This is a genomic window from Deinococcus radiopugnans ATCC 19172 (genome assembly GCF_006335125.1).
GTDB classification, from domain to species: domain Bacteria; phylum Deinococcota; class Deinococci; order Deinococcales; family Deinococcaceae; genus Deinococcus; species Deinococcus radiopugnans.
The window spans coordinates 1-55,610 of the sequence record NZ_VDMO01000020.1 but is presented as its reverse complement, the minus strand read 5'-3'; the positions used below and the strand labels follow the sequence as shown (position 1 = coordinate 55,610).

At 69.2% G+C, this 55,610-nt stretch carries 52 protein-coding genes (1 of these 52 running past the window's edge); 29 read left to right on the top strand and 23 right to left on the bottom strand.

Annotated features, from left to right (window positions below):
- Positions 1–1,610, top strand: the 3' portion of a protein-coding gene (locus FHR04_RS15980; RefSeq protein ID WP_139404290.1) for an ABC transporter ATP-binding protein. 196 nt of this gene lie to the left of the window's left edge; only the last 1,610 of its 1,806 coding nucleotides appear in the window; the start codon falls outside the window, past its left edge; it ends in the stop codon at positions 1,608–1,610.
- A gap of 73 nt (positions 1,611–1,683) precedes the next feature.
- Positions 1,684–3,498, top strand: a complete 1,815-nt coding sequence (locus FHR04_RS15975; protein ID WP_139404289.1) for an ATP-binding cassette domain-containing protein — start codon at positions 1,684–1,686, stop codon at positions 3,496–3,498.
- A gap of 75 nt (positions 3,499–3,573) precedes the next feature.
- On the opposite strand, the gene FHR04_RS15970 is transcribed toward FHR04_RS15975, so the two are convergent.
- A complete protein-coding gene (locus FHR04_RS15970; RefSeq protein WP_039683493.1) occupies positions 3,574–6,186 on the bottom strand; it encodes a BamA/OMP85 family outer membrane protein in 2,613 nt (870 codons plus the stop codon).
- A gap of 355 nt (positions 6,187–6,541) precedes the next feature.
- On the opposite strand from FHR04_RS15970, the gene FHR04_RS15965 reads away from it, so the two are divergent.
- The 4 genes from FHR04_RS15965 to FHR04_RS15950 are packed head-to-tail and all read left to right on the top strand — an operon-like array spanning position 6,542 to position 10,252.
- Positions 6,542–7,195: a YggS family pyridoxal phosphate-dependent enzyme gene (locus FHR04_RS15965; protein WP_139404288.1), complete on the top strand. Its 654-nt coding sequence runs from the start codon at positions 6,542–6,544 to the stop codon at positions 7,193–7,195.
- Entirely contained in the window at positions 7,192–8,064 is an 873-nt protein-coding gene (locus FHR04_RS15960; protein WP_249039163.1) for a DivIVA domain-containing protein, read from the top strand. Before FHR04_RS15965 ends, FHR04_RS15960 begins: the two co-directional genes overlap by 4 nt.
- The gene (locus FHR04_RS15955) at positions 8,064–9,317 is read left to right on the top strand and encodes a cytochrome P450 (RefSeq protein ID WP_139404287.1); all 1,254 of its coding nucleotides are present in this window, start codon (positions 8,064–8,066) and stop codon (positions 9,315–9,317) included. Before FHR04_RS15960 ends, FHR04_RS15955 begins: the two co-directional genes overlap by 1 nt.
- An 8-nt stretch (positions 9,318–9,325) precedes the next feature.
- The gene (locus FHR04_RS15950; protein ID WP_170213986.1) at positions 9,326–10,252 is read left to right on the top strand and encodes a phosphotransferase enzyme family protein; all 927 of its coding nucleotides are present in this window, start codon (positions 9,326–9,328) and stop codon (positions 10,250–10,252) included.
- On the opposite strand, the gene FHR04_RS15945 is transcribed toward FHR04_RS15950, so the two are convergent.
- Positions 10,191–10,916 carry a hypothetical protein gene (locus FHR04_RS15945; RefSeq protein WP_183944823.1) on the bottom strand — a complete coding sequence of 242 codons (726 nt, stop codon included), beginning with the start codon at positions 10,914–10,916 and terminating at the stop codon, positions 10,191–10,193. The genes FHR04_RS15950 and FHR04_RS15945 overlap by 62 nt on opposite strands.
- A gap of 28 nt (positions 10,917–10,944) precedes the next feature.
- A complete protein-coding gene (locus FHR04_RS15940) occupies positions 10,945–11,148 on the bottom strand; it encodes a helix-turn-helix domain-containing protein (protein WP_039683501.1) in 204 nt (67 codons plus the stop codon).
- Positions 11,149–11,641: 493 nt separating this feature from the next.
- Between FHR04_RS15940 and FHR04_RS15935 the strand changes: the two genes are divergently transcribed.
- From FHR04_RS15935 to FHR04_RS15925, 3 genes are all read left to right on the top strand, one after another.
- Positions 11,642–12,610 carry a leishmanolysin-related zinc metalloendopeptidase gene (locus tag FHR04_RS15935; protein WP_170213985.1) on the top strand — a complete coding sequence of 323 codons (969 nt, stop codon included), beginning with the start codon at positions 11,642–11,644 and terminating at the stop codon, positions 12,608–12,610.
- Between the two features lie 139 nt (positions 12,611–12,749).
- Entirely contained in the window at positions 12,750–13,526 is a 777-nt protein-coding gene (locus tag FHR04_RS15930) for a DUF554 domain-containing protein (protein ID WP_139404285.1), read from the top strand.
- A gap of 186 nt (positions 13,527–13,712) precedes the next feature.
- A complete protein-coding gene (locus FHR04_RS15925) occupies positions 13,713–14,885 on the top strand; it encodes a DUF4384 domain-containing protein (protein WP_139404284.1) in 1,173 nt (390 codons plus the stop codon).
- A 234-nt stretch (positions 14,886–15,119) separates the two neighbouring features.
- Here the strand turns inward: FHR04_RS15925 and FHR04_RS15920 are convergent, their stop codons facing one another.
- Genes FHR04_RS15920 through rpe form a run of 5 tightly spaced genes read right to left on the bottom strand, consistent with a single transcriptional unit; the run spans position 15,120 to position 18,827 of the window.
- Positions 15,120–15,599, bottom strand: a complete 480-nt coding sequence (locus FHR04_RS15920) for a nucleoside deaminase (protein ID WP_139404283.1) — start codon at positions 15,597–15,599, stop codon at positions 15,120–15,122.
- 11 nt (positions 15,600–15,610) lie between these two features.
- Positions 15,611–16,846: a carboxynorspermidine decarboxylase gene (gene nspC, locus FHR04_RS15915; protein WP_139404282.1), complete on the bottom strand. Its 1,236-nt coding sequence runs from the start codon at positions 16,844–16,846 to the stop codon at positions 15,611–15,613.
- Between the two features lie 41 nt (positions 16,847–16,887).
- On the bottom strand, positions 16,888–17,385 hold the full coding sequence (locus FHR04_RS15910) for a PsbP-related protein (RefSeq protein ID WP_139404281.1): 498 nt from the start codon (positions 17,383–17,385) through the stop codon (positions 16,888–16,890).
- Positions 17,386–17,413: 28 nt separating this feature from the next.
- On the bottom strand, positions 17,414–18,136 hold the full coding sequence (locus FHR04_RS15905) for a 2-phosphosulfolactate phosphatase (RefSeq protein ID WP_139404280.1): 723 nt from the start codon (positions 18,134–18,136) through the stop codon (positions 17,414–17,416).
- 16 nt (positions 18,137–18,152) lie between these two features.
- Entirely contained in the window at positions 18,153–18,827 is a 675-nt protein-coding gene (gene rpe / locus FHR04_RS15900; protein ID WP_139404279.1) for a ribulose-phosphate 3-epimerase, read from the bottom strand.
- A 95-nt stretch (positions 18,828–18,922) separates the two neighbouring features.
- On the opposite strand from rpe, the gene FHR04_RS15895 reads away from it, so the two are divergent.
- Positions 18,923–19,579, top strand: coding sequence for a ribonuclease HII (locus tag FHR04_RS15895; protein ID WP_139404278.1), 657 nt, complete (start codon positions 18,923–18,925; stop codon positions 19,577–19,579).
- A 50-nt stretch (positions 19,580–19,629) separates the two neighbouring features.
- Positions 19,630–20,118: a hypothetical protein gene (locus FHR04_RS15890; protein ID WP_139404277.1), complete on the top strand. Its 489-nt coding sequence runs from the start codon at positions 19,630–19,632 to the stop codon at positions 20,116–20,118.
- Positions 20,119–20,279: 161 nt separating this feature from the next.
- Here the strand turns inward: FHR04_RS15890 and FHR04_RS15885 are convergent, their stop codons facing one another.
- Positions 20,280–21,452, bottom strand: a complete 1,173-nt coding sequence (locus FHR04_RS15885) for an amidohydrolase family protein (protein WP_139404276.1) — start codon at positions 21,450–21,452, stop codon at positions 20,280–20,282.
- A gap of 355 nt (positions 21,453–21,807) precedes the next feature.
- Between FHR04_RS15885 and FHR04_RS15880 the strand changes: the two genes are divergently transcribed.
- The 7 genes from FHR04_RS15880 to FHR04_RS15850 all read left to right on the top strand — a co-directional run bounded on the left by FHR04_RS15880 (position 21,808) and on the right by FHR04_RS15850 (position 28,266).
- Positions 21,808–22,986, top strand: a complete 1,179-nt coding sequence (locus FHR04_RS15880; protein WP_139404275.1) for a YjgN family protein — start codon at positions 21,808–21,810, stop codon at positions 22,984–22,986.
- Between the two features lies 1 nt (position 22,987).
- Positions 22,988–24,124 carry a M48 family metallopeptidase gene (locus FHR04_RS15875; RefSeq protein WP_139404274.1) on the top strand — a complete coding sequence of 379 codons (1,137 nt, stop codon included), beginning with the start codon at positions 22,988–22,990 and terminating at the stop codon, positions 24,122–24,124.
- A gap of 10 nt (positions 24,125–24,134) precedes the next feature.
- Positions 24,135–24,713, top strand: a complete 579-nt coding sequence (locus FHR04_RS15870; RefSeq protein WP_039683528.1) for an NADPH-dependent FMN reductase — start codon at positions 24,135–24,137, stop codon at positions 24,711–24,713.
- Complete coding sequence (locus tag FHR04_RS15865) at positions 24,710–25,456, top strand: RluA family pseudouridine synthase (RefSeq protein WP_221265564.1); 747 nt, start codon at positions 24,710–24,712, stop codon at positions 25,454–25,456. The genes FHR04_RS15870 and FHR04_RS15865 overlap by 4 nt, the downstream gene beginning before the upstream one ends.
- A gap of 73 nt (positions 25,457–25,529) precedes the next feature.
- On the top strand, positions 25,530–25,760 hold the full coding sequence (locus FHR04_RS15860; RefSeq protein ID WP_039683532.1) for a FeoA family protein: 231 nt from the start codon (positions 25,530–25,532) through the stop codon (positions 25,758–25,760).
- A complete protein-coding gene (gene feoB / locus FHR04_RS15855; protein WP_139404272.1) occupies positions 25,757–27,982 on the top strand; it encodes a ferrous iron transport protein B in 2,226 nt (741 codons plus the stop codon). Before FHR04_RS15860 ends, feoB begins: the two co-directional genes overlap by 4 nt.
- The gene (locus FHR04_RS15850) at positions 27,982–28,266 is read left to right on the top strand and encodes a helix-turn-helix domain-containing protein (protein WP_139404271.1); all 285 of its coding nucleotides are present in this window, start codon (positions 27,982–27,984) and stop codon (positions 28,264–28,266) included. The genes feoB and FHR04_RS15850 overlap by 1 nt, the downstream gene beginning before the upstream one ends.
- Positions 28,267–28,271: 5 nt before the next feature.
- On the opposite strand, the gene FHR04_RS15845 is transcribed toward FHR04_RS15850, so the two are convergent.
- Positions 28,272–28,973: an aminotransferase class IV gene (locus FHR04_RS15845; protein ID WP_139404270.1), complete on the bottom strand. Its 702-nt coding sequence runs from the start codon at positions 28,971–28,973 to the stop codon at positions 28,272–28,274.
- Complete coding sequence (locus tag FHR04_RS15840) at positions 28,970–30,883, bottom strand: chorismate-binding protein (protein ID WP_139404269.1); 1,914 nt, start codon at positions 30,881–30,883, stop codon at positions 28,970–28,972. Before FHR04_RS15840 ends, FHR04_RS15845 begins: the two co-directional genes overlap by 4 nt.
- A gap of 90 nt (positions 30,884–30,973) precedes the next feature.
- Between FHR04_RS15840 and FHR04_RS15835 the strand changes: the two genes are divergently transcribed.
- The 5 genes from FHR04_RS15835 to ftsY all read left to right on the top strand — a co-directional run bounded on the left by FHR04_RS15835 (position 30,974) and on the right by ftsY (position 36,288).
- On the top strand, positions 30,974–31,438 hold the full coding sequence (locus tag FHR04_RS15835; protein ID WP_039683538.1) for an Rrf2 family transcriptional regulator: 465 nt from the start codon (positions 30,974–30,976) through the stop codon (positions 31,436–31,438).
- A gap of 107 nt (positions 31,439–31,545) precedes the next feature.
- Positions 31,546–32,631 (top strand): quinone-dependent dihydroorotate dehydrogenase, encoded by a 1,086-nt coding sequence (locus tag FHR04_RS15830; RefSeq protein ID WP_139404268.1) that lies wholly within the window; start codon positions 31,546–31,548, stop codon positions 32,629–32,631.
- Between the two features lie 2 nt (positions 32,632–32,633).
- A complete protein-coding gene (locus FHR04_RS15825; RefSeq protein WP_139404267.1) occupies positions 32,634–33,383 on the top strand; it encodes a metallophosphoesterase family protein in 750 nt (249 codons plus the stop codon).
- Between the two features lie 63 nt (positions 33,384–33,446).
- Positions 33,447–35,195: a GAF domain-containing sensor histidine kinase gene (locus FHR04_RS15820; protein ID WP_139404266.1), complete on the top strand. Its 1,749-nt coding sequence runs from the start codon at positions 33,447–33,449 to the stop codon at positions 35,193–35,195.
- 136 nt (positions 35,196–35,331) lie between these two features.
- Entirely contained in the window at positions 35,332–36,288 is a 957-nt protein-coding gene (gene ftsY / locus FHR04_RS15815; protein ID WP_139404265.1) for a signal recognition particle-docking protein FtsY, read from the top strand.
- A gap of 82 nt (positions 36,289–36,370) precedes the next feature.
- Here the strand turns inward: ftsY and bshC are convergent, their stop codons facing one another.
- Together bshC and FHR04_RS15805 are read right to left on the bottom strand one after the other, a co-directional pair.
- The gene (gene bshC, locus FHR04_RS15810) at positions 36,371–37,927 is read right to left on the bottom strand and encodes a bacillithiol biosynthesis cysteine-adding enzyme BshC (protein WP_139404264.1); all 1,557 of its coding nucleotides are present in this window, start codon (positions 37,925–37,927) and stop codon (positions 36,371–36,373) included.
- A 71-nt stretch (positions 37,928–37,998) separates the two neighbouring features.
- Positions 37,999–38,673, bottom strand: a complete 675-nt coding sequence (locus tag FHR04_RS15805; protein WP_139404263.1) for a Crp/Fnr family transcriptional regulator — start codon at positions 38,671–38,673, stop codon at positions 37,999–38,001.
- A gap of 159 nt (positions 38,674–38,832) precedes the next feature.
- On the opposite strand from FHR04_RS15805, the gene FHR04_RS15800 reads away from it, so the two are divergent.
- On the top strand, positions 38,833–39,582 hold the full coding sequence (locus FHR04_RS15800; RefSeq protein WP_139404262.1) for a WecB/TagA/CpsF family glycosyltransferase: 750 nt from the start codon (positions 38,833–38,835) through the stop codon (positions 39,580–39,582).
- Positions 39,583–39,608: 26 nt separating this feature from the next.
- Here FHR04_RS15800 and FHR04_RS15795 read toward each other — a convergent pair whose 3' ends face one another.
- The 4 genes from FHR04_RS15795 to FHR04_RS15780 are packed head-to-tail and all read right to left on the bottom strand — an operon-like array spanning position 39,609 to position 42,424.
- A complete protein-coding gene (locus FHR04_RS15795; protein ID WP_139404261.1) occupies positions 39,609–40,901 on the bottom strand; it encodes an aminotransferase family protein in 1,293 nt (430 codons plus the stop codon).
- Between the two features lie 49 nt (positions 40,902–40,950).
- Complete coding sequence (locus FHR04_RS15790; RefSeq protein ID WP_139404260.1) at positions 40,951–41,358, bottom strand: dCTP deaminase domain-containing protein; 408 nt, start codon at positions 41,356–41,358, stop codon at positions 40,951–40,953.
- 53 nt (positions 41,359–41,411) lie between these two features.
- Entirely contained in the window at positions 41,412–41,909 is a 498-nt protein-coding gene (locus FHR04_RS15785; protein ID WP_139404259.1) for a DinB family protein, read from the bottom strand.
- Positions 41,906–42,424 carry a DinB family protein gene (locus tag FHR04_RS15780; RefSeq protein ID WP_139404258.1) on the bottom strand — a complete coding sequence of 173 codons (519 nt, stop codon included), beginning with the start codon at positions 42,422–42,424 and terminating at the stop codon, positions 41,906–41,908. Before FHR04_RS15780 ends, FHR04_RS15785 begins: the two co-directional genes overlap by 4 nt.
- A gap of 45 nt (positions 42,425–42,469) precedes the next feature.
- Between FHR04_RS15780 and FHR04_RS15775 the strand changes: the two genes are divergently transcribed.
- Positions 42,470–42,814, top strand: a complete 345-nt coding sequence (locus FHR04_RS15775; RefSeq protein WP_139404257.1) for a DUF4180 domain-containing protein — start codon at positions 42,470–42,472, stop codon at positions 42,812–42,814.
- 19 nt (positions 42,815–42,833) lie between these two features.
- Here FHR04_RS15775 and FHR04_RS15770 read toward each other — a convergent pair whose 3' ends face one another.
- On the bottom strand, positions 42,834–44,111 hold the full coding sequence (locus FHR04_RS15770) for a hypothetical protein (protein WP_139404256.1): 1,278 nt from the start codon (positions 44,109–44,111) through the stop codon (positions 42,834–42,836).
- A 147-nt stretch (positions 44,112–44,258) separates the two neighbouring features.
- Positions 44,259–45,545 (bottom strand): 3-isopropylmalate dehydratase large subunit, encoded by a 1,287-nt coding sequence (locus tag FHR04_RS15765; RefSeq protein ID WP_139404255.1) that lies wholly within the window; start codon positions 45,543–45,545, stop codon positions 44,259–44,261.
- A gap of 268 nt (positions 45,546–45,813) precedes the next feature.
- Between FHR04_RS15765 and FHR04_RS15760 the strand changes: the two genes are divergently transcribed.
- A complete protein-coding gene (locus tag FHR04_RS15760; protein WP_170213984.1) occupies positions 45,814–46,620 on the top strand; it encodes an AAC(3) family N-acetyltransferase in 807 nt (268 codons plus the stop codon).
- Positions 46,621–46,773: 153 nt separating this feature from the next.
- Entirely contained in the window at positions 46,774–48,423 is a 1,650-nt protein-coding gene (locus tag FHR04_RS15755) for a GMC family oxidoreductase (protein WP_139404254.1), read from the top strand.
- A 159-nt stretch (positions 48,424–48,582) separates the two neighbouring features.
- On the opposite strand, the gene FHR04_RS15750 is transcribed toward FHR04_RS15755, so the two are convergent.
- Genes FHR04_RS15750 through FHR04_RS15740 form a run of 3 tightly spaced genes read right to left on the bottom strand, consistent with a single transcriptional unit; the run spans position 48,583 to position 51,822 of the window.
- A complete protein-coding gene (locus tag FHR04_RS15750; protein WP_170213983.1) occupies positions 48,583–50,073 on the bottom strand; it encodes an AMP-binding protein in 1,491 nt (496 codons plus the stop codon).
- A complete protein-coding gene (locus tag FHR04_RS15745) occupies positions 50,070–50,942 on the bottom strand; it encodes an SDR family NAD(P)-dependent oxidoreductase (protein ID WP_139404252.1) in 873 nt (290 codons plus the stop codon). The genes FHR04_RS15750 and FHR04_RS15745 overlap by 4 nt, the downstream gene beginning before the upstream one ends.
- A 13-nt stretch (positions 50,943–50,955) precedes the next feature.
- The gene (locus tag FHR04_RS15740) at positions 50,956–51,822 is read right to left on the bottom strand and encodes a prephenate dehydratase (RefSeq protein ID WP_139404251.1); all 867 of its coding nucleotides are present in this window, start codon (positions 51,820–51,822) and stop codon (positions 50,956–50,958) included.
- Between the two features lie 132 nt (positions 51,823–51,954).
- Between FHR04_RS15740 and FHR04_RS15735 the strand changes: the two genes are divergently transcribed.
- Positions 51,955–53,382 carry an amidase family protein gene (locus FHR04_RS15735; RefSeq protein WP_139404250.1) on the top strand — a complete coding sequence of 476 codons (1,428 nt, stop codon included), beginning with the start codon at positions 51,955–51,957 and terminating at the stop codon, positions 53,380–53,382.
- A gap of 87 nt (positions 53,383–53,469) precedes the next feature.
- The gene (locus tag FHR04_RS15730; RefSeq protein ID WP_139404249.1) at positions 53,470–55,062 is read left to right on the top strand and encodes a S1C family serine protease; all 1,593 of its coding nucleotides are present in this window, start codon (positions 53,470–53,472) and stop codon (positions 55,060–55,062) included.
- A 332-nt stretch (positions 55,063–55,394) separates the two neighbouring features.
- Here the strand turns inward: FHR04_RS15730 and FHR04_RS21205 are convergent.
- The coding region (locus tag FHR04_RS21205; protein ID WP_211344209.1) for a hypothetical protein at positions 55,395–55,610 on the bottom strand (216 nt) is incomplete at its 5' end.

Sequence of the window (55,610 nt, the reverse complement as noted above, 5' to 3'; positions counted from 1 at the left end):
CGGACGCCGACGTGGGCCTGATGGCGCGGCTGGCCGGCTTCTACATCCTGCTGGCGATCGGCGTGCAGCTGATGACGGCGGGGGCCACCTACGTGGGGGCGCGGGTGGGCTGGACGGCCACCAACCGCCTGCGCGTCGACCTGATGGCGCACCTGCTGTCGCTGGACATGCGCGAGCACAAGGAGCGCACCCCCGGCGAGATGATCGAGCGCATCGACGGCGACGTGACGGCCCTGAGCAACTTCTTCTCGCAGTTCGCGGTGCGGGTGTTCGGCGCGGCGCTGCTCCTCATTGGCGCGCTGGTCATGTTCTTCCGCGAGGACTGGCGCGTGGGCGCGGGTGTGGCGCTGTTCACGACGGTCACCCTGATCGCCATGAACCGCGTGCGCAAGCTGGGCGTGGAACCCACCCGGCTGGAGCGCGAGTCCAGCGCCCGGCTGTTCGGCTTCGTGGAAGAACGCCTCTCAGGCCTGGAGGACATCCGCAGCCTGGGCGCGGGCGGCCATCACCTGAACGCCTTCCTGCGCACGCAGCGCACCTTCTTTACCCGCAGCGTCAATTCTTGGCGGCGGCGCAGCATCGTTTGGCAGCTGAGCATGGCGCTGTTCGCGGTGGGCTACGTGGGCGTGCTGTCGGTGGCGGTGGGCCTGTACGCGGCAGGTGCGATCACGCTGGGCACGGCCTTCCTGCTGTACAACTACATGAGTCTGGTGGAAGAACCCATCGATCAGTTGACGCAGCAGTTGCAGGAGTTGCAGAAGGCCGGGGCCAGTCTGTTCCGCGTGGGCGAGATTCTGGCACTGCGCAGCGCGATTCACGGCGGCGCAGCACAGCTGCCGGAGGACGGCGCCCTGCCCCTGGAATTCGAGAATGTGTCGTTCAGCTATTCCCCGGACGAGCCGGAGCTGCGCGGCGTGCTGCACGGCGTGTCGTTCAGTCTGCCGGCCGGTCAGACCCTGGGCCTGCTGGGCCGCACCGGCAGCGGCAAGACCACCCTGACCCGGCTGGTCTCGCGGCTGTACGACGCGACATCCGGCACGGTGCGGCTGGGTGGAATGAACGTGCAGGATGTGGACCTGCACGGCTTGCGGCGGCGGGTGGCGGTGGTCACGCAGGACGTGCAGCTGTTCCAGGCCAGCGTGCGCGACAACCTGTCGTTCTTCGATCCGCAGATCACCGACGAGGAGGTGGAGGCCGCGCTGCATGAGGTGGGCCTGGGCACCTGGCTGGCGCGTCTAAAGGACGGCGTCCACACGCCCCTGCCCACCGGCAGTCTGTCGGCGGGCGAGGCGCAGCTGCTGGCCTTCGCCCGCGTGATGCTGCGCGATCCCGCCGTGATCATTCTTGACGAGCCGAGTAGCCGCCTCGATCCGGCCACCGAGGCCCTGCTGACCGCCGCCATGACCCGCCTGCTCTCGGGGCGCACCGCCATCATCATCGCCCACCGGCTGGACACGGTGGCCCGCGCCGACCGGATTCTGGTGCTGGGCGACGGCGAGGTACTGGAAGACGGCCCCCGCGCCGTGCTGGCCCACAACCCCGGCAGCCACTACGCCGAACTGCTGCGGGCAGGCACGCTGGAAGAAGAGGGCGTGGGGGTGCTGGCATGAGTTCCGGTCTCCGCCTCCAGCGGCCTGTCCCGCCGTATACCCCTGACGTTTCCTTTCCCTTCGGAGCCTCCGCATGACCACCGTCCCCACTGCCAAACCTGCCACCGCGCCGGACCGCACCTTCGCCCTGACCAAGCGGCTGTTCGCGTATCGCCCGGCCCTGTTCGCCTTCAACCTGTTCATGTGGGGGCTGGTGCATGTCTCGCCCGCGCTGCTGGCCCTGGCAGTCAGCCACGTGTTCGGGCAACTCGACGCGGCCGAGGCGCTGCGAAAGAGCGGCGGCGACATTGGCCCGGCGGTGGCGGCGGCCTGGATCGCCGTGGCGTGGTTCGCCGTGGTGCGGGCCAGCCGCTTCGGCATCTTCTACGGGGCGTTCCGGGCCTTTATCGAGATCTGGTACACCCTGGACGCGCTGCTGCGCCGCAACCTGCTGGGTTACCTGCTGACCACCCCCGGCTCGCGCCGCCTGCCCGACACCCCTGCCGAGGCGGTCAGCCGCTTCCGCGACGACGTGGAGGACGTGGCCGGCTACGTGGAGGTCTGGATAGACAGCGCAGGCTTCGTGCTGTACTCGCTGGTGGCGATTGCGCTGATGGCCCGCGTCGATCCCCTGATCACGCTGCTGGTGTGCGCCCCGCTGCTGCTGATGGTGGTGTTCGTCCAGAAACTCTCGCCCACCATCCGCAGTTACCGCCGCCGCATGCGCGAGGCCACCGCCCGCGTCACCGACTTCATCGGCGAGACCTTCGGGGCCGTGAGCGCCGTGAAGCTGGCCGCCCGCGAGGACGGCATGGTGGCGCACCTGGGCAAGCTGGGCGAGACCCGCCGCCACGCCGCCCTGCGTGACGTGCTGCTCACGGAATTGATCCGGGGCGTCAACACCAACATGGTCAATCTGGCCGTGGGGCTGGTGTTGCTGCTGGGGGCCAACAAGATTCGCGGCGGCGCGCTGGAGGTGGCCGACTTCGTGCTGTTCATCGGCCTGCTGCCGCGCCTGACCGGCAGCATGGGGTTCTTTGGCGACGCGATTGCCCGCCACCGCCGCACCGGGGTCAGCTATGACCGCATGACCCGGCTGCTGCAGGACGCGCCCGACACCAAGATCGTGGAGCACCACCCCGCCTACCTCCACAGCGAGCCGCCCGCCCCGCCCGCCGCGCCGCCGGAGCTGCCGCTGGAGGAATTCACAGTACAAGGTCTGACCGCCACCCACGACAGCGGACTGGGCGTGCGCGACGCCAGCTTCACCGTGCGGCAGGGCGAGTTCGTGGTGGTCACCGGGCGCATCGGCAGCGGCAAGAGCACGCTGCTGCGGGCGCTGCTGGGCCTGATTCCGGCGCAGTCCGGAACCGTGCAGTGGAACGGGCAGACGGTGGAAGACCCCGCCTCGTTCCTGGTGCCGCCGCGCAGCGCCTACACTGCCCAGATTCCCAGCCTGTTCAGCGACAGCCTGCGCGAGAACGTCCTGAGCGGCAGCGACGAGGCCCGGCTGGGCCGCGCGGTGCGGCTGGCCGTGCTGGAACCGGATCTGGCGCAGCTGCCACAGGGGCTGGACACGCCGGTAGGCGCGCGCGGCGTCAAGCTCTCCGGCGGGCAGATGCAGCGCACGGCGGTGGCCCGCATGCTGGCGAGGGACGCCGACCTGCTGGTCTTCGACGACGTGTCGAGCGCCCTGGACGCCCGCACCGAGGCGCAGCTGTGGGACGGGCTGTTCAGCGAAACCGACGCCACCTGTCTGGTGGTCAGCCACCGCCGAGCCGCCCTGAGCCGGGCCGACCGCATTCTGCTGATGCAGGACGGACGCATCGTGGACGAGGGCACGCTGGCCGAATTGCTGGACCGGAACGAGGAGATGCAGGCCCTGTGGGCTGAGCACGCGCAGGGCTGAACGGTCACAGCGGGAGGAAGAGAGGCGCGCATCCCCATACGGGATGCGCGCCTCCTTCATCTGCCCCGGCCTACTTCAGAAGAAGTTGCCGATGCGGAAGTAGAACTTGCCGCCCGCGTCCTGGGGGCTGTAGCCATAGTCGAAGCGTAGGCTGGGCAGCAGCGCCCCGCCGATGCCCAGGTTGAGCTGCACGCCCGCGCCCACGCCGTACTTCAGGTTGAAGTTGGGGTTTTCCTTGGTGCCCCAGGCGCTGCCCGCGTCCGCGAAGGCCACACCGTACAGGCCCTGCGCGATGCCCGCCTTGAGGCCGAAGTCGAAGCGGTACTCGGCGCTGGTGGTGAAGTAGTTGATGCCGAACAGCGAGCCGTCGGACAGGCCGCGAATCTGCCGCGAGGCCTGGGGTGTGCTGCCCCCGCCGACGGCGAAGCCGGTGCCGCCCGGCGCGCTGTCCTGGTTCAGGATGGTGCCCGCGTTGGCCCGCACCGCGAAGACCTGCTGCTTGGTCTGCAGGCCCAGGTCCTTCTCGATGGTGCGCCCGAAGCCGTAGTACGTGCTGCCGCCCGCCTCGATGTCGCTCCAGCGCAGCGGGGTCTCGCCCTGCCGCCCGAAGTTGTACCCGGCGTCCAGATTGGCGCGGAAGCCGCTGTCGGGGAATTCGGGGTTGGTGGTGCTGTCGTAGTTCAGGTTGCCGCTGACGCGGGTGGTGACCCCAGCCTGGGGCAGCAGGCTCTCGGCCTTCTTGGCGTCGAAGGTGTAGGTCGTGGCGGGTTGGCCGTCCTTGCCTGGAATCTCGGCGGTGCCTTTTTCCCCTTCCTTCAGGGCTTCCAGGTAGTAGGTCTTGTAGCTGACGCCCACGCCCACGTTGGCGTACAGGTACCGGGTCAGGTTGCGCCCGGTGTTGACGCTGAAGCCGGTGCTGCGGACCGTGTAGTCGTAGCCGGTGTCGGTGTTGGCCGGGGCGCCGGTGGTTTCCGGCGAGTCGGTGGGCCGGGTAAACACCGCATTGTTGCCGCTGACCGTGCTGCCCACGCCGAACGACACGCTGGTGCGGTTCTTCTGGAAGTCCAGGAACTTCAGGTCCAGCCAGGGAATGGTGTAGCTGACGTTGCCGCTGAAGTTCTGCCCGGCGTCGTTCTGCTGCGCGCCGATGCCGACGGTGAAGCTGTGGCCCAGCCCGAAGGTGTTGGGGTTGGTATAGGCCGCGTCGCCGCTGAAGCCGCCCGCGAAGCTGTCGTAGGTGAGGCCCAGGCTGACCGGAATGCCCTTGGCCTTTTCGGCAATGCCCAGCACGTAGGTCACGTTTTCAGGGTTCTGGGGATCGCTGCGCACCGACTCGGTGGTCACGCTCACGAAGCCCAGGCGGCTGATGCGGCCCAGCGCGGCGCTGAGGGTCTCGCGGTTGAAGGCGCTGCCGGGTTCGGGCAACTCGCGCAGGATCACGCGGTCCTTGGTGCGGTGCTCGCCCTGCCACGCCAGTTCGTAGCCCACCAGCCGGACCTCGCGGATGTTGAAGTTCAGCGCGCCGTCCTTGAAGGTCACCGCGTCGCGGGTGCTGATCTCGTAGCCGGCCTTGCGGTACACGTCGCGCAGCGCCAGGAAGTCGTCCTGCGCCAGTTGCGGGCTGTAGATGTCGCCCGTCTTGGTCTTGACCGCCGCCTGAAGCAGGGCGGTGGGCACCAGGGTATTGCCGGTGATGGCAATGGTCTTGACCGGACCGGACGCCACGTCCGACGCGCCGAACAGCACGGTGACCTCGCCCGGATTCTCGGGGTTGGGCTGCAGCGCGAAGCCCACCGGCTTGCCGGTCTGGTTGGCCAGGGTCCGCACGTCGGCCTGCAGGCTGGCCAGGGTCACCGGCTTGCCGGCGGCGGTCTGCAGCGTCACCTTGGGGTTGTCCAGGTTGCTCAGGTCCACGGCGGCGACCTTGCCCTCGATCACCGCCACCTTCAGTACCCCGTCGGCCAGCGTGCTGTTGCGGACGTCCACCCCGGCCTGCAGGTATCCGGCGTCGTCAAAGGCCATCTGCAGCTGCTGCACCGCGCCGTAGTACAGGTCCGGCGTGAACTTGCGGGCGTCGTACAGCGGCTTGAAGATGTTGGTCACGGTGGCGGTGGGCAACAGGGTCACGCCGCTGACCTCCACGCGCTTGATCGGCGCCGTCTCGTCGACGACAAAGGTCACGGTGACGTTGCCGTCCGCGCCCGCCTTGGTCTCGGCGCTGATGCTGGGCGCGAAGGGGTAGCCCTCGGCCTGATAGTTCTGGGCCAGGGCTTCCTTGGCCTGATCGATGCGCTGGGTGTTCAGCGTGGCGCCGGGGGCGATGTTCAGCAACTCGCCAATCGACTTCTTGAAGGCGTCGGGCTCCAGGAAGGTCAGGCCACTGGCCTCCACCGCCGCGATGGTGGGGTTGGGCACCACGGTGACGTTCAGGGTGTCCTTGCCGGCCACGGTGCGCAGTTCGGCCACGGCACTCTTGAAGTACCCGGTGGCCACCACTTCCTGCTCGACGGCGCGCAGGTTGACGCTGGACAGCGGCGCGCCCGGCTGGACGCTGAGGGTGGCCTTGAGGAAGTTCGCCAGCAGATCGCTGGTTCCGGCCACGGTGATGTCTTGAACGGTGCCGGCGGTCTGGGCCACGGCGGGCGCGGCCAGAACGACGGTCACGGCGAGCGTTAGGGGGTGTCGCATTCTTCTCCTAGTTTCGCACATCTCTGAACTCGCCCTGACCGCGCAAATGCCCGCAGCGGGGCGCGGGCAGGGCAGGGTTGAGGGCCGGATGGGGCGATCACTGCGTCCACAGTTGCCGTTCGCCCCCTGAGAAGGGTGAAGATCGGGTGCGCCGCGGTCCATCTGTTCGCCCAGGCCTGTCCTGGCGGCGGGCCTGGGCCGGCAGACTGGCTCTTGAGCCCCCCGCCGGGGTGGGCCAGAATGGGGGGATGTCCTGGATTCAAATGGTTCGCGCGGCTGCGCCGGGTGTAGAGCGCTGCTGTTCCACGGGCGCCGGGTTGTTCAGGGCCGGGTTGTTCAGCATGGGGGCCACCGCATGAGCCTGCCGGACGTGGTGGCCCACCTGCGGGCGCTGGAGCAGGAGGCCGGGCGCGAGTCAGGCAGCGCACAACTGGTGGCCGTGACCAAGGGGCAGACCCTGGACAGCATCGAGCGCTGCGTCCTGGCCCACGGCACCTTTCCCTTGGGCGAGGGCCGCGCCCAGGAACTGCGCGACAAGGCCGCCGAGCGCCCGGACTGGGAATGGCACTACATTGGCCCGCTGCAACGCAACAAGATCAAGTACCTGCGCCCGGTGACCCTCGTGCATGCCATTGAGGCGGCGTGGCAGGCCCAGGCCATCGCGGAGGCGGCGGGGAAGTGGGGCCACGCCCCGGACCTGCTGCTGCAACTGCACAACGGCGAGGAACAGAAGCACGGCGTCCCGACGGACGAACTGGCCCAGACCCTGCGCGAGGTGCGTGAAACGGGCCTGAGTGTGCGCGGCCTGATGGTCATGGCCCCGGACTTCGGCGCGGACGTGGCGCAGGCCGAGGCCGAAAGCCGTATCCTGCGGCTCTTCACCGACACCGCGCGGCGTGCCCACGATCTGGGCCTGAGCGAACTGAGCATGGGCATGAGCGGCGACTATCCGCTGGCCGTGCGTGCCGGAGCCACCCTGGTGCGGGTGGGAAGGAGCCTGTTTCAATGACTGAGCCCATGACTGACCTGACCCGAGTTGACCTGAGCCCCGAACGGGCTTCCGAACTGACCCCCGGCACCACCGCCCGCCGGGATTCCAACCGCCTGACGCCTCTGGACATCCGCCACCAGGAATTTCCCGGCCGTTTTGGCGGGTACCGCCGCGACAGCGTGCGCGCCTTTCTGGCCCAGGTGTCCGACGAACTTGAGGCGCTGCTGGGCGAGCAGCTGCGTGCCCGTGAGACGCGCACCCGGCTGGAACGCGAGCTGGAGGAACTGAAAGCCTCGCAGGACGAGATCCGCCGCGCCGTGGTGGCCGCCGAGAAGATGTCGCATGACCTGCGTCAGAACGCCACGAAGGAAAGCGAGCTGATCGTGGCCCATGCCACCGCCCAGGGCGAGAGCATGCTGCGCGAGGCCCAGGCCCGCAACGTGGAATTCGAGGCCCAGCACGGCGCGCGCATGACCGCGCTGGAGGCCACCTTCCACGCCCGCTTCGCCGATCTGGAGCGTGACCACCACCAGCTGCTGCTGGAGCGCGAGCGCGTGCAGACCGAGCGCATCAACGCGCTGGAACGCGAGTTCAACGAGCGCCACACCGAACTGACCTCGCGTCTGGCCGGGGCGCGTCAGGAGTACGTGCAGTTTCTGAGCGGCTACCGCGCCCTGATGACCTCGTTTTCCGATCTCTCGGCCCGCCACGTGCTGCCCGAGGACATGCCCCTGCCGGTTTCCGGGCTGCCGAGCCAGCATCTCAAGGGTGGAGGCCGGGCGCAGACCCAGGCACAGACGCGGGAACTGCCCGACGCGGGGGACGCCGCCCCCGAGCAGGACGGCGAGAAGGACACGGACCTGCTCGAAAACCACCAGTTCCTGTGATGTCGCCCCCGAATCTGCCGGTGTTCCGCCTGCCCGTCACGGACCCGGCGTTCGTCCAGAACCCCTATCCGCTGCTGGCCGAGTTGCGCGAGACGACGCCCGTGTTCTTTGATCCCGGCATGAACCGGGTGGTGCTGACCCGCTACGCCGACATCAGTGCGGTGCTGCGTGACAAACGCTTCGGGCGCAGCGCCCTGCACCGCTACTCGCGCGACGAGCTGGGCTGGCCGCCGCCCGATCCCGCGCAGCAGCATTTCGACGCCTTCAACGGCAACCACCTGCTGGACAGTGAACCGCCCAAGCACACCCGGTTGCGCTCATTGGTGGGGTTGGCCTTCACGCCGCGCCGGGTGGAAGGCCTGCAGAAGCGTATCGAAGCGATTCTGGCCGGGCAGTTGCGCGGGCTGGGCGAGGCTGGAGCCTTTGATCTGGTGGCCGACTACGCCGAGCCGCTGCCGGTCACGGTGATCGCCGAACTGCTGGGCGTGCCGCCAACAGACCGCGCCCTGCTGCGCCCGTGGTCGGCCGCCATCGTGCGGCTGTACGAGCCCAGCGCCGATTCACTGGCGCAGGCCGAGGCCGAACGCGCCGTGCTGGACTTCAGCGCCCTGCTGCGTGAGCTGAGCGGGCAGCGCCGGCGCCAGCCGCAGGATGACCTGATCACCGCCCTCGTGGGGGCCGAGCAAGACGGTGACAGGCTCAGCGAGCAGGAGCTGATCGACACCTGCATTCTGCTGCTCAACGCCGGGCACGAGGCCAGCGTCAACGGATTGGCGGCGGGGGTGCTGGCCCTTCTCAGGCAACGCGAGCACTGGGACGCGCTGGTGGCGGCGGCCCCGCGCGAGGACAGCCTGCCCCTGTTCCGCCGCGCTGCCGAGGAACTGTTGCGCTTCGACACGCCGCTGCCGATGTTCGAGCGGATTGCGCTGGAAAGCATGGAGTTGCACGGCGCGGCCCTGAAGCCCGGAGACCGGGTGTCGCTCCTGTATGCCAGCGGCAACCGCGACCCGCGCAAATTCGACGTGCCCGGCGCCCTGAACCTGAACCGCGATCCCAACCCGCACCTGACCTTCGGGCTGGGCATCCACTACTGCCTGGGCGCGCCGCTGGCCCGGCTGGAACTGGCCCTGAGCCTGCGGGCGCTGTGCCGCGCGCTGCCAGACTTGCGCCTCAAGCATGCCGACGAGCCGGGCCAGTACACCGGCGGCTTCGTCATTCGTGGGCTGGCGCGGCTGGACGTGGTGAACGGTTGAGGGAGGGAGTGGCCCGCCAGTGGAACGTGGGCGCAGTCAGTGCGGTTACCCCGCTGGGCGGTGGAAGCATCAACGGGGCGCACCGCGTCGAGGCGCAGGCGGGCTGCTTTCACCTGCGGGTGTACCGCGAGGCCCAGCGCCTGAGCATAGAGCGCGAACATGCCGTGATTGCCGCCGCGCTGGCTGCCGGGAGTTCGACGCCGCGCCCGGTGCCCTTGAAAAATGGAGGCACCATCGGCCAGCTCGGCTGCGCGTGGGCAGCGCTGTTCGAGCGGGCGCCCGGCGCGGTCATTGCCCGCGAGGCGTTGACGGCGTTGGACGTGGAGCGCCTGGGTGGTTTTCTGGCTGACCTGCACGCCCGGTTGCCGCAGACGGTGGCCTTCGAGGTGCCGCGCGTCGGCACGTCCAGAGGGGGTGGAACGCGGGAACGCCTGGAGCGCATCGAGCAGGCCATCCTGAAGCTGCCCCATCCTGACGAGGCCGACGGCTGGGCGCTGGAGCGCACGCGGCAACGGCTGGCCCTGCTGCGAAGCTCGCCCCAGCCCGCGTTCGCCTCTGCCTTTCCATTCCGCTTCCTGCACGGCGATTTTCACGATGGCAACGTCTTTTTCGAGGACGGTCAGCCGGTGGCCGTGATCGACTGGGAACTGTGTCGCCTGGCCCCGCGTGCGTGGGAGGTGGCGCGTGTGCTGGACTACAGCCTGCGCCTGCATCCGGCCCTCTCGCGGGCTTTTCTGGTCGGCTACCGTCACGTTCTCCCGCTGGGTGCGGCGGAACTGCTGGACGGCGTTCGTCTGTACGCGCAGTTGCAGGAGGGCAATGTCTGGGTCTTCGAGAGCGTGTACCTCGAACACAATCCCGGCCCCAAGGTCTTTATTCGCCCGCCGCCCTACCTGCCGTTTGCTCAGGCGTGGCGCGAGTCTGGTCTGGATTAAAGTCCCGCCACCACACCGCTGCCAGCTCCCCGTCTGCCGCCTCAGCAATGGCTTCTGCCGTCCTCGCCAGCGCCAGCAATGCCAGCACGCGGGCCGGGCTGCGCGGCAGGCTGCGTTCCAGGGCTTTTTCCGCCGTCCGCCCACCCTTCGCCCCGCCCAGCCGCAGCTGCGCGTGGGCCAGCACCGCCAGCAGGTGCGCGTCGCTGGGCTGCCCGGTGGCCTCGCAGACCTTCAGGCCCTCGGCCAGGGCGCGCAGGGCAGCATGCGGCTGGGGCAACAGCTGCTCGCCGCGCAGGGTGGCGGCGGCGATTACAGCCCCCACATCGCCCTCCTGACGGGCCAGGGCCAGGGCGTGCGTGGTTTCGGCCTCCGCCCGCGCGTCCCCCTGTTGCCAGCGGGCGCGGGCACGCAGAGCGGCGGGCCGGGCGGTATCCGGCAGCGGACGCAGAACGTGCAGCGCTTGATCCGATTCACCCAGGCGCAACAGGGCCGCCGCATGCGTCAGCGGGTCTGCCCCGGCCCACAGCACCGCGAGGCGGGGGCGGCCCAGGAACAGGGCCAGCCGCGCCGCCTCGGTGGGGTCTGGTGGAAGCAGGGGAGAGTAGAAGGATGCGGGTTCGCCGCGTTCCAGAGCCGCGCTCAGTTCGGGGGGTGCCTGGGCCATCGCAGCGGCAGCATAGCCTGCCGGGGCGTTACGCGCTCAGCGCCAGGTCCAGGCCCAGGAAGCGCCACAGGGCGCGGCGCGGCACGCGCAGACCACTGGGATGTTCGACGGCGCCCAGACGGCCGTCTCTGATCCAGCGGCGGACGGTGCGTTCGTGGGTGCCGGTGAAGTCGGCCACCTGGCTGACCTTCAGGAGCATGGGCAGGCTTTGGAACTGGTCTGAAAGGGTCATCTTGGACCTCCCAAAAAGAGCGCGGGGCCGCCACACGGCAGCCCCAGACAGGATTTGATTTCAGTGTTCAGGCCATGATCCGCCCCAGGCCAGGCCAAAACGGCGCCGCCACCCGGCCCGTCGCCCTGAGGGCGCGCGGTCACGAAGTGGACTTCGGTGCGTTTCAACTTGCGCGGAGAGTACCACACCAAAAGTCAGGGCCACATCCGCCCCCGCCGGGGGAATCCGGCCGCGGGATCCGCCCCCGTAAGAGCGGGAAAACCGAGAATGCGCTGCTGCAGCCGACAAAGTCCCCACTTCCTCGCCGGGACATGGGCCTGTGGCGGCCCAAGAGAATTCTTTTACAGTTTTTTCATGCGCGGCGAAATACTGTAGGCGCCAACAGCCACAACCTGTGCCCCGGCCCCCCCCGGCCTTCCAGCCAGACCGGCCTGGAATGCTGGCGTGGTGCGAGGCGGTCAGGCGCTGTCAGTCCCACCCCGGAGGTTCTTTCATGGCTCAGCCCCGCAAGGTTCTTGGTCTCGCCCTCGCCACCCTCACCCTCAGCGCCGTGCTGGCCTCGTGCGGCAGCTCACAGAATGCGGCCACACCCGCCCTGCAAGGCGACGCGGCGGCTCCAGCCTCCACGCAGGTCAACGTCAGCGATCTGCCCATTGATCCCCAGCTCACGCGCAACCCGCTTCAGGAGCAGGCCACCGAGCGCTACAACATCACGCTGAAGTTCGCGCCGGGCAGCAGCGCCAGCGTGCAGAACGCCATGCGTACCGCCGCCGCCCGCTGGGAGAAGGTGATCACCCAGGGGCTGCCCAGCTACCGCGCCAACATCCGCGCCGGATCGTGCGGCAGCAACGCAGCCTACGTGGGCACCATCGACGATCTGCTGGTGTTCACCGGCAACACCGACATCGACGGCCCCGGCGGCATCCTGGCCCAGAGCGGGCCGTGCAGCATTCGCAGCGCCAGCGGCCTGACCACCTACAGCACGCTGGTCTTCGACACCGCCGATCTGGGCCAGTTCAGCAGCCAGCTGGCCGACATCGCCGTGCATGAGCTGGGGCACTCGCTGGGCATCGGGACGCTGTGGCAGCGCTTCGGGCTGGTGAGCGGGATTGGCGGCAGCAACCCCACGTATCAGGGCGGTAACGGCCTGCGCGAGTACCGCGCGGTGGGCGGCACCCTGAGCAGCGTGCCGGTGGAAAACCAGGGCGGCCCCGGCACGGCGGGCGGCCACTGGCGCGAGAGCACCTTCAAGACCGAACTGATGACCGGCTACCTGAACAGCGGCGTCTTCAACCCGCTGTCGCGCATGAGCGTGGGCAGCCTGCAGGACATGGGCTACGCGGTCAATTACGGTGCGGCGGACGCCTACCGCATTCCCAGCGTCGGCGCTCAGGGCGTGGGCGAAACGCTGGAACTCGGCGGGCGCGAACAGCTGATCACGCCCACCTACCGCAGCGAGTAAACGTTCAAGCCCTTTCGTCCCCACCTCAAACTGACGAGGTGGGGGCTTTGCTGCGTGGACGCGGGCCAGAAGGACACCCCCGTCGACGATCCAGGCCTTTCCCCCCCTGGCCCAGGCCCACGCGCTACCCTGCGTCCCGATGAGTCTTCTCTCGCAACTGTCGGGCACGCTGGTCAACGTGGGCACCGTGCTGCTGGGCACACTGATCGGCCTGACCGTGGGGGGGCGTCTGCCCGCGCGCACGCAGAAGGCGCTGCTCCAGACCCTCAGCCTGGTCACGGTGTTTATCGGGCTGGACATGGCCAGCAATCTGAACCGGGTGGCGGCGGGCAGCATTCCGGGGGTGATCGTGGCGCTGGTCAGCCTGGCGGCCGGCGTGGTGATCGGTGAGGCGCTGGGCATCGAGGAAGGGCTGAACCGCCTGGGCGAACGCCTGCGGACGCGCTTCAAGGGCGAGGGCCGGTTTACCGAGGGTTTCGTGGCCGCCAGCCTGCTGTTCTGCGTGGGGCCGCTGACCTTTGTGGGCGGATTGCAGAACGGCCTGACCGGGGACAGCAGCAGCTACATCCTGAAAAGCACGCTGGACGGCATCTCGGCGCTGGCGCTGGCGGGCGCGTATGGCCTGGGTGTGGGCTTCAGCGCCGTGACCGTGCTGATCGTGCAGGGCGGCATCAGCCTGGCTGCCGGGGGCTTCGCGTCCACGCTGCTGGGCGGCGCGGACCCCGAGACCCTCAAGACCAACCCGTACATCCTGGTGCTGACCGGGGCCGGTGGCCTGAGCATCGTGGGCATCAGCTGGAATCTGATGCTGGCCGGGCTGGGCCTGGAAGACCGGCGCGTGCGGGTGGGCAGCATGCTGCCGGCGCTGCTGCTGGCCCCGCTGCTGCTGTGGGTGGCGGAACGGATCGCGGGATAACCGAGGGACAGCAAGGACAAAGCGGTGCAGGCAGGGGATGCTGGGCCACTCCCACTTGGGCGGCTGGTTTCTGACGGGCGTTAATGCTCGCGGCCTATCAGTGCCTCGTCAGGTTCAGCCCGTACCTTACGCGCATTCAAACCGAGCAGCATCACACGTCCACTCTGAATGTCCAGGAGGCCCGACATGTCCACCCTCAAACGCATCTCCGCCCTGACCGCCCTGCTGGCTCTGGCCGCGCCCACCCTGGCCGCGCCCAAGATCAGCGCCCAGAGCATCATCGTCAACCCCACGCAGCCGGAACTGAACGTGCAGGTCTGGACGAACCGCGACGCCAGCGGCGATGGCAATCCCGTCTACCAGATCGGCGAGCGCATCAGCGTGGGGGTCAAGACCAATGCGGACGCCTACCTGTACCTGTTCAACGTGAATGCGGACGGCAACATTGATCTGTTCTTCCCGAACGCCTACGAGGACAGCAACTATGTCCCGGCGGGCACGCGGGTCTTTCCGGGGAACGGCGCCAGGTACAGCCTGAGCGTCGGCGGCCCGAACGGGCAGGACAAGCTGCTGGCCGTGGTCAGCACCACCGAACTGAGTCTGAACGACATTGCCATCTTCGAGGGGCAGCAGAACTTCGCCACCGTCAGCGTGCAGGGTCAGGACGGCCTGGCGCAGGCGCTGAGCATCGTGGTCAATCCGCTGCCCGACAACGCCTGGGTCACCGACACCGCCTTTTTCCGGGTGGGCAACGTGGCGCAGACCCCGCAGCCCCAGCCCACGCCCGTGACCCGGATTCAGCCGGGCCAGCGCGAGGACGGCTCCTTCGACAGCGCGATGGTGGACGCCTACGCCCGCCTGAAGGGGGGCGAGTCGCTGGGTCAGGCCACCACCTACGCCGTGCCCTGGGGCGACGGCTGGTGGCAGAAGTTTGGCGGCGTTGGCGCGTATGGCGACGCAGCGTTATTGCACGCCAACGGCAGCAGCCGCTCGTACTCGGTGCATGGCCGCCTGCTGGCCCGCTACCTGGCGCTGGCCCAGGCCGAGAACGGCGCCACCCGCCCGCCGAGCCGGCTGGGCTGGGCCGCCGGCGACGAGAAGGTCATCCCACAGAACCGCTACGGCACCACCGGCCTGTACGGCTTCTTCCAGAACGGCGCGTTGTACGACTCGCAGAAGTACGGCACCTTCTGGCTGACCGGCCCGGTGCTCAAGTCCTACCAGGGCCTGGGCGGCAGCGGCAGCTTCCTGGGCTTCCCCACCCGCGATCAGTCCCTGCTGAACGGGGCCTGGGCCGCCGACTTCGAGGGCGGCAGCATCCGCACCGTGGGCGGCGCCGTCAAGATCTACCGCAAATAAGCCCCACCCCCACCTGCTCCCTCTGCGCCGGGCATGACTGGACACCCAGTTCGTGACCCCATGCCCGGCACTCTTTTTCCCTGCCCACCCCGGGCCGGGTTCTAATCCGCGCGCCTCCGCGGGCAAACGATCTGCCCCGGCGCATCTTCCAAACCTCCCCGACACCCACATTCCGTTCAAAGCAGACAGCCCCCGACTCCGTGGCGAGTGCGGGGGCGCTCTGCTGTTCAGGCTTCAGCCCTGTTTCTGGACGTTCTGACGGTGCAATTCCCGGATGCGTCCGCTCAGCGATGATTCCGGCCCCTCGACATCCGAGTCGCGCAGCACGTCCCCAATGGGCAGGGGGTTGACTGGCCCTGGTTCTGCGCCGAACTCCTTCATCCACCCGGTCAGTTGTTCGGACGAACTGGCGTACACGATGCGTCCCAGCCCCACCCAGCCGTGGGCGGCGGCGCACATCGCGCAGTGTTCGCCGGAGGTGTAGACCGTGGCCCGCTTGCGTTCCTCTGGTGAGAGGTTTGCGGCAGCCCAGCGGGCAATCGCGATCTCGGGGTGCTGCGTGGCGTCGCCGTCCGCCGTGCGGTTGTGGTCCTCGAACAGCACCTCGCCCGCCTCCGACACGATCAGCGAGCCGAAAGGGTCATTCCCGGTGCTCAGCGCCGTCTCGGCCAATTCAACACAGCGCGTCAGATATTGTCGGTCGGTGTCGTTCATGCGTGTCCTCCTCAGCTCAGCTTGGCCTTGAATTCCTCGTAGCCAAACTGTTTGATCCGCTCGTAGCTGCCGTCCAGATGCAGGATGCCGATGTCGGGGTGCTTGACGCCGTTGAAGAAGGTGGTCTTGACCATCGTGTAGTGGATCATGTCGTCGAAGACCACGCGGTCACCGATTTTCAGCGGTTTTTCGAACACGTACTCGCCCACCACGTCCCCCGCCAGACAGGTGGTGCCGCCGATCAGGTAGGGATAGCCGCCGCCGTAATCGTTGGCCTCGCGGTGCTCGTGTTCGGGGGGATCGCCCGCGCCCAGGATGCGGGGGCGGTACGGCATTTCCAGCACGTCGGGCATGTGGGCGCTGACCGACACGTCCAGCAGCGCGGCGTCCTTGACGTTGTGCACGATGTCCAGCACGCGGCTGACCAGCCAGCCGGTCTGCCAGCCGAAGGCGCTGCCGGGTTCCAAGATCACGTCCACGCCCCATTTTTCGCGGAAGGCGCGCACCACCCGGATCAGCCGTTCCAGATCGTAGCCCTCGCGGGTCATCAGGTGGCCGCCGCCGAAGTTGACCCAGTTCATGTGCGGCAGGAATTCGCCGAAGTTACGCTCGACGACTTCCAGCGTGCGCTCCAGCGTGTCGCTGTCCTTCTCGCACAGGGTATGGAAGTGCAGGCCGTCCACGCCGTCCAGCAGATCTGCCCGGAATTCGCGGCGGGTCACGCCCAGACGTGAGAACGGCCCGGCGGGGTTGTACAGATCCGTCTCGACTTCGGCGTACTCGGGGTTGATGCGAATGCCGACGTGAATCTCACGGCCCCCTGTGCGGGCGGCCTCCACCTGCGGCTTGAAGCGTTCCCACTGCGAGAACGAGTTGAACACCAGATGATCCGCCAGTTCCAGAAGCTGTGGCATTTCCTCGTCGCTGTAGGCCGGGGCGTAGATGTGCACCTCGCCGCGCATCTCCTCGCGGGCCAGGATCGCCTCGTTCAGGCTGCTGGCCGTCGCGCCGCTGATGCCGTACTCGCGCAGGAGTGGAAAGGTGCTCCACATCGAAAAGCCCTTGAAGGCCACGATGATCCGCGCCCCACTCTGCTGCTGGATGTGCGAGATCAGCGCCAGATTGCGCCGCAGCCGCGACTCGTCCAGCACGAAGGCCGGGCTGGGAATGGCGGCCCAGTCGATGCTGTCCGTGGGCGTGACGGCAGAAAGCTGAACCTCAGCGGTGTGGGAGTCGGAAACGGTCATGCCCGGAGTCTAGCGGGCCGGGGCGTGGCCAACCGCCTTCCTCAACGCAAAAGCTTGAAGCTCTTCACGAACGCGGCGTTGGTGGGCGTCATCTTGGCCTGAAGCCCCTGCTTGGTCGTGGCGGTGACCAGATAGGCTTTACCGCCCGTGACCGCGTAGGTGGAGATGAAATGCAGCTTGAACTGCCCCTGCCGCCCGGTGTAGACGGTCTCCTGGGCTTTGGCTCCGCCCAGCGTGGTGGCGCGCGTGCTGATGATCTTGCTGTCGGTGATCAGTTTCTTGACCTGATCCAGGCTCAGGGCGTGGTACTGCGCCAGCGTGATGCCGGCCGGCAACGGCTGCACCGCCACGTTCAGGTTGGGCGTGAAATCGCCCTGCGGCTTGTCGGCGAAGGCCACCGCCACGCCGGGCACGCTGAGCTGCGTCCAGCCGGGCGGCGGCGTGACCGAGAAGCCGTTCTCGGTGTTCGTGTAGGTGGCAGACAGGGCGGAACCCAGCAGGGTCAGCCCGGCGAGGCTCAGGACAAGTTTGGTCGGCATGGGGCAGAGTAGCGGGCAGATATGCCGCCTAGCCCGCGACGAATTTTAGCGTTCCTTCGGGGACGTCCTCGCCGCGCTCCAGCGTGGGCACCACGGTGCTGGTGCTGAGGCCCGCCGCGAGTTCCACGTCCTCGCCCAGCCCCAGACTGATCAGGTGGACGCCGTGGGCGCTGCCGGCCAGCGCCTCGGCGGGATCGCCGCCGCCCCGGCGCACGGTCAGGGCGATCCGCGCGCCGTCGTCCAGCGTGAAGTCGCCCATCGCCAGCAGGTACTCGGCCAGAACGCCGGCGGTGTACACGTCCTCCAGGCCCACCCGTCCGTCGGTGCCGGCGCAGACGATGGCGATGCCCTCGGTGGCCAGGGCGCGGGCGCGGCGGGCGGCGGCGTGGGCGTTGGTCAGGGCTGCCAGCAGCACGTGCTTGCCGCTCTGCGCGGCGATATGGGCGGCCCCGGTGCCGTTGGTGGTGTTCATGACCACCGTCTGGCCCGCAAAGTTCTGTGCTCCCGCCTCGGCCGGGCTGTTGCCGAAGTCGAAGCCGGGCAGAGGCAGGCCGCCGCGTTCCCCGGCCAGCACCAGTTGATCCCGGGTGCCGCGCAGGGCCAGGGCCACTTCCGGCGTGCTGGTCAGCAGCAGCGCCTGCGCGCCGCGTTCCAGGTACGCCACCGCCGTGGTGGTGGCCCGCAGGGCGTCGATGACCAGCACCACGTCCGGGTAGGTTCCGTGCGGCAGCAGATCGACGCGCAGCCTCACGCGCGCCCGCCCGCCCTCATTTCAGGGCTTCCCGCAGGCGTTCCAGGCCTGCCCGTGCGCCGTCCTTGCCGAACACGGCGCTGCCCGCCACCAGCACGCTGGCCCCAGCGCTGACCACCGCGCGGGCGTTGGTGCTGGACACGCCGCCGTCCACCTGCAATTCGGCGGCGCTGCCCGCCTCGTCCAGCCAGCGGCGCAGGGTGCGGATGCGCTCCAGACTGGCGGGAATGAACTTCTGGCCGCCGAAACCGGGGTTGACGCTCATGACCAGCACCAGATCGACGTCGCCCAGGACGGGCCGCACCGCCTCCAGTGGGGTGCCGGGGTTGAGGGTCACGCCCGCCCGCTTGCCCAGTTCCCGGATCTGCTGCACGGCGCGGTGAACGTGCGGCGTGGACTCGACATGCACGGTCAGGCTGTCGGCGCCGGCGGCGGCAAAGTCTTTCAGGTAGCGCTCGGGCCGCTCGATCATCAGGTGCACGTCCATCGGCAGGTTGCTGGCCCGCCGCGCCGCCGCCAGGATCGGCAGCCCGAAGCTGAGGTTGGGCACGAAGGCCCCGTCCATCACGTCCACGTGCGCCCAGTCGGCCCCGGCGATGGCCTGCAGTTCATCGGCCAGATGCGCGAAGTCGCAGGACAGGATGCTGGGGGCCAGTTTGACGGGGCGGGGGCTGTCGGCTTCGGCACTCACGCCGGGCAGTTTACGACATGGCTTACAAATCCGGATGCGGCTGCCGCCGGGGGCTGCGGGGCCACGCACACGGCGGCGGCTGCTACCTTTGGCCCATGCCTCCCGTGCCCTCCGTGACGCCCGACTGGGCCTATGAGCGCCAGCACTGGCGGCGCGGGTATTTCCGGGTGGCCGGGGTGGACGAGGCCGGACGCGGGGCGTGGGCCGGGCCGGTCACGGTGGCGGCAGTGATCCTGCCCGGCTTGGCCACCGAGTACCCGTTTCGCGACAGCAAACAGCTCACGGCGGCCCAGCGTGAGGAATACGCCGCTGAGGTGCGCCGGGTGGCCCTGGCCTACGCCGTGGAACACGCCTGGCCCGACGAGATCGACCGGCTCAATATCCTGGGGGCCACGCACGCGGCGGCGCTGCGTGCCCTGGAACGCCTGACTCCGCCGCCGCAGGCGCTGGTGACGGACTACCTGAAACTCCGCACGGCGCTGCCCCTCAGCGCCCCGCCCAAGGCCGACGCCCTGAGTTACAGCGTGGCCGCTGCCAGTCTGCTGGCCAAAACGGAGCGCGACGCCGTGATGCGTGAGCTGGACGCCCAGTACCCCGGTTACGGCTTTGCCGCCCACAAGGGCTACGGGGCGCCCGCCCACCGCGCCGCGCTGGAGGAACTGGGCGTGAGTGCCGTCCACCGCCGCAGCTTCGCGCCCATCCGCCGCCTGCTGGAAGACGGTGAGGGCGGCCTGTTTCCGGCGTGGGCCTGACCCGTCCCGCGCTTCCCAGCTTCCTCATCTGCGGCCCGTATTCTGCGGCCATGTTGAAACGCGCTGTCTTGCCGCTGGCCCTGGGTCTGCCTCTGTTGCTGGGAGCCTGCGCTCCGGTGGCCTCGCTGCTCTCCTCCACGGATGGAGAAAAAGGGCCGCTGCAGTTCGGGCCGCTGGCCGTCGGGCAGACCTGGACGGTCGGCGGCGTGGTGGACAGCCGCAACGTGGTCGCCACCGTGACCATTCCCGATCTGGTCAACGTGCAGGGCGTCTTCGCCTCGTCCAGCGCCCGCGACGAGTACAACGGCTTTAACGACAACCGCGCCGGCTTCGCGGTGGCGTCCTACGATCCGGACCGCCGCAGCGCCGAATTCCGCTGGGTAGGTGACGCCGGGGCCGCCAGCTTTGACCGTGTGGTCTACACCTGCAAGATCGAGAACCTGTCTGCCACCCCTCTGACCGGCACCCTCAACTACCTGCGCAACGGTCAACTGGTGGCCACCGGCACCTGCGAGGCCAACCTCAGCGGGCGGTCCTAGCGCAGTTGTCCGAATTGCAGCATCAGAAAAGAAGACTTCTGATGCTGCAATTCTCTCCTGCGGAGCTGAATCAGTCCCAACTGCTCGTTGAAATTCACTCCCTCTCTGCGAGCTGTGCCAGTCCGTTCGGTCAAAAGGAAACAGCCGTTTTGACAAATGCTCTAGACCTTCCAGAGATAGTCCTCTGACCACGCCTCCCCGCGCCGGATGAACGGTGTGGGGAGGCCCAGCACGCGCCCGCCTCCCTTGATGGCGGCGCGCACCAGCACTCTGGGATCGAGGGCGGGGTAGAGGCCACGGGCAAAGGCCACGTCGTCGCGTACGTCCAGGCTCTCGCCGCTGGCCACGGAATCGGTGCCCAGCGCGATCTCCACGCCAGCCGCCGCGTAAGCCGTCCAGGGAAAGGTGCCGCACTCCAGATGATGGTTGCTGCGCGGGCAACTGACCACCGCACAGCCGGCCCGCGCCACCCGCGCGATGTCGTCCGGCGTGACGTTGACCATGTGGACCAGCGTGGGCTTCGCGGCCAGCACGCCCAGTTCGTCCAGATAGCGCACCGGGGTCAGCCCCGGCTCTGGTGCGCGCCCGATCACTTCCGCGAAGGTCTCGGGCCAGAAGGCGGGCAGCCGGTGGTCCCACAGTGGCCCCGCGCCCGTGGCGAACAGTTCCGGTTCACTGGGATGCTCGGCCACATGAATCTGGAGGGGCAGGCCCTCGCCCGCCGCGTACTCGGCCACCAGCCGCATCAGGCGGTGGCTGACGGTGTACGGCGTATGTGGGGTCAGCCCGATGCGCGGGCCGCCGGGCCGCTCCAGTTTGCGCCACGCCTCCACCCGCTGCCGCACTTCGGCAAATCGCTTGTCGGCCTGTTCAGCGAACGTTCCCAGCACCTCGAAGTACAACACGCCGCGCAGGTCCTCGCGGGCCAGCAGGGCGTCCATCACCTCACCGGACCACACGATGTCGCCCACGCCGCCCACGCCCAGCCGCGCGAGTTCGTCGGCCCCGGCCAGTGCCCCGGCCACGCCGCGTTGTTCGCGCTGGGCGATCACCACTTCAGGCAGCCAGCGAAAGTACGGCAATGCCTGAAACGCGTAGGCGCTCATGTCCAGATGCGTATGCGCGTTGACCGGCGGCGGGGCGATGACGCCGCCCACCTCTTCCACCTGGGCCTGCGGGTAGCGGGCGCGCAGCTGCGCCGGATCGCCGGTGGCCGCCACCGTATCGCCCACGACGACGACGCCGCCCGGCGCGTGGCCTCCCCCCATGCCGGTGTACAACACATCGCAGACGAGCAGGCGGGGCTTGAAGGGATCGGGTGCAGGGTGGGTCATGTGGGCATGTTAGAGGGGACGGCAGAGAGCGAACAGGCTCAATGATTGACTTGTTGCACAAGTGAGAGACGATTGAAGACGCCCAGAGGCTGCGTCAATCGCAGATCGGGTCTCAGCCTGTGGCCGGCCTTCAGGCCGATCGACAGCCCGCGCAGATCTCGATGCGGATTTCGGTGGAAAGGATGAAAGACCTGGAACACCCGGCTGGAAGGAGAAGACACAGCAAGTGGGAAGCGCCGCGGAGGAGCCTGCATTTCGAATGCACGGAACAGACGCGGGGGGCGCCCCCGTCTACCCCCATCACCGCATGATTTGCAGATGCCCCAATCTTTTCAGCGGATAGCATAACGGGCAGATGACCGACCCCGCCGCGACCTCCGCCGACACACCACCGCTGGGCCGACACGGTCAGCCCCGGCACCCTGACACCGTCCAGGCCCAGGCTCTGCCAGCCACCGTCACCGAATATCCCGTCGCCTTTACCGGCACGGCGGGGGAGTACTTCCGGCTGTGGATCGTGAACGTCGCGCTGACCTTCGTGACGCTGGGGCTGTACCTGCCGTGGGCGCGGGTGCGCAACCGGCAGTATTTTTTCGGGCACACCTGGGTGGACGGCCAGAACTTCGAGTACCGCGCCAATCCGGCGGCGCTGCTGCGCGGCTACCTGATCGTGGCGGCGCTGTTCGTGGCCTACGCGGTGTCGGGGCAATTCGACTCCACGCAGTGGGTGGCCGTCGTGCTGGCCCTGATCTACGCCGCCGCCTACCCGCTGCTGGTGCGCCAGTCCATGCGCTTTCAGGCGGTCAACACGGTTCACCGGGGCCTGCGCTTCCGCTTTCACGGCACTACGGGCGGCGCGTACGTGGCGTACATGCTGGCGAATGTGGTGGCGAGCGTGTCGGCTGGGCTGGCGCTGCCGTGGGCGTGGTTCATGCAGCGGCGCTATCAGGTGGACGGGCTGGCGTTCGGCTCGGCGCGGGCTGGCTTCCGGGGGGATGTCGGCCCCTTTTACCTGATCGGCCTGACCGCGCTGGGCCTGAGTCTGGCGGGCGGCCTGCTGATCGGCGTGCCGCTGGTGGCGCTGATCTTCTTCGTGGTGCGCGGCGCATCGGGGAACCTCGACCCGTCGGCCCTCGACGCGCTGGGCCTGGCGTCCTCTGTGACCTTCCTGGCGGCCCTGATCGTGGGATACGTGGGCGTGCTGCTGCTGTACGTCGTGGCGTGGCAGTACATTCGCGGCGCGACCATGGCCTACGTGCTGAACAACGTGGAACTGGGCGGCGTGGTGCGCACGCGGGCCACCTTCAGCCCGTGGCGGCTGGTGTGGATCACCGTGACCAACGCCGCCGCGCGGGTGCTGACGCTGGGGCTGGCCTCCCCCTGGGCGGCGGTGCGGCAGACCCGCTACATCCTGGGCGGCGTGACCGTGCGCGCCATCGCCCCGCTGGACGACTTCGCGGCGGGGGTGGGCGGCGAGACCTCGGCGTTCGGCGAGGCGGCCACCGAACTGCTGGACATCCAGGTGGGCTTCTAGCGTGTCGGGCAGCACTGGGCCAATCATTCTGGAGGGCGTGTATTTCGACGGACAGAGCAGCCGCGATCAGCCCGCCACCCTGACGGTGGACGGGCAGACCGTGACCCTGAGCGTGGCCGCCGGCGCGGGGCTGGGCCTGCCCGGCACGCTGCCCCTGGTGCACCGCTGGCCGGCCCGACTGCTGGGCGTGGAGGCCCCGATTCCGGGTGTGCGCCGCGCCGTGACGCTGCCGGGCGGGGGCCGCTTCGAGACCCGCGACGACGCGGGCGTGAGTGCCTGGGAACGCGCCAGCGGGCGCAACCGCGCCCTGAGCGGCGTGCGCGCCCTGGAATCTCGCCCGTGGGCGGCGCTGGCCGCGCTGGGGGTGTCGCTGGCGGCGCTGGCGCTGTTCGTGATCTACGGCATCCCGGCGGTGGCCCGGCAGGCGGCCTTCGCCACGCCCCGCAGCGTGCTGGCGACTTTTGACCGCGAAACCATCGACTTTCTTGAAGAGGGCGAATATTTCGGCCCCTCCAAACTCAGCGCGGCGCGGCAAACGCAACTCAGGACCGAGTTCCGCAAGGTGGCGGCCTGGGCCGGCGGCGGTTACCCCTACCGCCTGCTGCTGCGCGACGGCGAGGCGGGCGGCCTGAACGAGATGGGCGCGAACGCCTTTGCCCTGCCCGGCGGCACGGTGGTCATGACCGATCAACTGGTGGAACTGGCAAAGAGTGACCGCGAGTTGATGGGCGTGCTGGCCCACGAAACCGGGCACGTGACGGGGCGCCACGGCCTGGCGGGCGTGTACCAGGCGCTGGGGCTGACGCTGGTGACCACCGTGATCACCGGCGATATCGTCAGCGCGGGCACCTTCGCCGCCGCCGTTCCAGCGGCCCTGCTGCGCGGTGGCTACTCGCGCGCGGCAGAAACCCAGGCGGACGAGGTCTCGGGCGCGTACATGCTGAAAACCTACGGCACCACCCGCCCGCTACAAACCATGCTGGGGCGGCTGGAGCAGGACGAGGAGGAGGCCGGCGATTCCTCGGAAGACTCCGGCCCCTCCATCTTTGACCTGATCAGCACCCATCCGGGCACGCCAGAGCGGATCGCGCACCTCAAACGCATCGAGGCCGAGGGCAAACTGACCCCGAAACGCTAGCCTGACGCCCATGAACTTCGCCGTCCTCTCCACCAGCCTCGATCCCGAGAGCCGCAGCGCGTGGCTGTGCGCGCTGGCCGCCGGGCAACTGCGCGAAGCCGGGCACGCGATCACCCACCTCGATCTGCGCGAGACGCCGCTGCCGCCCTTCGACAACGCGGCGTGTTACGCCCACCCCAACGCCGATCTCTACCACCGCACCATCCGTGAGGCCGACGGCGTGCTGCTGGGTGTTCCGGTCTACAACTGGGGCCTGGGTTCGGGGGCGCGGACGCTGGTGGAACTGACCGGCAGCAGCGACGCGGAGCGCGGCCTGCACGGCGCGTGGTTCGACAAACCCGTGACGTTTCTGGTGTCCGGCGGGCTGGATCACGGCTACCTCAGCCACGGGGCCTTCGCGCTGGGCATGATGTACGACTTCCGCTGCGTGATCAACCCGCATTTCGTGTACGCCACCTCGGCCCACTGGGCCGCGCCGGAGGTGCCGGGGGAATGGCTGGCGGAGCGGCTGTCCAGAACGGTGGAGCGCACCGTTGACCTCTCCGAGCGCCTGCGCGGACGCGACTATCACAGCGTGTGGGAAATTTGACCGCCCCAACCGCCGAAAAGCCGCGCGTCGTCACCGAGCATCCCGACTTCTACATCGTCCACAAGCCCGCGCTGTGGTTGACACACCGGGTTCACACGGGGGGAAGGGTGGCTGTGCCGGACGTCCTGAGCTGGATGCACCGCGAAACCGGAGAGCCAGACCTCTCGCCGCCGCACCGCCTCGACCGCGAGACCAGCGGCCTGCTGGTGCTGTCGCGCGACACCGAGGCCGCCCGGCGCTTCTTCACGCTGTTCAAGACGCATCTGGTGGGCAAGACCTACCTCGCCCTCGTGCGCGGCACGCCCGACTGGACGCGCCGCACGTTGGACGCCCCGCTGGGCGATCTGGGCCTGGGCGCGGCCAACCGGGTGCTGATGCGGCAGGCGGTGGTGCCGGGTGGCCGCCCCGCCGTCACCGATTTCCGTGTGCTGGAGCGGCGGTCTGGGCACGCGCTGATTGAGGCCCACCCGCGTTCGGGCCGCCTGCATCAGATCCGGGCGCACCTGTTTCATCTGGGCCTGCCGATGGTGGGCGACAAGATCTACGGCCCGGAGCGCGATGCCTTCGTGGAATTTATCGAAACCGGGCAGACGCCCGAACTGACCGCCCGACTGGGCCTGCCCCGTCAGGCGCTGCACGCGGCCCGCCTCGCCTTTCCCTGGGCCGGGGCGCAGGTGGTGGCCGAGGCGGGGCTGCCAGGGGATATGCAAGGCTTCTGGGACGGCCTCGCGCCGAGAGTGTAAGGTTCCCGCCCTTGCACTCCTATTCAATCCGAGTAAATTGATCGGGTATGGAATGTCCCACAGGGGATCAGGCATGAACGAACGGACGCTGGATCAATTGACGCCCGGTGAACACGCGCATGTGGTGGGCCTCGATCCGGCCCATCCGCTGCGCCGCCGCCTGCTGGAGTTGGGCTTCGTGCGCGGCGCGCCGGTGACGGTGGTGCGCCGCGCCCCACTGGGTGACCCTTTTGAAGTGCGCGTGAACGGCACCGATCTGGCCCTGCGCGCCGCCGACTTGCACGGCATCCGGGTGAGACAGTGACGGCCACCCTGCCTCCGCCCAGCGTCCACATCCCCGACGAGGCCGCCTGCAAGGCCACGCTGGGCCGCCTGAAGGAGGCCAGCGAACCCAGAGTCGTGGTGGTGGGCAACCCCAACGTGGGCAAGACCACGCTGATCAACGCGGTGGCCGGCACGCGCCTGAAGGTGGGCAACTGGTCGGGCGTGACCATCGAGAAGCGCGAGGCGCGGCTGGAGTACGCGGGCCGCGCGGTGCACCTGCTGGACCTGCCCGGCGCGTATTCCCTCAGCCCGCACACCCCCGAGGAACTGATCGCCCGCACCGCCCTGCTGGACGAGGCCCCCGACGCCGTCCTGAATGTGCTGGACGCCGGAAATCTGGAGCGCAACCTCTACCTGACGCTGCAACTGCTGGACTTCCGGCTGCCGGTGGCGGTGGCGCTGAATCTGGTGGATGAGGCCAGGAACAAGGGCATGACGGTGGACGCCGCCGCGCTGTCCCGCGCGCTGGGCGTGCCCGTCACGCAGACGGTGGCGAGCCGGAACCAGGGCACGGGCGAACTGATGGGTGACGTGCTGAAGGGCGCGACGCTGGGGATTGCCGTGCGCTATCCGCCCCAGATCGAGGCCGCCGCCAATGACCTGACCGCCCGCATGGTGGAGATGCCCACGCTGCCCCCTCACGCGCACCGTTACCTCGCGCTGGCGCTGCTGGAAGGGGATCCCAGCGTGCGCGGACGGCTGGCCGCCACGGGGCACAGCGAACTGCTGGACGCGGCGGACGCCCATCTGGCCGCCCTGGAGACAGAGGGCGTCGATCCCCTGATCGAGATTGCCGAGGCCCGCTACGCCCGTGCGGGCGATCTGGCGCGGCTGGCGGTGCCGCAGGCGCAGGCCCGGCGCACCCTGTCCGAACGGCTGGACCGACTGGCGTTGCACCCCGTTCTGGGCATCCCGATCTTTCTGGCGCTGGTGTTGCTGGTGTTCCGGCTGACCTTCAGCGTGGCCTCGCCGTTTGTCGATCTGATCGGCGGCCCCCTCCAGACCATCGTGGGCGGCTGGGCTGCGGCGGCGCTGGCGTGGTTCCCGCTGGGGCGCGATCTGGTGGTGGGCGCGATCATTCCGGGCGTCGGCACCGTCCTGAGCTTTCTGCCCACGCTGCTGGTGCTGTACCTCGCCATGAGCTTTCTGGAGGACAGCGGCTACATGGCCCGCGCTGCCTTTTTAATGGATCGGGCCATGCGCAGCATCGGGCTGGACGGACGGGCGTTCATTCCGCTGATCCTGGGCTTCGGGTGCAATGTGCCGGCCATCTACGCCACCCGCGCGCTGGAGCGCCGCAGTGACCGGGTGCTGGTCAGCATGATCCTGCCCTTCATGAGCTGCTCGGCGCGGCTGCCGGTGTACGTGGTGTTCGCCGCCGCGCTGTTTCCGCGTTCGGGCAGCTGGCTGGTCTGGAGCATGTACGTGCTGGGCATGGCGGTGGCCTTCGGCTTCGCGCTGATCCTGCGCCGCACCACCCTGCCCGCCGAGGGCGGCGGCGTGCTGCTGGAGCTGCCGCCGTACCGCTTCCCCGCGTGGAAGGTGCTGTGGAAGCACGCCTCGCGCCGCACCGCCTCGTTTGCCCGCCGCGCCCGCACCACGGTGATGGGCACGGTGGCCGTGGTCTGGCTGCTGCTGGCGCTGCCCGCCGTCTCGGGCGAGAAGTTCGCCACGGTGCCGCCGCAGGACAGCCTGTTCGGCACGGTCAGCCGCGCAATAGCGCCGATCTTCGCGCCACTGGGCTTTGGCGACTGGCAGGCCACCGGGGCGCTGATTCCCGGCTTTGTCGCCAAGGAAGTCGTGGTGGGCACCCTGGGCCAGATTTACCTGGGCGAGATCGCCGCCAACCCCGAACCGCTGAGCGTGCTGGAGGGCGTAGAACAGACCGTGACCGCCACCTGGGACACCATCAAGGCCAGCGTCTCGGCCCTGCCCACCGTGCTGGCGCTGCCCAGCCTGAGTGCAGATGCGGGCGCCGAAACGAAGACCCCGCTGGCGGCGGCGCTGGCGACGGCCTTCACCCCCGCCTCCGCCCTGGCCTATCTGGTCTTCGTCCTGCTGTACACGCCCTGCATCGCCACGGTGGGCGCGATGGCGCAAGAACACGGGCGGCGGCTGGCGTGGGCCACGGTGGGCTGGCAGATGCTCACCGCCTGGGTGGTGGCCTTCGCCGTCTATCAAGTGGCCGTGAGGCTGCTGTAATGGCCCCGCTGGCTGTCATCCTGCGCGCGGTGGCCGGGGAACCGCGCACGCCCACCGAATTGGCCCGTGATCTGGGCAGTTCCGAGGCGGCCCTCAGCGGCATGTTGCGAACCCTGCAAACTGGCGGCTATGTGCAGGAGGCCATGCCCGCCGCCGACGGCTGCTCCTGCGGCCCCTGCGCCCTGAAAAGCATGTGCCGGAATGCGGACGGCGAGACGGCGCCGCTGGGACTGCTGCGGCTGACCCCACGGGGCGAGGCGTATCTGGGGCGAATGGGCGGATAACAGGCTTACTCTTCCGGCCAGACCAGCGCCGGATCATCCGTCCGGGGCCATTCCACGGGCAGGCTCACGCTCCAGTCCTCGCCCACAATTTCCCGCACGGGCACGACGCCCACGCCGCTCCCACAGATCCAGGCACGGGTCACGTTAGGCAGTTCCGAGGGGTGAACCGGACCGTCTGACCAGTCACGGCCTTCCAGAAAGACGGCCCGCGTAAGGCTCGGCAATCCACCTCCTGGGACGATCCATTGCCCCCCAAGCTCCAGCAGCGGCGAGGTGCGCGAGCCGTCGGCCAGTGTGCCGTCCGGGCCGACGAGCCAGCCCTCGAAAGCGTCCCCGGCCCTCCCCATCGCGAGGCGGTACGGCAGGTAGTTGCCGGTCTTGTGCGCGGCCAGTTGAGGGTGAACCTGAATGTCGGTCAGGCGCACGCGCACACCACCCTCCGGGCGTGGGCCGGGGGTCAGCGGACGGTGGCCCCAGAACGTGCCCTCCGCCCCTACCGTGACGCGCAGCAGGCCCCAGGGCCACAGCTCCAGCGTCGGCAGATCAGCGTCTGGGGCGGGCAGGCCGAGAACCGCGCAGGTCTGGCGCAGGCGGGCCAGATGCGCGGGCCACAGCAGCGGCTGGCCCTGGTGGGTGCGAACGGTGGTAAATGCGGTCAGGCCATGCAGCCATGTCGGACTTTCCAGTTCGGGGGGAAGCGGCTTCAAACCTCATGCACCCGACCCGCCGCCTGTGCGTTCCACTCCCGGCTCAGCCGCAGCCAGTTGCCCAGCAGCACGCGCCCCGCCGGACTCAGGACGCTTTCGGGATGGAATTGCACACCCCAGGCGGGCTTGCCCGGAACGGCCAGCGCCATGACCTCGCCGCCTGCGCCCCTGGCCGTGATGTATTCCGGCGGCAGACCGCGCACCACCAGCGAGTGGTAGCGCCCGAAGGCCGCGCCGGGCGGCACCCCTTCAAACAGGCCATCGCCGCTGTGTCCTACCGCTTCCGGGCGGCCATGCACCGGCTCGGCCCGTTCCACCCTGCCGCCCAGCACCTGTCCCAGCGCCTGATGGCCCAGGCACACGCCCAGCAGCGGCAGCCCTCGGCGCAGGCATTCACGGGTCAGGGCCAGCGTGAGGCCGCCCGTGTCCGGCGTGCCCGGCCCTGGCCCAGTCAGTACAGCGTCGGGGGACTCGCGCAGAAGATCGGCCACCCCCGCGTCCTGCGCGAAGACGGTGACCGCCGCGCCCAGTGCCCGCAGGTCATGCACCAGATTCCACGTGAACGAGTCGCGGTTGTCCAGCAGATGCACCCGCAAGCCTGCTCCCGGTGCCTGGGATGCGGGCGGCGGCGTCCACACCCGGCCCGGCGTGGGCGGCGCGGGCGGCTGGGGGGCGCGTCCCGGTCCCCCGGCCAGCGCGCTCAGCAGGGCCTGGGCCTTGTGAACGGTCTCACTGGCCTCGTGGGCCGGCTCCGAGTCGATCACGGTGCCGCCGCCCGCGCGGACTTCCACCTCCCAGCCGTCCCCCAGCCGCGTGAAGGCTGCCGTGCGGATCAGGATGTTCAGGTCTGCGCGCGCGCCGCCGACGATGCCCACGCTGCCGGTGTACCAGCCGCGCGGCCCCGGCTCATGATCCCGAATGGCGGTCATCACCCGCTCCTTGGGCGCCCCGGTGATCGTGCCGCCCGGAAAGGTGGCCGCCAGCACGTCGCGCAGCGTCACGCCGTCTGCCGCCTGTCCCCGCACTTCCGAGACCAGATGCATGACGTGGCTGTAGCGCTCCACCAGCATCAGTTCCGGAACGTGGACGCTGCCCGCTGCCGCCACCCGGCCCAGGTCATGGCGCACCAGATCCACCAGCATCAGGTGTTCGGAGGCCTCCTTGGGGCTGGCGCGCAGTTCGGCCTCCAGCGCGGCGTCCTCGGCAGGGGTCTGGCCGCGCCGCCGCGTTCCGGCAATTGGGCGGGCCGAGACCTCGCCCCCGGCCCAGTCCACTAGCCGCTCCGGGCTGCACGACACCACCACCTCTGGCCCCATGTCGAGAAAGGCCATGAACGGGCTGGGATTCAGCGCCCGCAGCCGCAGATACGCCGCCAGCGGATCGCCCTGGGCCTGCGCCCGCACCCCCCGCGACAGGTTGACCTGATAGACCTCGCCCGCCCGGATCAGCTCCTGAATGGCCCGCACGCCCGCCGGGTAGTCCACGTCGTCCGCGCCGAAGTCGCCCACGCTCAGCGTCGGTGGGAGGGTTGGTTCAAGGGCCAGCAGCGCCGGCCAGTCCACATGCGGCGCTCCCACCACTTCCAGCGTCCCGGCCTCTCTATCCCACACCAGTCCCGACGGATAGAACCCCCACCACGCCGCCTCACCGTGCGCCGGATGCGCGTCCAGCTCGAAGTCGCGCGCCGCCTCGTACTTCAGGCCGCCCAGCCACGCGGGAAAGACGGCGGGGCCGGCGGGCCGCTCCGGCAGGGTGGACTGCGCCCGCGTCGGCCACGCGCTCAGGAATGAGTACCGGCCATACGGCACGGCTGGCCCCAGCGATTCCAGCAGGGCCACCCCCGGCGCGTGCGCCGCCCGCAGGCGCAGCACAACGTCGCCGGGGGACGGGTGGGGCGGCAGCAGGGTCACGCCAGAATTGTACGGAGAAGCGCGTCCTGACTTCCCACCCAACCTTAATCCCTTACAGTTCACCCGGAATTAAATGATAGACTGCGAGGCATGTGGGTCTCAACCAAAGCTCAGTACGGCCTGCGCGCGCTGATCGAGATCGGCCGTGTGGGCGGCGACGCCGTACCGCTCAAGGACGTGTCCGAGCGCCAGGGCCTGAGCCAGCATTACCTGGAGCAGATCGCCAGCAACCTGCGCCGCGCCGGCTTCATCCGCAGCATCCGGGGCGCGCACGGTGGCTACCGGCTGGCCCGCCCCGCCGATCAGATCAATGCCTACGACGTGGTGACCGCCCTGGAGGGCAGCATCGCCCCGGTGCAGTGTGTGGAGGATGACCACACCTGCGAGAGCCAGAACGTCTGCGGCACCCAGGACTTGTGGTTCCGGGTGGACGCCGCGCTGCGCGACGTGCTGGGCGGCACCACCCTGGCCGATCTGATCGAGCAGAGTGACCGCCAGCAGCATTCGCGCCTGGTGCAGATTGAGGGCAGTTACAGCGGCTCGTTGGGTTCTTAGGGTGTTCGTAGGCCGCATGGGGCGCGCCGGGTCAACTGGGTGCGCCCCTCGCCGTGTCGGCTGAGCGGATCCCCGCGTGCCGTCCCCTTTGCGTATCCTGTTCCCCGATGTACCGCTCCCTTGCCCGCCCCCTGCTGTTCCGCCTGGACGCCGAAGACGCCCACCACCTGACCCTGAACGTGCTGGAGGCGGCCTCCAGGGTGCCGGGTTGGCCCGCGCTGGCCCGCGCCGCGCTGCCTCCGGCCCCGGCGCTGGCGCAGACCGTGTTCGGGCAGCATTTCGCCTCGCCCGTCGGGCTGGCGGCAGGGCTGGACAAGAACGCGGTGGCGGTGCCGGCCTTCTCGGCGCTGGGTTTCGGTTTTCTGGAGGTCGGCACGGTCACGCCCCGGCCCCAGCCCGGCAACGAACGCCCCCGCCTGTTCCGCCTGACCGAGGACGAGGCCCTGATCAACCGCATGGGCTTCAACAATGCCGGGGCCGACGCCCTGCACGCCCGCCTGAGTGCCCTGCCCAGGCAGTCCACCCCTGTCTGGGCCAACATCGGCAAAAACAAGGACACGCCCAACGAGGACGCGGCGGGGGACTATTTGAAATGCGTTCACGCCCTGCAGGACGTGGCCGACGCTTTCGTGATCAACGTCAGCAGTCCCAACACGCCGGGGCTGCGTGCCCTGCAGGCGGCGGACGGGCTGGGTGAACTGGTGCGCGCCGTGCTGGACGCCACCGAGGCGGGCCGCGTGCGCACCCTGCGCCGCCCCCCGGTGCTGGTCAAGCTGGCCCCCGATCTGCACCCCGCCGACTTCAAGGCCAGCGTGGGCGCGGTGCAGCAGGCCGGCGCGCACGGCCTGATCGTCAGCAACACGACGCTGGGCCGGGACGGCCTGTTCAGCGGGAAAGCGGGTGAAACCGGGGGCCTGAGCGGACGCCCCCTGACCCGGAAATCCACCACCCTGATCCGCGAGGCGTACCGGTTGACCGGGGGAACGCTGCCTATCGTGGGCGTGGGCGGCATCTTCAGCCCCGCCGACGCCTACGCCAAACTGCGCGCCGGGGCCAGCCTGCTGGAGGTCTACAGCGCCCTGGTCTACGAGGGGCCGGGGCTGGTGCGTCGGCTGAACCGGGGGCTGGCCGAGCTGCTGGCCCGCGACGGCGTGGGGCACGTGGCCGAGATCGTCGGCGTGGACGCCCGCTAGCCGTGCGGGCCGCCGTCATCAGCGACGTCCACGGCAACGCCTTCGCGCTGGACGCCGTGCTGGCCGAGGTATGGGCCGCCGCCCCCGATCTGATCGTCAACCTGGGCGATCAGATCGAGGGCAGCGCCGATCCGGCCCGCGCCGCCGCCCTGCAAGCCGAACTGGGGGCGTTAGAGGTGCGCGGCAACAACGAGGAAAAGCTGTGGCCGGGGGGACGGCGCGCGAAGATCTCGCTGGACATCGGCGCGTGGCTGGACACCCAGCTAGACGCCGCGGCTCTGGCCCGCCTGGCCGCCCTGCCGCTGACGGCCCACGTGCTGGACGGCCGGGTGCTGGCCTGCCACGGCACCCCGCACAGCGCCTGGGACATGCTGCTGTGGGAGTGGCAGAACGAGCCGGAGCGGGGCCACGGCGCCGGCTTCTACCGCGCCCGTGATCCCCGCGAACTGCGCGCCCTTGTCGAACCGCTGGGCGCGGAGGTGGTGCTGTGCGGGCACACCCACCGCGCCGGGGCCACCCGCGTGGGCGACACGCTGGTGGTCAATACCGGTTCGGTCAGCGATCAGGTGGACGGCGATCCGCGGGCCCGCTGGACGCTGCTGGAGCGGCGGGAGGGACGCTGGACGGCGGACTTCCGGGCCGTGCCCTACGACGTCGAGGCGGCGGCGCGGTGGTCGCGGCAACATTCTCCCTTCGGCGAATTCGAGGCCGCGCTGCTGCGCAGCGGAGAGATGGTGGGGCGTGGTGGCTAGCGCGGGCCGACACCGCCCCCGGGGTTACTGAAGGCCATGCGCCTGCGCCCTTACACTGCCCGCATGACGGACGCCCCCGCGCCCCGCAGCCAACCGGCCAGACCGCCCGCCGCCCCGCCGCGCGCGCCGCTGTCGGACCGGGTGCGGCTGGTGCGCAATCTCCTGCCGCCCCTGATCGTGCTGGTGGTGGGCGCAGTGGAACTGCTGATCTCGCTGCTGGGCAACGTGCGCCACGAGCTGTGGGCGCACCTGCTGTTCTACGGCCTGCTGGGACCCGCCGTGACGTATTTCAGCGTCGAGTGGATTGCCGAGGGCACCCGCGCCCGCGAACGGGCTGAGCTTGAACTGCGCGATCTCTACGGGCAGCTCAGCGCCTCGCACGGGCGCTTGCAGGGCGTGCAGGAGCTGATGCGCGATCTGGGCAGTGCCCCGGACCTGGGCGCGGTGCTGGAGGTGGCCGCGCGCGGGGCGGTGCGCGTCACCGGGGCCACCCACGCCACCCTGACGGTGCCCGGCGGCCTGAGCGGCACGGCGCGCGGCGAGACCCTGCTGAGCGCCCCCAGCGCCGCCCTGCACCCGCTGAAGGTCGGCATTCCCGGCGGCGGCGCGCTGCTGCTGCATTTCGAGACGCCTCCCAGCGCGGACACGGCGGAACTGGCCCAGGCGCTGGCGGTGGAGGTCGCTACCGGGGTGGAGGCCGCCCGCCAGCGCACCCTGGACCTGATGACGCTGTACAGCGTGGACCAGAGCATCCGCGCCGAGCGCAACATGCGCCGCCTGCTGTCCCGCGTGACCGGCACGATGGCCGGCCGGGTGGGCGCGCAGGCCCGCGCCGCATACCTGAGTGACGAGGACGGCGTGTTGCGGCTGGAATACGCGCAGGACCGGCGCGGCGAGGTCAGTGGGGAGGGGGCGCACGGCGGCGTCACGCCCCCCTTTGCCGCGCAGGTGGCGCAGGCGACCGGGCCGTTGATCGTGACCGGAACCGACGCTTGTCAGGTGTTTCCCGAGTCGCGCAGCGTGCTGGGCCTGCCCATGCGCGACGAGGAAGGGCTGGTGGGCGTGCTGATGCTGGGTGACCCGCGCGAGGGCGCGTTCGAGGCCTCGCGGGTGTCGCTGCTGGCGCTGATGGCCGGACAGGCCACCCTGGCCGTCCGCAACGCCCGCGCCTACCTGTATTCCGAGGAGCTGGCGATCAGCGACGAGCGCGCCCGCATCGCCCGCGAGATTCACGACGGCGTGGCGCAGTCGCTGGCCTTCGCCGCCCTGAAGCTGGACGTGGTGGCCCGCCAGATGCACAGCGATCCCGCGCGCGCCGAGGCCGAGGTGCGCTCCGCGACGACCCTGCTGCGCGAGCAGATCCGGGAAGTCCGGCGCAGCATCTTCGCGCTGCGGCCCATCGATCTGGAACGCTACGGCCTGCTGGAAACCGTGCGCCGCTACGTGCTGGACTTCGGCGAGCAGAACAACATCAAAAGCAGCCTGGACGTGACGGGTGAGGTTCAGCTTTCGCCGGGGGACGAGGCGGTGGTGTTCCGCATCCTGCAAGAGAGCCTGAACAATGTCGCCAAACACGCCCGCGCCGGCGAGGTGCGCGTGACCCTGGAGGGCGGCCAGAAGCAGGTGATCCTGCGCGTGAAGGACGACGGCGCAGGCTTTGATCTGGACGCGGTGAGTGGGCGCGTCAGCAGCGCGGGTGGCCTGGGCCTGGGCCAGATGCGCGAACGCCTGCATGCCAGGGGCGGCCAGTACCGCATCCTCAGCGCGCCCGGCCAGGGCACCACCATCGAGGCCCAGATGCCACAGGCGTAGGCGGGTGGACGAACGCGGAGCGGCCGCGCTTTTTCGCCGCCCACTGCCCTTTTGTCCGTGCCTGCGGGCGCTATGGTAGAGGCATGATTGCAACGCCTGACTTTGCCCCCTTCCTGACCGGTTCCCGAGGCCGCCTGTGAGCTGGCTCGAACGCCTGCGCAACGGCCTGAGCAAGACCCGCGCGCAGATCAACGAGACAGCCGGCTTCATGGGCAATGACGTCAAGGACGTGTTCACCAACCGCCTGGACACCATCGAGGATCTGGAATACGCCCTGATCGCCGCCGACGTGGGCCGCGCCGCCACCGAGGAAATTCTGGAGGACGTGCGCCGCAGCGAGGGCAAGAACATGCAGCAGGCGCTGATGGACGCCCTGACCCTGCAGCTCGAACCCAACGCCCGCCGCGCCGAGTTCCGCAAGCTGGGCTTTGCGCCGCAGGCCAGCCGCGTGTCGGTGCAGCCGAACGGGCATGTGGTCATGGTGATCGGCGTCAACGGGGTGGGCAAAACCACCACGATTGCCAAGCTGGGCCAGTACTACATGGGCCGGGGCCAAACCGTGATGTTTGCCGCCGGGGACACCTTTCGCGCCGCCGCCGGCGCGCAGCTGGGCGAATGGGGGGACCGCCTGGGCGTGCCGGTGGTCCAGGGCACGGACGGCGGAGACCCGGCCGCCGTGGCCTACGACGCGGCCACCGCCCGCGCCGCGCGTGGTACGGACCTGCTGTTCGTGGACACCGCCGGACGCCTGCACAACAAGCACAACCTGATGGAGGAGCTGAAGAAGGTGCGCCGCGTGATCGAGAAGGCCGATCCCGGCGAGCCGGCCGAGGTGTGGCTGGTGCTGGACGCCGTGACCGGGCAGAACGGCCTGCAGCAGGCCAAGAAGTTCCACGAGTCCACGCCCCTGACCGGCGTGATCGTCACCAAGCTGGACGGCACGGCCAAGGGCGGCATTCTGGTGCCCATCGTGCGCGAGCTGGGCGTGCCTATTAAATTCATCGGCGTGGGCGAGAGCGCGGGCGACCTGCAACCCTTCGACAGTCAGGAATTCGTGCGGGCGCTGTTCGACGTGGATGTGCCGAAGGGCTGACGGCTTGCCTCCCCGGTTTCCATAGCTGCCGCTCTGTGCCGCCTCCGCTCGTATCAGACGCGGGGGCGGCGTTTCCTGACTCCTACGGAATCTCGATCTCGCCCTGCCAGCCGGGTTCCAGCGCCAGCAGCAGCTCCAGCGGTGTCTCGCCGTGCTTGAGCAGGTAGGTCAGGAAGTTCATCTCGCGTTCCTGCGGCGTGCCGTTCGGGAGCAGGTGGGCCTTGAGGCGCGACAGTTGCCCGCTGCGGTCATTCTCCTGCCGGGCCAGGGCGCGCACTGCCTGGGTCTGCAGCCGGCCCACGCGCGCCGTCACGCGGGTGCGGGTGCGATCCGCCGCGCCGACGAGAGTGGGATCCAGTGCGGCGATGTCGTCCATGACCGCGCGGAGCTGGGCGTCGATCTGCGCCAGCCTCTCAGAGGTCACGGCTTCTGCCCCACGCTCACGGGCCAGGGCACGCCCCAGCACCCCTTCGGGATCGGCCTGGACCTGTGCTGCCGTCGCGTCCAGCCGCCGCAGCAGGCGGGCCACGTTCGGTTCCAGCCAGGTCACGCTCAGGCGCGGCCACAGCAGCGGTTGCCCCAGGCCGTGCAGTTTGTAGACCCCGCGCAATTGTGCCCCATAGGCAATTTCCCCCGGCCCCACCACGAAGGCCAGCGTGGGCAGCAGCGCGTCCTGCACCACCGGGCGCAGGCCCGCCGCCGGGGTCAGTCGGCTGGGATCTGCGGACAGCAACGTCAGCAATTCGTCACGGGTGTACTCGCGTCTCTCTGTGCTGAAGGTCTGCCCGTCCAGCCGCAGCAATCGCCGCTGCCCGTCGTCTTCCTCCAGAAAGAGGTTGGTGGCTCCCGCCGGGCGGCGCAGCTGCGGCGTGAAGCCCTGCGCCGCCAGCCGCGCCGCCGCGTCCTCAATGGCGGCCGATGACGCCAGGGGATCGTCCAGTTCACGCGCCAGGGTGGGGGCCATCAGGCGGGCCAGGGCCGGGTGCAGCGGGTCCAGCACGATCAGCCCGGCGGGGGAGAGCAGGCCGTGGATCAGGCGGGCGAAGACGTCGGCGTAGCTGCCGCCCGCCTCCATGGCCCGCTCAATGCGCGCCCGCACGGCGGCCATGTGTTCAGCCGGCGCGTCGAAAGCGTCCAGCAACGCCAGGGCCTGCGCGGTCCATTCCTCGCGCCACGGCACGCGGCCCACCGGCACGCCCTCCGGCACGTCCAGCGTCAGGCGGTGCAGCTGCTCGGAGAAGTCCAGCAGACTGGTGCTGGCGACCTCCGCCGCGTCGTGGTCCTGGCTGGCCACCCAGTACACCGCCACCACCGGGGCGTCCTCGGTGTTCAGACGGCGGGCCAGCAGCGCGGCGTCCGCGCCCTTGTGAACGCTGTAGGCCGGGCCGGTCAGCGCTCCAGCCTGCTGTCCGGTCACAATCACCCGTGACGCGGGGTGGGCCAGCCGGGTCAGCCCTTCTTCCACATTTGCGTCCAGCGTGCCCAGGCTGCGGTGATAGGCCCGCAGCGCCTCGGCCAGTGCGGCCCGGTCCATCTCCGGCCTGCCCTCTGTCTGGGCCTGCTTCATGCTGCCGACCGGAAGACGGAAAAACTCCGTCAGCCCCCCGGCCCTGTATTCCACCGCTATGTTCCGCGCCATACTGCCCATTCCTTCCTGCCCCGGCGCGAACCGGGGACCAGTCATCAATTCAACCGGGTGCGGCCTGCCGCTTAGCGCAGGGATTCCCGCGTGGCGCGTTGCAGGCCGCCCCTGTCGGTCAGGATAATACGGCGGTAGCCCAGGTCCAGCAGCCCGCGCGAGCGGAAGTCGCCCAGCAGCTTGGTGATCGTCTCGCGGGTGCTGCCCACCACGTAGGCCAGGTCCTGGTGCGACACGCGGTCCCGCAGGGCGATGGGGCCTTCCTCGGGCCAGCCGCCCTCGCGCTCGGCCAGGTTCAGCAGCGCCAGCGCCAGCCGCTGCGAGACCTCCAAAAACACCAGTCCCGACAGGCGTTCCTGCACGCCGCGCGTCTGGCGGGTGATCTGCTCGGTCAGGGCCACGCCGACCGCCGGTTGCGCGCTGCTGAGGCGGCTCAGGGCGTCCTGGCCCAGCATCAGCGCTTCCACGTCGTCCATCGCCTCGCCGTAGACGTTGTAGCTCTCGCCGGGCGTCAGGGCCGAGACGCCCAGCAGCGCGCCGGGGCCGTGCACGTCCAGCGTGACCTCGCGCGCCCCGGAGCCCAGACGGTACAGCCGCACCGCGCCGCGCACGATCAGATACAGCGTCTCGGCGGCGTCTTCCGGGTGAAACAGCAGTCCGGCCCGCGCCCAGCGTCCCACCCGCCCCGCCGCCATGACCTGTGCCTGCGCTTCTTCAGGCAGGGTTCCAAATGCTCCGGGCAACATATGTGGGTCAGTATGCCCCAATTGACGCCGGGGAACGCAACCGGACGCCGCCGCGGGCCAGTGTCGGTGCGCTGGCACGGGGAAGCCCGGTGGGGCGCCGCGCGTCGGGGGACGGGCAGACGCCTCCCCGGTGGCCCGAGCGTTTAGAATCCCTTTCGAATGTCTTCCTCTGCCCCCCGCCCACGCCTGCGGCTGTTCGATCTGCCGCTGGACGTGATCGATCTGCAAGGCACGCTGACGCTGCTGGGCGAGTGGCTCTCGGACCCGGCCCGCACGCCCCACACCGTCGTGACCCTGAATCCGGAAATCATCGTGCAGTCGCGCCAGCACCCTGAATTCGCGCAGGCCGTGCGGGACGCCGATCTGGTCACGGCCGACGGCGTGGGCATCGTGTACGCCGCCAAGCAGCTGCGGCAGCAGGACGTGCCGCGCGCCCCCGGCTTCGACATCGTCAAGGGGCTGATGGAACGGCATGGCGCGGAGCTGCGGGTGTTTTTCCTGGGGGCGAAACCTGGGGTGGCCGAGGCCGCCGCGCAGAATGCGGCGCGCGATTACGGGGTCACGGTGGCCGGCCTGCACCATGGCTACTTTGGCCCGGAGGACGACGGACGGGTGGCCCGGCTGGTGTCGGAGAGCGGCGCGACCCTGCTGCTGACCGCGATGGGTGCGGGCCGGCAGGAGGTCTTTAACCAGCAGTGGCGCGGCGTGCTGGGCGTGCCGGTCATGATCGGCTGCGGCGGCGTGATCGACGTGCTGGCCGGCACGGCGGAGCTGGCCCCGGCCTGGACCCGCAGGCTGGGCGTGGAGTGGGTCTGGCGCGTCGCCGGGGACCGCAAACGCTGGAACCGCGCGCCCCGCCTGCTGCACTTTGTGCGGCTGGTCCGTGCGGAGCGGCGGCGCAAGGGCTAAGGACCGGGACGCGAGGCTGGGACGGTTCAGCCCTGCGTGTCTGCAAGTGCCGCGTCCAGCGCGGCCAGCAGTTCGTCCACCTCCGCCGCCGTGATGCTCAGCGGCGGCCCCAGCAGCAGGTGATCGCCGCGCACCCCGTCCACCGCGCCGGAGCCGGGGTAGGTGACCAGCCCGCGCGCGCGCGCCGCCGCCGCCACCCGGTCGGCCAGCCCCGGAGTCCCAAACGCCTGACCGGTGGCCGGATCGCCCAGCACCAGTCCCAGCAGCAGCCCGTGACCGCGCGCCTCCAGCACCTGCGGAGACTTCGCCTTCAACTGCTCCAATCCTGCCAGGAGCTGCGCGCCGCGCTCCTTCGCCGCCCTGACCAGCTCCTCACCCTCCACGATGGCCAGCACGCTCAGGCCCGCCGCCACGCTGACCGGGTGACCCGCGTAGGTAAAGCCGTGCTTGAAGGCCCCCGAGCCGCCCATCACGGTGTCGTGGACGGCGGGGCTCGCCATCAATCCGGCCAGCGGGGCGTAGCCGGCGGCCAGCCCCTTGCCCAGCACCACGATGTCGGGCGTCACCTCGTCATGCAGCCGCACGGCCAGCGGCGCGCCGCAGCGGCCCATGCCGCACATCACCTCGTCGGCGATGAACAGCACGCCGGACTCGCGGCAGATTTCAGCGATTCGGGCGTGGTAGCCCGCGCTCGGCGCAAGAGCGGCGTCCGAGGCCCCCACCACCGGCTCGCACATGAAGGCGGCCACCGTGTCCGGCCCCACCTCCTCCAGCAGGGCGCGCAGGCGTTCGGCGTCACGTTCGCCGGACAGGGCTGGGTCAGGCTTGGTGAGTTTGGGCCACGCCGCCTCATTCATCAGCGGCGTGTACAGTTCGCGCCGCGCGCCCATGCCCGAGGCCGCCAGCGCCCCCAGCGACGCGCCGTGGTAGCTGGGGCGGCGCGTGATCACGCGGTAGCGGCCAGTCTCGCCGCGTTCGGCGTGGTACTGGCGCGCCAGCTTAATGGCACTCTCGGTGGCCTCTGAACCGCCGGACACGGCCCAGAAGCGGAACTCAGGGAGTTCCAGAAAGGCGGCCAGCCGGGCGGCGTACTCCTCCAGCACGTCGCTCGAAAACTGCGAGCCGTGGACGAAAGCCAGCCGACGGGCCTGCGCCGCCATCGCGTCAGCCACCGCCGTTCGCCCGTGACCGATGTTGGCGACGAGCGCGCCGGAGCTGCCGTCCAGATAGCGCTTGCCGCTGTCATCGAAGAGGTAGACGCCCTCAGCGTGTGTGGCGACCGGGTAGGGTTTGCGCGAACGGTAGAAGACATTGGACATGGGCCAATCCTAGACTTGCAGCGGCCCCGAATTGAATGGGCCAGCCGCCTCAGCGTCCGGTGTGGCCGTGGCCGCCCTGACGCTGGGGGCCAGCCGCGAAGTCGTCGCCGTCGGCCAGCAGGTACCTCGTGAAGACGGCCTGCGCGATCCGGTCTCCCGCCCGCGCGGTAAAGGGTTCAGGGCCGATGTTGTGAAGCGACAGGCGGATATTGCCGTCGTTGTCGGCGTTGGCGTAGTAGTCGGCGTCCACGATTCCCACCGTGTTGCTGAGCATCACGCCGCGCAGGCCCACGGACGAACGCGGAAACACGCTCAGCACCTCGTCCGGGAGCATGTACGCCTTGAGGTCGGTGACGATGACCGTCGTGGCTCCTGGGACGAGCATAAAAGCCGTCGGCGTGTGCAGATCGTACCCGGCCGAGTGCCTGGACCCCCGGCTGGGAAGTTGAATTTCCATGGCTGGGTGCTGGCGGTGTGCGTCCGTCACCACCTCGAACCCGCGTTGGCGCCCTACCAAGTGTCGCCACCACCCGGCGGCGGCCACAGCTCCAGCGCCTGCCGGACGGTCACGACCTGCCCCAGGTGATAGACGCTGTGGCCCGCGTAGTTGGTCAGCATGGCCGCCAAGGGAACGCCCCGGCTGTCGGGCGCGGCGCACCGTTCGGGATCACGGGCCACGGCCCGCAGCCGGGCGGCGTCGCGCAAAAAGGTGGCGCGTAGCGTGACCCAGTCGTCCGGCAGGGGCCAGCCGTCTCCGGCGTGTTCGGGCATTTGCGGATGGTGCCCATCCAGCGTGGCTAGCAGATGCGCCTGCCAGAACTGGACGTGCGCCACGATCTGCGCGACGCTGTGCGGCAGATGGTTTGGCGTGCGCTCGGCCTCACCGCCCTCCAGCCCCTCCAGCGCCTGCTCCCACGACACGTTGGCCGGGCCGCCCAGGTACAGGTGGCCCACCGCCTTCCCGAAGGTCTCTGCCCCGGACGTTCTGGGGCTGTGCTGTTCGCTCACCAGGTATCGCCTCCTGCCGGTGGGGGCCACGCGCCCAGCGCCTGACGCACCGTCACGATCTGTCCGAAATGATGGGCAGTGTGCAGCGCGAAATCGGCCAGCAGTTCGCCAATCGTCTCCTCATGGTTGACCGGATTGGCCAGATCAGGGCGCGCGGCGTGGGCGTCGATGCGGGCCAGCAGTTCGTAGAATTCGTTCTTTGTGCGGCCCCAGTCGTCCTCGCCGTGCGTGGGCCAGGTGTCGGCGGCGTGGGCCGGGTACGGCTGCGCCTGACCCATCTCGATGGTGTCGAGCATCCAGCGGTTCCACCAGTTGATGTGGGCCAACAGGTCCAGAACGCTGTGCGGCAGCCTGTCCGGCACGCGGGTCGCCGTCTGCGCGTCCAGGCCGCTCAGGCTGGCCTCCACGCCCACAAACGCCTGCCCGCCCCGAAACAGCTTGGGCAGCAATCGGGCGAGGGCCAGCTGGGCACGCTGGCTGCGGTCGTCGTTCGGGCGGTCACCGGGGTGGGTCATGCGGGCATTTTGGCAGAAAGCGGCATTTGCTACGCTGGGCTCAGCATGACTGCAGACCAGTCCCCCGTGATCCGCAGCGCCCACGAGCTGGGGCTGTCCATCCACACGCCGGAGGACCTCAACGGGGTGATCGGCGCCGCCTACGGTCTGGACGGCCTGATCCTGACTGAGACTGACGTGTCGCCGGAGTTTTTCCAGTTGCAGAGCGGGCTGGCCGGCGAGGCGTTTCAGAAATTCACGAACTACCGGTTGCGCGTGGCGCTGGTGCTGGCGGACCCCACCGCTTACGGTGAACGCTTCGCCGAGCTGGCCCACGAACACGCCCGCCACCCCTTGATCCGTTTCGTCCGCAGCGAGGCCGAGGCGCGGGCGTGGCTGAGCGCACCGTAAGGGGACCAGGCGCCCCGGCTCAGTTCAGCTGGTCTTCCCCTTGCCCTTCCCCAGCCTCGGCCGGCGCGAGGAAGGCGGCCAGTTCCGGCGGTACGTCGTCGAACAGGTCGCGCCACTGCGCGCCGTCGAAGGTGACCTCGGATTCCATGAAGGTCTGCGACAGCGGATCGGGGTCCTGCAGGGCGTCCTCGGGCAGGTCCAGGCGCACAGCGACAGGGACGGGCAGCCTCTGGCCTTCTGGCACCTCCAACTCGTCGCCGTACGTCTCACTCAACATCTGGGTGGTCCATTCGGCCCACTCCGCCGCGTTTCCAGCCCCGGTGGCGTCCCGCAGCTCGGCCTGGATGCGCTCCCGGTGCTCCTCCGGCACGTCCTCCTCGAAGTCGACGCGTCCGTCAGCGTGGACCGTCACGCCCACGGTCTCCAGGTCGAAGATGCTGGCGAGTTCGGGCGGCAGGTGGCCGCCGTCCACCTCGGCGTCCGGGTCCGCGTAACTGGCCCAGGTCTCGCCGTCCAGGCTGTAGGCATCGGCCTCCATGACCGGCATGAATTCCACGCCCGCGCGGATGGCGAACACGCCGCCCAGCGGGTTTTGCAGCGGGGCGGGGCGGCGCAACTCGAAGGTGCTGCGGCGCACCAGCGGCACCGGGGCGGCGCGGTCTTCCATGCGCTCGCGGTGAAGCTCGGCCCACAGCGCCTCGGTCTCGCCGTCCCACTCGCGCACCACGTCTTCCAGGGCCTCCAGCAACTCGGCGGGCGGGTCGGGTTCGATGTCGATGCGTCCGGCCTGCCAGTGTTCGGCCTGGAACTGCCCGATGGGCTCGCCCTGAAGGTTGAAGGCCGGGTTGTTCTGAAGCGCCGCCATCACCTGCTGGGGGCTGCGCGGCGCGCCCAGCGTCTCCCAGCGCGTCCCGTCGAAGGAGTGCCGTTGCTCGCGCAGGCGGATCGCGCCGCCCTCCACCGGAATGGACACCTGCTCGCTGCTGGCCCCCTGCGGCCCCAGCGCCAGCTCGCCTGTGATGCGGCGCAGGTCCGGCACAGGCACGGCCTCCACGTCCTCCGGGGTGGTCAGGATTCCGGCGTGGCCGCCCGACAGCACCAGCGACGTGCGGTACTCGCTGGCCCAGGCCGGCCCGCTCGACTGCGTGGCTCGTAGGGCGTCCACAACGGTCCGCGTCAGCCCGGCGTCGTCTGGCCCCCGCACCAGCGTGATCTCGTCGGCCGGGCCAAGCTGCGCCTCGAAGGGATGGACGGTGGGCATCAGGCCCAGTGCTTTGCGTCGTTTGGCTTCACCCATAAGACCTGTAGTCAATCATGGATCGGCTGGCCGTGGAGGCCAGGGGTGCCGGGTGGGGGCTGGAGACCATCAACCCGCACCGACGGGCAACCAAGAAAGACAGGAAGGAGGCTGCCTTTCACGCCTCCTTCCTGTCCTTTGCCTGACTCAGTCCGCCGCTTCGATGCTGTCGTTGTACTCGCGTGGGTCAGAGATATAGCCGCTGACCGCGCTGGCCGCCACCGTGGCGGGCGAGGCCAGATAGATGGCCGCCGACGGATCGCCCATGCGGCCCACGAAGTTGCGGTTGGTGCTGGAGATGCACACGTCGTCCGGCCCCAGCACGCCGCTGTGCATGCCCAGGCACGCGCCGCAACTGGGGTAGCTCACGCTGGCCCCGGCCTCCACGAAGATTTCCAGCAGGCCCTCGCTGGCCGCCTGCTTCCAGATCAGCTGGGTGGCCGGCACCACGATCATCTGCACGCCCTCGGCCACCTTGCGCCCCTTGAGGATGCGGGCCACGTCGCGCAGGTCACCGATGCGTCCGTTGGTGCAACTGCCCACGTAGGCGTGCGTCACGGCAATTTTGTCGCTGCCCGCCACGCGCCCGTTGCTGGGGATGTGCGGGTAGGCCACGGTGGGTTCCACGGCTGAGGCGTCCACATCGATGACCACGCGGTATCTGGCGTCCGCATCCGAGGTGTATTCGGTGTAGTCGCCGGGATGGACGCCGCGCTCGGCGAGGTACGCGCGGGTGGTGTCGTCCACCGCCACAATGCCGGTCTTGCCGCCGGCTTCAATCGCCATGTTGGTCAGGGTGTAGCGCCCTTCCATATCCAGGTGGTCGATGTACTCGCCCACCCACTCCATCACCAGATAATTCGCGCCGTCGGCCCCGATGCGCTTGATGACTTCCAGCACCACGTCCTTGGGCGTCACGCCCGGTTGCGTCTGGCCGGTCACGCGGATCAGCATGGTCTCGGGCACCTTGAACCACACCCGGCCCGCGTAGATCGCCCCGGCCAGATCGGTGCTGCCCACGCCGGTGGCGAAGCAGCCCAGCGCCCCGGCGTTGCAGGTGTGAGAGTCGCCGGACACCAGCGTCTGCCCCGGCTTGATCAGGCCGGTGTTTTCCAGCACCACGTGGGCGATGCCGCCGCGCCCCACGTCGTAGAAGTGCTTGATGCCCTTTTCCTTGACCCAGGACTTGAGCTTCTGGTACATCTGCGCGGCCTTGATGTTCATCGCCGGCACCGAGTGATCCGGCACGGCCACGATCTGATCCGGATTGAACACCCGGTCCATGCCGCGTTCTTCCAGCATGCGCAGGGCGGCGGGCGTGGTGATCTCATGGCACAGCACCCAGTCGGTGTGGCACTCGATCAGCTGGCCGGGCACCACCGTGTCGTGGCCGCTGTGGGCCGCCAGAATCTTTTCCGCAATCGTCATTCCCATCCCCTGATCCTCCCCGAATAAAGTGCCCCCGGACGCCGTGTGGCCTGCCGGGGGCGAACTGAACGCTGCCTTGCGCGTTCAACGCCCTGGACGAAGAAGCGGGGCCGCGAGGGCGGCGCGCTGCGTCCTGTGCCGGGTGCCGAACATGCCGCCGAGTCTAGCGCCGGGGAATGGCCCACGGACCGGGGTGGGATAGATGGGCCGCCGCGCCCTGAAGGTGGGCCGTGACTCTAGCCCTGACCCGCGCCGGGCCGTTAGACTGGGGGCTGTGCTGAACTTGCTGCGGAAGCCCGCTGTGCAGAGTGCCGACCTCGACGAGGGGCTGGCCGCGCTGGGGCTGGACGGCACCCAGCATCTGATCGTCCACGCCAGCCTGAAGTCCTTCGGCACGCTGGACGGCGGGGCCAGAACGCTGGTGGACACGCTGTGGCGCCGCACGGCCACGCTGGTGGCCCCGGCCTTCAGCTACAACACCCTGCTTAACCGGCCCGGCAGCAACGTTCACGCCCGGTTTCACCGGGACACGCGGGTCAGCCGCGACATCGGGCGGGTGTCGCAGGAGCTGGTGGACCGGCGCGACGCGCTGCGCTCGTTTCACCCCACCCTCAGCTTCGTGGCGCTGGGCGACGAGGCCGCGCGCATCACGGCGGCGCAGTCGCTGAACAGCCCGTATCAACCGATCGGGGCGCTGTACGACCTGGACGGCTACGCGCTGCTGATCGGCGTGGATTTCGGCAGCAACACCAGCGTCCATTACGGCGAGTATCTGGCCGGCATGCCCATGCTCACGCGTTACGTGCCGCTGGACGGTCAGGTGCTGCCCACCGCCTTTCCCAACTGCTCGGCCGACTTCGACAACCTGCTGCCCGAGATGGAATTCAAATTCCGCTCGGCGCGTGTCGGTCCTTCCACCCTGCGCCTGTACCGGGTGCGCGATCTGGTGGACGGCACCGTGCGTCTGCTGCGGCGTGACCCGGAAGCCCTGCTGTGCCAGTACCGCGGCTGCCGCTGCCAGGAGGTGCGCCAGACCGTGCGGAGAGATGGGTTGCAGCCACGGGTCCATACGGGGCTGTAACGCCAGAACGGTCATTTCGCCTCCAGGTTTCTGCGGACAGCCCGTCCTATACTCGGTCCGAACGCGAATTCAATCACGGCAGTTCTGGTCTGTGCCGAACCCATCGGCCCGGTCCGGCATGCCGCTTCTCTCCTTCGCGCGGAGGCTCTAAAGATGCAGAGCGAACAAGGTTCAGCGGGGCGGCAGCGTTTTGAGTATGTGGTGATCGGCGCGGGTTCGGGCGGCTGCGCCGTGTCGGCCCGCCTGCAGCAGGCCGGGGCGCAGGTGCTGCTGCTGGAGGCCGGAGTGCCGGACGAGACGCCCGAAATCCACATCCCAGCTGCCTTTCCCAAGCTGTTCAAGTCGCCGCTGGACTGGAACTACGAGACCGAGGCGCAGGAACACCTGAATGGGCGCAAGCTGTACTGGCCGCGCGGCAAGATGCTGGGCGGCAGCAGCAGCATCAACGCCATGATCTACATTCGTGGCCACCGCGCCGACTACGACGGCTGGGCGGCGGCGGGCAACCGGGGCTGGGGCTACGACGACGTGCTGCCGTATTTTCTGCGCTCCGAGGACTTCGAGGACGGCCAGAGCGAGTACCACAACGCGGGCGGGCCGCTGCACGTCGAGAACCGCCGTTACACCCACGAGATCTGCGACGCCATCACCGAGGGTTTCAAGGAACTGGGTCACCCCGCCAACGACGACTTCAACGGCGAGAGGATGGAAGGCGTGGGCCGGTTCCACGTCACGCAAAAGGGCGGCGCGCGGCACTCGGCGGCTTCTGCCTACCTGCGCCCGGCCCTGGCGAGCGACGGCCCCGGCCGACTGGAAGCCCGCACGGGGGCGCACGTTACCCGTATTCTCTTCGATGGCAGGAAGGCCGTGGGCGTGGAGTATCTGGACGGCACGGAAACCCGGCAGGTGATGGCCGAGAGGGGCGTCATTCTGGCGGCGGGCGCCATCACCAGTCCGCACCTGCTGATGCTGTCGGGCGTGGGCGAGCGGGCGGCGCTGGAAGCGGCGGGGGTGGAGGTCCTGCATGATCTGCCCGGCGTGGGTCAGAACCTGCAAGACCACCTGTTCGTGCCGGTGGTCTACGCCACCGAGACGCCGGGGCTGAAGGACGCGACGGGCGAGGCCCAGATGACCCTGTACATGAGTGAGCAGCGCGGGATGCTGTGCAGCAATGTGGGCGAGACGGGCGGCTTCATGAAGACCGACGCGTCGCTGCCCGCCCCGGACCTGCAATTCCACAACGGCGCGGCGCTGTTCGTGGATCACGGCTTCATGGAACTGGACGGCCACCACTACACGTTGCTGCCCTCGCTGGTGGCCCCTCGCAGCCGGGGCCGGATTCGCATTGCCAGCGATGATCCGCAGGCCCGCCCGCTGATCGAGCCGGACTACCTCTCGGACCCACACGACATGGACGTGCTGCTGGCCGGGGTGAAGCTGGCCCGGCAGGTGGGCGACACCGAAGCTCTGGCCAAATACCGCCTGAGCGAAGTAATGCCCGGCGAGGCCGTGACCGAACGCGCCGAGCTGGAAAACTACATCCGCGAGCAGGCCATGACCATCTACCATCCCGTCGGCACCTGCAAGATGGGGAATGACGATCTGGCCGTGGTGGACGATGAATTGCGGGTCCGTGGTCTGGAAAACCTGTGGATCGCCGACGCCAGCGTGATGCCCGTCATCCCGCGCGGCAACACCAACGCGCCCACCATCATGATCGCGGAGAAGGCCGCCGACTTGATTCTGGGCCGGGACGCTCTGCCTTCGCGGGGAGCCGAGGCGATGGCCGTCTCTGCCGACTGATACGGACTCCGATTGAAAGGTGTTGAAAACACCTGGAAATCCGAGCGAAGCGAGAATGAGGAAAACGGGTTCCGGACGTGGAGTGTAGAGATCGGAGCTGTCCCGATGTCTACACGAAACAAACGGAATCCGTATGAGCGGTAGCGGCTGGGCAGGGCGTTACGGCGAAGAGGGTTCGTCTGTGGCGCCCAGTTTCATGTGGGCCTCCGCGGGCAGGCGCGAGCGCAGCAGCTTGCCCGTTGGTGTGCGCGGCAGCGCGTCCAGCAGCGTGATTTTCTGCGGGCGGAACATGCGGGGCAGCAGCGGACGCAACTGGTCCTGAAGCTGTTCAGACGTAACCTCGTGACCGAACTTCAGAACGATATAGGCGTGAATGCCCGTCCCGAACTCGGCGCAGGGGACGCCCACCACGGCGCACTCGGCCACCTCGTCCAGCGTGGCGATGCGGTCTTCCAGACTGGCCGGTAAGACGTTCTCGCCGCCACAGTTCAGCAGCTCGTCGGCGCGGCCCTGCAGGGTCAGGCGGCCCGCCGGATCACGCGAGGCCAGATCGCCCGTGTCGTGTCCATTCACGATCACGCGGCCCACCTCTCCGCGAAGCTCGAGGGTCACCCCTCGCAAAGCCCGGCCCACGCTTCCCGGCGCGGCGCGCAGATCTGCAGGCGTCGCCAGGGAGATCAACCCTGTCTCAGTCGAGCCGTAAAGATTGAACAGGACGTCCCCGAAGTGGTCCAGCGCTGACAATGCCAGCGGTGCGCCCAGTGGGGCCGAGCCGCAGACGATGGTGTGCAGGGCAGGGGCGGCCCGCCTGTCCGGCCCGTCCAGCAACCGGTGAAGGAGGGTGGGCACCAGCACCAGAATCTCGATGCCTTCCTGTTGCAGGGTGCGCCACATCGCTTCCGCCGTCGGGCGGCACAGGTGCAGGGGGGCGCCCAGGGCCAGCGCCATGCCCAGCGTCGCCAGACCATGTCCGTGAAACAGCGGCAGGGGCAGCAGCGTCGGCGCACCCGCCCGCAGCGGCAGGGCGTCCACCAGCGCGCCTGCCACACGCAGCCCGGCCCACAGCCCCACGCGCGAGCGCACGGCTCTGGGCGTCCCCGTGCTGCCGGAAGTCAACAGGACCAGTGGACCGATGCGGGGCAGAAATGGGGGAGACTTCGCGTCTGCGGGTCCCAGTTCAGAGAGGGACAGGACCGTCAGGCCCGCATCCACCTGTCCAGGCAGTCGTTCCGGCCAGTCGCCGTCGCAGATCAGCAAACTCAACTGTTGCTCCCGCTCCACCCGTCCGATCTCGGCGGCGGAATGGGAAGTGTTGAGGAGGACGGTTCTCGCGCCGAGGCGAACGCAGGCCAGCAGCGCGGCCACGAACTCTGTACTGTTGCCGCCCAGCAGACCCACTGCCGCGCCGGGTTTAACTTGGCGGGAGAGGATGGCGGTGATGGCGTCCGCCCGTGCCAGCAACTCCGCGTAAGTGAGTGGACCGTGCTCGTCCACCAGGGCCACCGCGTTCGGAATCCGGCGCGCGTTCCAGGCGGCCAGCCCGTACAGCGTCGGCCCATGCCGGAGCAGCGTCCAGCCCAGCCCCAGCGCGGCCCGAGCCGGCTGCGGCCCAAGAACGCCCGTGCGCCGGATGGCGGCCGGCAGGTTCACTGGTTGCGCCCTCGCGTCAGCCGCCGCTCCATCTCTTCCAGACCGCCCAGCGCCCGGTCCAGCCCCTTCGGAAACAGCAGCGCCGCCACCTGTTGCCCTTTCAGCCACCACGGGGCCACCCGGCGCACAGGTTTGAGAAGTGGATACACCACCGACTGCGCGGCTTCCAGTGGGGTCAGGGCCGGGGCAAATCGGTAGGCGCGGGTGGGCGCGATCATGCGGGTGCGGACCAGGGGCAGATACACGCTGGACACGCGCACGCCACGCCCGCGCAGCTCGTTGCCCACGCTGCCCAGCCACAGGTCAAAGCCCGCCTTGCTGCCCTGATACGCGGCCCAGCGCGGAATGCCCGGCGGCAGGGCCGAGGCGCTGGACACATTGACGATGGTCCCGCCGCCCCCCGCCACCATGCGCGGCAGCAGCGCCAGCAGCAGCGCGGCGGGACCGCTGAAATTGACCGCCAGCAGGCGGCCCAGGTCAGCCCTCTCGCTCGACTCAAGCGCCGGGCGGCGAATCGAATGCCCCGCGTTGCTGACCACGGCGTCGATGCGGGGGTGGTTCGCCCCGATCTGCGCGGCCACGGCCCCCACCGCCACCGGGTCAGTCAGGTCCAGACGGTAGACGCTGGCCTGTCCACCCGCCCGCCGAATCTGCGAGGCTATCTCTTCCAACCGCTCCCCACTTCTCGCCAGCAACAGCACTTCCGCGCCGCAGGCGGCCAGCAGCCGCGCCGTCGCCTCGCCGATGCCGTGGGACGCGCCCGTGATCAGAATGGTTTGGCCGCCCACCGCCGCGGCCAACTGCCGAGCGTCACGGCAGGCGGGCGGCGACACCAGGAGTCTCGGCAGGGAGGTCAGCGGCGCGGCCATCTCAACCCGGCCTCTAGCCCACCGTCTCCATCGCCCGTGGGTAGCTGCCGATGATCTTGGCGTAACTGGCCTTGCGTAGTACCCCGGCCAGCGCCTGGGCGACCTGCGGGTCACGGGAGTCGCCCTCAATGTCCACGTACATCAGGTAGCTCCAGGCACGGTCCCGGCGTGGGCGGCTCTCGATGCGGCTCAGGTTCAGGCCGCTCAGCTCGTTCAGGGTCTCTACCAGAAAACCGGGGGTGTGGCGCACGGCGAACACCAGACTGGTCTTGTGCGGCGCGTCGCTGGGGGCCGGTTCATGACGCGACAGGACCATGAAGCGGGTGTAGTTGAACGGCTCGTCCTCGATCTCCTGGGCCAGGATGTTCAGGCCGTACAGCTCGGCGGCGCGGCGGCTGGCGATGGCCGCCTCGTCCCGTCCCCCGCCGGCAGCCCCACGCTCGGCCAGCTCACGCGCGCTGCCAGCAGTGTCGTGGGCGGCGACGGGCTGCAGGCCGTACTTGCGAATCAATTCCGTGCACTGGTCGAGGGCGGGCTGCTGGCTGGCCACGCTTTTCAGGTCCGACAGTTCCACCCCCGGCAACGCCATCAGGCAGTGGCTCACGCGCACCACCACCTCGCCGATCACGTGAAGATCGGTGTCACTCAGCAGATCGATGGACTGGTGGATCGCGCCCATCAGGCTGTTTTCCACCGGCAGCACGCCGTACTGCGCCTCGCCGCCCTCCACCGCCTGGGCCACGCCGTGAAAGGTGGGGTAGCCGCGCGTGTGCCGCTGGGCTCCGGCTTCCGGCACGGCATTCAGCGCGGCGATCTCGCCGTACGCGCCTGGATTGCCCTGAAAGGCGACGGTGACGGTCTCGGGCACAGGCTCAGTCATGGCGCTCACTCATGCCCGTGAGGCTAGCGCACGGCGTTCGGTCGCCCCTGGGGTCAGGTCAGGCAGGCTGCCGCCCGACAACGCGTTCATCCCCACAGCCGCGCCTCCGGCCCGCCCGTTACAGTGGGCCCCATGACCCTGCCCCTGCCCGATCCCATCCTCGATCTGGACGCCACCGATCTGGCCGACGCCACCCGGCGCGGTGACCTGACCTGCGGCGAGGTGACGCGTGCGTATCTGGACCGGCTGGAGGCCCTGAATCCGCGCCTGCGCGCCGTGATCACGGTGCACCCCTACGCCCGCGCCGTGGCCGACGCGCTGGACGCCCTGCCCCCCGAGCAACGCGGCCCGCTGCACGGCTGCCCGCTGCTGATCAAGGACAACATCGACGTGGCGGGGCTGCCCACGACGGCGGGCAGCGCCCTGATGGCCGCACACGTGCCCACGGTCGACGCGCCGCTGGTGGCCCGGCTGCGCGCGGCGGGCGCGGTGGTGCTGGGCAAGGCCAACATGACCGAGTGGGCCAACTTCATGACGCTGGGCATGGCCAACGGCTATTCCTCGCTGGGCGGGCAGACGGTCAACCCCTGGGGCGAAGAACACGACACCGGCGGCAGTTCCTCGGGCAGTGGGGTGGCGGTGGCGGCGCGGCTGTGCGTGGCGGCGGTGGGCACCGAGACCAGCGGCAGCGTCGTCAGTCCGGCGCACGAGAGCGGCGTGGTGGGCCTCAAGCCCACGCTGGGGCTGGTGCCGCGCACCGGGATCGTGCCGATCAGCCACAGCCAGGACACGGCGGGGCCGATCACCCGCAGCGCCAGGGACGCGCTGTTGCTGCTGGCCGTCATGGCCGGGCCGGACGAGCGGGACGAGGCCAGCCGCCGCCGGCCGGTGCCCGAACTGGAGTTGACCTCCCACGCCCTGAAGGGCGCGAGGATCGGCATCGTGACCGATGAGAAGGGCGCCTCGGAGACCGACGCCGCCACTCTGCGGCTGGCCCGCGCCGCGCTGGAGCGGGCCGGGGCCACCGTGCAGGACGTGACGTTTCCCAGCCGCGCCGAACTGGACCGCAACGGCGTGATGCTCGAAGTTCTGGAGTACGAGTTCAAGGGGGACCTGAATGCCTATCTGTCCGGCGTCACGGACGGTCCACGCACGCTGGCCGACGTGATTGCCGGCAACCAGGCCCAGGCCGAACGCTGCCTGAAGTACGGGCAGACCTTTCTGCACGCCGCCCAGGGCACGCGCGGTGACGCCAGCGAGCCGGGCTACCACCTGGCCCGCGCCCGTGACCTGCGCCTGGCCCGCGAACAGGGCTTCGATCTGCTGTTCGCGGCCGGGTTGGACGCCGTGGTCTTTCCGGGCATCCACGGCTGCGCGTTGGCGGCCAAGGCCGGGTATCCCAGTCTGGCCCTGCCCGTTCAGGCGCCGGACGCGGCGGCCCACGCCCGGCCCGGCGGCGTGCTGCTGGTGGCCCCGGCTGGAGCGGACGCCGCGCTGCTGTCGCTGGCCGCCGACCTGGAAAGCGGCGTAGGTGGCGTGCGTTTTCCCGTGCTGGACTAGCCTGCCCGGAGGCTGGAGCGGGTGAGCCTTGTGCAGCGCCGCGAGGGGTCTCCTGGCCGTCAGCCGGGCGTTTATAGTGGGCCGCATATGAAAATCCGAGTGGCCGCTGCCTTTCTCGCCGCGTCGACGTTGTGTGGGGCCGTCCTGTCCGGGTCCGCCGCGGCCCAGGTGCTGCCCAAGGCCACGCGTGACCGGATCGTCCAGTCCACCGTGATGCTGATGCCCACCGGGGCGGACGGGAAGATCGACGGCACGCTGGGCAGCGGCTCGGTGATCAGCCCGGCCGGGTACATCCTGACCAACTTTCACGTCGTCGGCGACACCGAGACCCGCAAGGTCTCCGAGTGGATTCTGGTGCGAACCGTCAAGTTCGTGGACCGTGAACCGGAACCCACGTACTGGGGCAAGGTGGTGGCCGCCGATCCCAATCTGGATCTGGCAGTGGTCCGCATTCTGGAAACCTTCGATCAGAAGCCGGTGGGCGGGCTGAACCTGCCGTTCGTGGACCTGGGCGATTCCAATGTCCTGACCGTGGGCGATCCCATTTTTGTGTTCGGCTTTCCCGGCACCGGCGGCGACACCCTGACCTACACCAGCGGCTCGGTCAGCGGTTTTACCGGCGAGAACACCCAGGGCAGCGGGCGGCAGTGGATCAAGCACGACGCCCAGACCGGTCCCGGCAATTCCGGCGGCGGCGTGTTCGACGAGAAGGGCCTGCTGATCGGGGTGAACAGCGCCATCAACGTCAACAAGTCCAGCAGCACCATCACCCCCTTCGCCCGTCCGCTGGCGGTGGCCTGGGGCCTGATCACGCCCAACGTGCCAAAATTTGTGGTGCGCGGCGCGGGGTCTGGTGGGGCAGCGGCCTCCGCGCCCTCCGGGACGGGTGCAGGAACCCCAGCGTCCGGCAGCGCCACGCCCCAGCCGCAGTGGCCGCCCACCATCGCCCCCGGCCAGAGCTATCAGGTCAACATTCTGCGGGGTAGCGGCACGCCCAGAACGGAAAGCTGGGCGCTGACCCTGAATGACCGCGCCAGCAACGGTGATCTCAAGGGCACGGCGACCCAGGGCAGCCAGACCCAGACCGGGTATGTCGCCTACGACCAGAAAGCGGATCTGGTCTGGATCGACCTGACCCGGGACGGCAAGTCCATGACCAGTTGTGCTTTCGAGGTCAGTGGGCTGCGGACCAGTCCGTGGGTGGGGCGCGCGTTCTATTACCGCGACACCAACGCTGATCCGGAGCGCATCGGCGACTGTCAGGCGCTGGTCAGGACCGGGGCGGCGCCTGCCGGAAACGCCGCGTCCACACCGCCGACCGGCGCGGCAGCCCTGAAATGGCCGGTCAAACCCGCAGTCGGGCAGACCTGGACCGTGGAAGTCGAGGGCCGCGGCATGTGGACGCTGCCGCTGGGCAGCCGCACAGACAAGGGCAATCCGGCGGGGACGGCGGTTGCGCCGGGTGGGCAGCAGTGGAACGCGGTCTACTACTACATCAACAACAGTAGCGGCGAGGGCGTGATCCTCGACATGACCGCCGACGGGCAGACGTACCTTGGCTGCGAGTTCGTCAAGAGCGGCCTGTCTGGCCGCAGTCTGCGCGGCAAGGCGTTCCTGTATGTTTCCAAGGACGATACGCAGGGCACGGGACTGGGCAGTTGCGTCGCCACGCTGAAATAGACACAGGCGGTCAGGCAAGGGGTATCGGTGTTAGCGCTGACGCCCCTCCAATTCCTGTATCCGCGCTTCCAGCTCACGGATTTTCGCTTGCCCTGCGCCGCCCGTCACTCGCCTGACCAACCAGACCGCTCCGGCAATGCTTCCAGTCAGGAGAGCGAGGACAATACGGACTCCGATTGGAAGGTGTTGAAAACACCTGAAAATCCGAGCGAAGCGAGCAGGAGAGAAACGGGTTCCGGACGTGGAGTGTGGAAATCGGAGCTGTCCCGATTTCCACACGAAACAAACGGAATCCGTATAAGGAGCATTTCTGGGATTCCCATAGGTGAAGTTTAATCGTCGCGGTGGGGAGCGGGGCCACCACGAAGCCGTCCGGTAGATGAGGGGGCAATATGACGGGTTAAGACTTTAGCGCCTGCGCCCTCTGTACCGGACATCTTCGAGTTGAGGCTGTGCTGGACGGGAAATCCCTGAACGTGTGACAGGTTGCGAATCGGCAGGATAAACGGCGGTGTTTTGGGTGTGTGACGACTCCAAAACCCGCCGAT

What these genes read in the sequence shown, in the direction of transcription:
- FHR04_RS15805 (WP_139404263.1), bottom strand. Translation starts at nt 38,673, where the DNA reads ATGTTGCCCGGAGCATTTGGAACCCTGCCTGAAGAAGCGCAGGCACAG.
- FHR04_RS15955 (WP_139404287.1), top strand. Translation starts at nt 8,064, where the DNA reads ATGTCGCCCCCGAATCTGCCGGTGTTCCGCCTGCCCGTCACGGACCCG.
- FHR04_RS15940 (WP_039683501.1), bottom strand. Translation starts at nt 11,148, where the DNA reads ATGACCCTTTCAGACCAGTTCCAAAGCCTGCCCATGCTCCTGAAGGTC.
- FHR04_RS15925 (WP_139404284.1), top strand. Translation starts at nt 13,713, where the DNA reads ATGTCCACCCTCAAACGCATCTCCGCCCTGACCGCCCTGCTGGCTCTG.
- FHR04_RS15820 (WP_139404266.1), top strand. Translation starts at nt 33,447, where the DNA reads ATGACGGACGCCCCCGCGCCCCGCAGCCAACCGGCCAGACCGCCCGCC.
- FHR04_RS15730 (WP_139404249.1), top strand. Translation starts at nt 53,470, where the DNA reads ATGAAAATCCGAGTGGCCGCTGCCTTTCTCGCCGCGTCGACGTTGTGT.
- FHR04_RS15965 (WP_139404288.1), top strand. Translation starts at nt 6,542, where the DNA reads ATGAGCCTGCCGGACGTGGTGGCCCACCTGCGGGCGCTGGAGCAGGAG.
- nspC (WP_139404282.1), bottom strand. Translation starts at nt 16,846, where the DNA reads ATGACCGTTTCCGACTCCCACACCGCTGAGGTTCAGCTTTCTGCCGTC.
- FHR04_RS15745 (WP_139404252.1), bottom strand. Translation starts at nt 50,942, where the DNA reads ATGGCCGCGCCGCTGACCTCCCTGCCGAGACTCCTGGTGTCGCCGCCC.
- FHR04_RS15970 (WP_039683493.1), bottom strand. Translation starts at nt 6,186, where the DNA reads ATGCGACACCCCCTAACGCTCGCCGTGACCGTCGTTCTGGCCGCGCCC.
- FHR04_RS15800 (WP_139404262.1), top strand. Translation starts at nt 38,833, where the DNA reads ATGTCTTCCTCTGCCCCCCGCCCACGCCTGCGGCTGTTCGATCTGCCG.
- bshC (WP_139404264.1), bottom strand. Translation starts at nt 37,927, where the DNA reads ATGGCGCGGAACATAGCGGTGGAATACAGGGCCGGGGGGCTGACGGAG.
- FHR04_RS15770 (WP_139404256.1), bottom strand. Translation starts at nt 44,111, where the DNA reads ATGGGTGAAGCCAAACGACGCAAAGCACTGGGCCTGATGCCCACCGTC.
- FHR04_RS15935 (WP_170213985.1), top strand. Translation starts at nt 11,642, where the DNA reads ATGGCTCAGCCCCGCAAGGTTCTTGGTCTCGCCCTCGCCACCCTCACC.
- FHR04_RS15835 (WP_039683538.1), top strand. Translation starts at nt 30,974, where the DNA reads ATGTGGGTCTCAACCAAAGCTCAGTACGGCCTGCGCGCGCTGATCGAG.
- FHR04_RS15870 (WP_039683528.1), top strand. Translation starts at nt 24,135, where the DNA reads ATGAACTTCGCCGTCCTCTCCACCAGCCTCGATCCCGAGAGCCGCAGC.
- FHR04_RS15790 (WP_139404260.1), bottom strand. Translation starts at nt 41,358, where the DNA reads ATGGAAATTCAACTTCCCAGCCGGGGGTCCAGGCACTCGGCCGGGTAC.
- FHR04_RS15830 (WP_139404268.1), top strand. Translation starts at nt 31,546, where the DNA reads ATGTACCGCTCCCTTGCCCGCCCCCTGCTGTTCCGCCTGGACGCCGAA.
- FHR04_RS15780 (WP_139404258.1), bottom strand. Translation starts at nt 42,424, where the DNA reads ATGACCCACCCCGGTGACCGCCCGAACGACGACCGCAGCCAGCGTGCC.
- FHR04_RS15960 (WP_249039163.1), top strand. Translation starts at nt 7,192, where the DNA reads ATGACTGAGCCCATGACTGACCTGACCCGAGTTGACCTGAGCCCCGAA.
- FHR04_RS15895 (WP_139404278.1), top strand. Translation starts at nt 18,923, where the DNA reads ATGCCTCCCGTGCCCTCCGTGACGCCCGACTGGGCCTATGAGCGCCAG.
- FHR04_RS15765 (WP_139404255.1), bottom strand. Translation starts at nt 45,545, where the DNA reads ATGGGAATGACGATTGCGGAAAAGATTCTGGCGGCCCACAGCGGCCAC.
- FHR04_RS15885 (WP_139404276.1), bottom strand. Translation starts at nt 21,452, where the DNA reads ATGACCCACCCTGCACCCGATCCCTTCAAGCCCCGCCTGCTCGTCTGC.
- FHR04_RS15740 (WP_139404251.1), bottom strand. Translation starts at nt 51,822, where the DNA reads ATGACTGAGCCTGTGCCCGAGACCGTCACCGTCGCCTTTCAGGGCAAT.
- FHR04_RS15755 (WP_139404254.1), top strand. Translation starts at nt 46,774, where the DNA reads ATGCAGAGCGAACAAGGTTCAGCGGGGCGGCAGCGTTTTGAGTATGTG.
- FHR04_RS15880 (WP_139404275.1), top strand. Translation starts at nt 21,808, where the DNA reads ATGACCGACCCCGCCGCGACCTCCGCCGACACACCACCGCTGGGCCGA.
- FHR04_RS15975 (WP_139404289.1), top strand. Translation starts at nt 1,684, where the DNA reads ATGACCACCGTCCCCACTGCCAAACCTGCCACCGCGCCGGACCGCACC.
- FHR04_RS15890 (WP_139404277.1), top strand. Translation starts at nt 19,630, where the DNA reads ATGTTGAAACGCGCTGTCTTGCCGCTGGCCCTGGGTCTGCCTCTGTTG.
- FHR04_RS15945 (WP_183944823.1), bottom strand. Translation starts at nt 10,916, where the DNA reads ATGGCCCAGGCACCCCCCGAACTGAGCGCGGCTCTGGAACGCGGCGAA.
- FHR04_RS15735 (WP_139404250.1), top strand. Translation starts at nt 51,955, where the DNA reads ATGACCCTGCCCCTGCCCGATCCCATCCTCGATCTGGACGCCACCGAT.
- FHR04_RS15920 (WP_139404283.1), bottom strand. Translation starts at nt 15,599, where the DNA reads ATGAACGACACCGACCGACAATATCTGACGCGCTGTGTTGAATTGGCC.
- FHR04_RS15860 (WP_039683532.1), top strand. Translation starts at nt 25,530, where the DNA reads ATGAACGAACGGACGCTGGATCAATTGACGCCCGGTGAACACGCGCAT.
- FHR04_RS15910 (WP_139404281.1), bottom strand. Translation starts at nt 17,385, where the DNA reads ATGCCGACCAAACTTGTCCTGAGCCTCGCCGGGCTGACCCTGCTGGGT.
- FHR04_RS15850 (WP_139404271.1), top strand. Translation starts at nt 27,982, where the DNA reads ATGGCCCCGCTGGCTGTCATCCTGCGCGCGGTGGCCGGGGAACCGCGC.
- FHR04_RS15775 (WP_139404257.1), top strand. Translation starts at nt 42,470, where the DNA reads ATGACTGCAGACCAGTCCCCCGTGATCCGCAGCGCCCACGAGCTGGGG.
- FHR04_RS15795 (WP_139404261.1), bottom strand. Translation starts at nt 40,901, where the DNA reads ATGTCCAATGTCTTCTACCGTTCGCGCAAACCCTACCCGGTCGCCACA.
- FHR04_RS15930 (WP_139404285.1), top strand. Translation starts at nt 12,750, where the DNA reads ATGAGTCTTCTCTCGCAACTGTCGGGCACGCTGGTCAACGTGGGCACC.